The organism is Pseudonocardia sp. 73-21 (assembly GCF_001899645.1).
In the GTDB taxonomy this organism is placed as follows: Bacteria; Actinomycetota; Actinomycetes; order Mycobacteriales; family Pseudonocardiaceae; genus Pseudonocardia.
Map to the genome: position 1 here is coordinate 1 of NZ_MKVV01000061.1, position 57,153 is coordinate 57,153.

Annotated in this window: 55 protein-coding genes and 2 pseudogenes (1 of these 57 only partly in view); 37 read left to right on the forward strand and 20 right to left on the reverse strand. The window is 72.9% G+C overall.

What is annotated here, in order from left to right:
* Positions 1–443: acylphosphatase (locus tag BGP03_RS19805; protein WP_299736997.1), on the reverse strand; the 443-nt coding region annotated here is incomplete at its 3' end.
* Positions 444–648: 205 nt separating this feature from the next.
* On the opposite strand from BGP03_RS19805, the gene BGP03_RS19810 reads away from it, so the two are divergent.
* From BGP03_RS19810 to hypB, 10 genes are all read left to right on the forward strand, one after another.
* Positions 649–1,692, forward strand: coding sequence for a hydrogenase expression protein HypE (locus tag BGP03_RS19810; RefSeq protein ID WP_298797368.1), 1,044 nt, complete (start codon positions 649–651; stop codon positions 1,690–1,692).
* Positions 1,693–1,696: 4 nt separating this feature from the next.
* A complete protein-coding gene (locus BGP03_RS19815; protein ID WP_296373625.1) occupies positions 1,697–3,508 on the forward strand; it encodes a nickel-dependent hydrogenase large subunit in 1,812 nt (603 codons plus the stop codon).
* Positions 3,509–3,574: 66 nt separating this feature from the next.
* Positions 3,575–4,108, forward strand: a complete 534-nt coding sequence (locus BGP03_RS19820) for a NifU family protein (RefSeq protein ID WP_296373627.1) — start codon at positions 3,575–3,577, stop codon at positions 4,106–4,108.
* Positions 4,105–4,710, forward strand: a complete 606-nt coding sequence (locus BGP03_RS19825) for a DUF5947 family protein (protein WP_298797369.1) — start codon at positions 4,105–4,107, stop codon at positions 4,708–4,710. The genes BGP03_RS19820 and BGP03_RS19825 overlap by 4 nt, the downstream gene beginning before the upstream one ends.
* Positions 4,704–5,327 (forward strand): DUF6084 family protein, encoded by a 624-nt coding sequence (locus BGP03_RS19830; RefSeq protein WP_296373632.1) that lies wholly within the window; start codon positions 4,704–4,706, stop codon positions 5,325–5,327. Before BGP03_RS19825 ends, BGP03_RS19830 begins: the two co-directional genes overlap by 7 nt.
* Entirely contained in the window at positions 5,324–6,682 is a 1,359-nt protein-coding gene (locus BGP03_RS19835) for a hypothetical protein (RefSeq protein ID WP_298797370.1), read from the forward strand. The genes BGP03_RS19830 and BGP03_RS19835 overlap by 4 nt, the downstream gene beginning before the upstream one ends.
* Positions 6,679–7,170, forward strand: a complete 492-nt coding sequence (locus tag BGP03_RS19840) for a hydrogenase maturation protease (RefSeq protein ID WP_298797371.1) — start codon at positions 6,679–6,681, stop codon at positions 7,168–7,170. Before BGP03_RS19835 ends, BGP03_RS19840 begins: the two co-directional genes overlap by 4 nt.
* Positions 7,171–7,289: 119 nt before the next feature.
* Entirely contained in the window at positions 7,290–7,526 is a 237-nt protein-coding gene (locus BGP03_RS19845) for a HypC/HybG/HupF family hydrogenase formation chaperone (protein ID WP_298797372.1), read from the forward strand.
* Positions 7,526–7,855: a hydrogenase maturation nickel metallochaperone HypA gene (locus BGP03_RS19850; RefSeq protein WP_296373639.1), complete on the forward strand. Its 330-nt coding sequence runs from the start codon at positions 7,526–7,528 to the stop codon at positions 7,853–7,855. Before BGP03_RS19845 ends, BGP03_RS19850 begins: the two co-directional genes overlap by 1 nt.
* A gap of 1 nt (position 7,856) precedes the next feature.
* Positions 7,857–8,579: a hydrogenase nickel incorporation protein HypB gene (gene hypB / locus BGP03_RS19855; protein WP_296373641.1), complete on the forward strand. Its 723-nt coding sequence runs from the start codon at positions 7,857–7,859 to the stop codon at positions 8,577–8,579.
* Here the strand turns inward: hypB and BGP03_RS19860 are convergent.
* Positions 8,534–8,914, reverse strand: coding sequence for a helix-turn-helix transcriptional regulator (locus BGP03_RS19860; protein WP_296373643.1), 381 nt, complete (start codon positions 8,912–8,914; stop codon positions 8,534–8,536). The two genes, hypB and BGP03_RS19860, sit on opposite strands and share 46 nt — an antisense overlap.
* Positions 8,915–9,037: 123 nt before the next feature.
* Positions 9,038–9,856: an IspD/TarI family cytidylyltransferase gene (locus tag BGP03_RS19865; protein ID WP_298797375.1), complete on the reverse strand. Its 819-nt coding sequence runs from the start codon at positions 9,854–9,856 to the stop codon at positions 9,038–9,040.
* Between the two features lie 123 nt (positions 9,857–9,979).
* On the opposite strand from BGP03_RS19865, the gene BGP03_RS19870 reads away from it, so the two are divergent.
* From BGP03_RS19870 to BGP03_RS19895, 6 genes are all read left to right on the forward strand, one after another.
* Positions 9,980–10,354, forward strand: coding sequence for a hypothetical protein (locus BGP03_RS19870; protein ID WP_298797377.1), 375 nt, complete (start codon positions 9,980–9,982; stop codon positions 10,352–10,354).
* Positions 10,348–10,725 (forward strand): CDGSH iron-sulfur domain-containing protein, encoded by a 378-nt coding sequence (locus BGP03_RS19875; protein WP_298797379.1) that lies wholly within the window; start codon positions 10,348–10,350, stop codon positions 10,723–10,725. The genes BGP03_RS19870 and BGP03_RS19875 overlap by 7 nt, the downstream gene beginning before the upstream one ends.
* Positions 10,726–10,777: 52 nt before the next feature.
* Positions 10,778–11,452, forward strand: coding sequence for a hypothetical protein (locus BGP03_RS19880; RefSeq protein ID WP_296373652.1), 675 nt, complete (start codon positions 10,778–10,780; stop codon positions 11,450–11,452).
* 68 nt (positions 11,453–11,520) lie between these two features.
* Entirely contained in the window at positions 11,521–12,414 is an 894-nt protein-coding gene (locus tag BGP03_RS19885) for an oxidoreductase (protein ID WP_296373654.1), read from the forward strand.
* Between the two features lie 103 nt (positions 12,415–12,517).
* Positions 12,518–14,503, forward strand: coding sequence for an LCP family protein (locus BGP03_RS19890; RefSeq protein ID WP_298797382.1), 1,986 nt, complete (start codon positions 12,518–12,520; stop codon positions 14,501–14,503).
* 19 nt (positions 14,504–14,522) lie between these two features.
* Positions 14,523–15,833, forward strand: coding sequence for an MFS transporter (locus BGP03_RS19895; protein ID WP_296373657.1), 1,311 nt, complete (start codon positions 14,523–14,525; stop codon positions 15,831–15,833).
* 140 nt (positions 15,834–15,973) lie between these two features.
* Here BGP03_RS19895 and BGP03_RS19900 read toward each other — a convergent pair whose 3' ends face one another.
* Together BGP03_RS19900 and BGP03_RS19905 are read right to left on the reverse strand one after the other, a co-directional pair.
* Positions 15,974–16,648 (reverse strand): response regulator, encoded by a 675-nt coding sequence (locus tag BGP03_RS19900; protein WP_296373659.1) that lies wholly within the window; start codon positions 16,646–16,648, stop codon positions 15,974–15,976.
* On the reverse strand, positions 16,645–18,231 hold the full coding sequence (locus tag BGP03_RS19905) for a sensor histidine kinase (RefSeq protein ID WP_298797385.1): 1,587 nt from the start codon (positions 18,229–18,231) through the stop codon (positions 16,645–16,647). Before BGP03_RS19905 ends, BGP03_RS19900 begins: the two co-directional genes overlap by 4 nt.
* Positions 18,232–18,328: 97 nt before the next feature.
* Here BGP03_RS19905 and BGP03_RS19910 point away from each other — a divergent pair, with 97 nt between their 5' ends.
* Positions 18,329–19,678 (forward strand): cation:dicarboxylase symporter family transporter, encoded by a 1,350-nt coding sequence (locus BGP03_RS19910; RefSeq protein WP_298797387.1) that lies wholly within the window; start codon positions 18,329–18,331, stop codon positions 19,676–19,678.
* Positions 19,679–19,682: 4 nt separating this feature from the next.
* Here BGP03_RS19910 and BGP03_RS19915 read toward each other — a convergent pair whose 3' ends face one another.
* A complete protein-coding gene (locus tag BGP03_RS19915; protein ID WP_298797389.1) occupies positions 19,683–20,288 on the reverse strand; it encodes a DUF4383 domain-containing protein in 606 nt (201 codons plus the stop codon).
* 78 nt (positions 20,289–20,366) lie between these two features.
* A complete protein-coding gene (locus BGP03_RS19920; RefSeq protein ID WP_296373667.1) occupies positions 20,367–21,974 on the reverse strand; it encodes a CocE/NonD family hydrolase in 1,608 nt (535 codons plus the stop codon).
* Between the two features lie 130 nt (positions 21,975–22,104).
* On the opposite strand from BGP03_RS19920, the gene mihF reads away from it, so the two are divergent.
* The 3 genes and pseudogenes from mihF to BGP03_RS19935 form a co-directional block, all read left to right on the forward strand.
* Positions 22,105–22,416 carry an integration host factor, actinobacterial type gene (mihF, locus tag BGP03_RS19925; protein ID WP_296373669.1) on the forward strand — a complete coding sequence of 104 codons (312 nt, stop codon included), beginning with the start codon at positions 22,105–22,107 and terminating at the stop codon, positions 22,414–22,416.
* A 62-nt stretch (positions 22,417–22,478) separates the two neighbouring features.
* Positions 22,479–23,315 (forward strand): alpha/beta hydrolase, encoded by an 837-nt coding sequence (locus BGP03_RS19930; protein WP_298797391.1) that lies wholly within the window; start codon positions 22,479–22,481, stop codon positions 23,313–23,315.
* Positions 23,316–23,464: 149 nt separating this feature from the next.
* A pseudogene (locus BGP03_RS19935) lies at positions 23,465–23,853 on the forward strand (tripartite tricarboxylate transporter permease); the annotation flags it as partial.
* Positions 23,854–24,012: 159 nt separating this feature from the next.
* On the opposite strand, the gene BGP03_RS19940 reads toward BGP03_RS19935, so the two are convergent.
* Positions 24,013–24,480 (reverse strand): hypothetical protein, encoded by a 468-nt coding sequence (locus BGP03_RS19940; RefSeq protein WP_296373672.1) that lies wholly within the window; start codon positions 24,478–24,480, stop codon positions 24,013–24,015.
* Positions 24,481–25,029: 549 nt separating this feature from the next.
* Between BGP03_RS19940 and BGP03_RS19945 the strand changes: the two genes are divergently transcribed.
* From BGP03_RS19945 to BGP03_RS19955, 3 genes are read left to right on the forward strand one after another with little or no spacing between them, the layout of a single operon-like run.
* Positions 25,030–25,290: a hypothetical protein gene (locus BGP03_RS19945; RefSeq protein ID WP_298797394.1), complete on the forward strand. Its 261-nt coding sequence runs from the start codon at positions 25,030–25,032 to the stop codon at positions 25,288–25,290.
* Complete coding sequence (locus BGP03_RS19950; RefSeq protein ID WP_296373674.1) at positions 25,287–26,177, forward strand: ParA family protein; 891 nt, start codon at positions 25,287–25,289, stop codon at positions 26,175–26,177. The genes BGP03_RS19945 and BGP03_RS19950 overlap by 4 nt, the downstream gene beginning before the upstream one ends.
* A gap of 44 nt (positions 26,178–26,221) precedes the next feature.
* Entirely contained in the window at positions 26,222–26,632 is a 411-nt protein-coding gene (locus BGP03_RS19955) for a hypothetical protein (RefSeq protein WP_298797396.1), read from the forward strand.
* Positions 26,633–26,714: 82 nt separating this feature from the next.
* On the opposite strand, the gene BGP03_RS19960 is transcribed toward BGP03_RS19955, so the two are convergent.
* The gene (locus tag BGP03_RS19960) at positions 26,715–27,872 is read right to left on the reverse strand and encodes an acyl-CoA dehydrogenase family protein (protein ID WP_298797397.1); all 1,158 of its coding nucleotides are present in this window, start codon (positions 27,870–27,872) and stop codon (positions 26,715–26,717) included.
* 36 nt (positions 27,873–27,908) lie between these two features.
* A complete protein-coding gene (locus tag BGP03_RS19965) occupies positions 27,909–28,724 on the reverse strand; it encodes a DUF1684 domain-containing protein (RefSeq protein WP_298797399.1) in 816 nt (271 codons plus the stop codon).
* A gap of 459 nt (positions 28,725–29,183) precedes the next feature.
* On the opposite strand from BGP03_RS19965, the gene sfnG reads away from it, so the two are divergent.
* The 5 genes from sfnG (at position 29,184) to BGP03_RS19990 (ending at position 36,612) form a co-directional block, all read left to right on the forward strand.
* The gene (gene sfnG / locus BGP03_RS19970; protein ID WP_298797401.1) at positions 29,184–30,320 is read left to right on the forward strand and encodes a dimethylsulfone monooxygenase SfnG; all 1,137 of its coding nucleotides are present in this window, start codon (positions 29,184–29,186) and stop codon (positions 30,318–30,320) included.
* Between the two features lie 334 nt (positions 30,321–30,654).
* Positions 30,655–31,809, forward strand: coding sequence for an acyl-CoA dehydrogenase family protein (locus BGP03_RS19975; RefSeq protein WP_296373845.1), 1,155 nt, complete (start codon positions 30,655–30,657; stop codon positions 31,807–31,809).
* A 411-nt stretch (positions 31,810–32,220) separates the two neighbouring features.
* The gene (locus BGP03_RS19980; RefSeq protein WP_296373682.1) at positions 32,221–33,390 is read left to right on the forward strand and encodes a thiolase family protein; all 1,170 of its coding nucleotides are present in this window, start codon (positions 32,221–32,223) and stop codon (positions 33,388–33,390) included.
* 225 nt (positions 33,391–33,615) lie between these two features.
* A complete protein-coding gene (locus BGP03_RS19985; RefSeq protein WP_296373684.1) occupies positions 33,616–34,860 on the forward strand; it encodes an MFS transporter in 1,245 nt (414 codons plus the stop codon).
* Between the two features lie 3 nt (positions 34,861–34,863).
* A complete protein-coding gene (locus BGP03_RS19990) occupies positions 34,864–36,612 on the forward strand; it encodes a trypsin-like peptidase domain-containing protein (RefSeq protein WP_298797404.1) in 1,749 nt (582 codons plus the stop codon).
* A 66-nt stretch (positions 36,613–36,678) separates the two neighbouring features.
* Here the strand turns inward: BGP03_RS19990 and BGP03_RS19995 are convergent, their stop codons facing one another.
* On the reverse strand, positions 36,679–37,827 hold the full coding sequence (locus BGP03_RS19995; protein ID WP_298797433.1) for a CoA transferase: 1,149 nt from the start codon (positions 37,825–37,827) through the stop codon (positions 36,679–36,681).
* 105 nt (positions 37,828–37,932) lie between these two features.
* Between BGP03_RS19995 and BGP03_RS20000 the strand changes: the two genes are divergently transcribed.
* The 5 genes from BGP03_RS20000 to BGP03_RS20020 all read left to right on the forward strand — a co-directional run bounded on the left by BGP03_RS20000 (position 37,933) and on the right by BGP03_RS20020 (position 44,503).
* Complete coding sequence (locus BGP03_RS20000; protein ID WP_296373688.1) at positions 37,933–38,199, forward strand: hypothetical protein; 267 nt, start codon at positions 37,933–37,935, stop codon at positions 38,197–38,199.
* Positions 38,200–38,260: 61 nt separating this feature from the next.
* Positions 38,261–39,025, forward strand: a complete 765-nt coding sequence (locus tag BGP03_RS20005) for a crotonase/enoyl-CoA hydratase family protein (RefSeq protein WP_296373690.1) — start codon at positions 38,261–38,263, stop codon at positions 39,023–39,025.
* A gap of 35 nt (positions 39,026–39,060) precedes the next feature.
* Positions 39,061–41,184: an acyl-CoA dehydrogenase gene (locus tag BGP03_RS20010; RefSeq protein WP_296373692.1), complete on the forward strand. Its 2,124-nt coding sequence runs from the start codon at positions 39,061–39,063 to the stop codon at positions 41,182–41,184.
* 208 nt (positions 41,185–41,392) lie between these two features.
* Positions 41,393–42,955, forward strand: coding sequence for an APC family permease (locus tag BGP03_RS20015; RefSeq protein ID WP_299737024.1), 1,563 nt, complete (start codon positions 41,393–41,395; stop codon positions 42,953–42,955).
* Between the two features lie 51 nt (positions 42,956–43,006).
* Complete coding sequence (locus BGP03_RS20020) at positions 43,007–44,503, forward strand: long-chain fatty acid--CoA ligase (RefSeq protein WP_298797409.1); 1,497 nt, start codon at positions 43,007–43,009, stop codon at positions 44,501–44,503.
* Between the two features lie 53 nt (positions 44,504–44,556).
* Here the strand turns inward: BGP03_RS20020 and BGP03_RS20025 are convergent, their stop codons facing one another.
* The 4 genes from BGP03_RS20025 to BGP03_RS20040 form a co-directional block, all read right to left on the reverse strand.
* The gene (locus BGP03_RS20025) at positions 44,557–45,246 is read right to left on the reverse strand and encodes an alpha/beta hydrolase (RefSeq protein WP_296373695.1); all 690 of its coding nucleotides are present in this window, start codon (positions 45,244–45,246) and stop codon (positions 44,557–44,559) included.
* A gap of 64 nt (positions 45,247–45,310) precedes the next feature.
* Positions 45,311–45,469, reverse strand: a complete 159-nt coding sequence (locus BGP03_RS20030; protein WP_298797412.1) for a hypothetical protein — start codon at positions 45,467–45,469, stop codon at positions 45,311–45,313.
* 222 nt (positions 45,470–45,691) lie between these two features.
* Positions 45,692–47,005: an ATP-dependent 6-phosphofructokinase gene (locus BGP03_RS20035; RefSeq protein WP_296373851.1), complete on the reverse strand. Its 1,314-nt coding sequence runs from the start codon at positions 47,003–47,005 to the stop codon at positions 45,692–45,694.
* Between the two features lie 179 nt (positions 47,006–47,184).
* Entirely contained in the window at positions 47,185–47,559 is a 375-nt protein-coding gene (locus BGP03_RS20040) for a TIGR03618 family F420-dependent PPOX class oxidoreductase (RefSeq protein ID WP_296373699.1), read from the reverse strand.
* Between the two features lie 70 nt (positions 47,560–47,629).
* Here BGP03_RS20040 and BGP03_RS20045 point away from each other — a divergent pair, with 70 nt between their 5' ends.
* On the forward strand, positions 47,630–49,219 hold the full coding sequence (locus BGP03_RS20045) for an MFS transporter (protein WP_298797414.1): 1,590 nt from the start codon (positions 47,630–47,632) through the stop codon (positions 49,217–49,219).
* On the opposite strand, the pseudogene BGP03_RS20050 reads toward BGP03_RS20045, so the two are convergent.
* Both BGP03_RS20050 and BGP03_RS20055 read right to left on the reverse strand, forming a co-directional pair.
* Positions 49,108–49,482, reverse strand: a pseudogene (locus BGP03_RS20050) (PaaI family thioesterase); the annotation flags it as partial. The gene BGP03_RS20045 and the pseudogene BGP03_RS20050 overlap by 112 nt on opposite strands.
* A 35-nt stretch (positions 49,483–49,517) precedes the next feature.
* Complete coding sequence (locus BGP03_RS20055) at positions 49,518–50,909, reverse strand: DHA2 family efflux MFS transporter permease subunit (protein WP_298797417.1); 1,392 nt, start codon at positions 50,907–50,909, stop codon at positions 49,518–49,520.
* 59 nt (positions 50,910–50,968) lie between these two features.
* Between BGP03_RS20055 and BGP03_RS20060 the strand changes: the two genes are divergently transcribed.
* Both BGP03_RS20060 and BGP03_RS20065 read left to right on the forward strand, forming a co-directional pair.
* Positions 50,969–51,436, forward strand: coding sequence for a helix-turn-helix domain-containing protein (locus tag BGP03_RS20060; RefSeq protein WP_296373706.1), 468 nt, complete (start codon positions 50,969–50,971; stop codon positions 51,434–51,436).
* Between the two features lie 80 nt (positions 51,437–51,516).
* Entirely contained in the window at positions 51,517–51,849 is a 333-nt protein-coding gene (locus tag BGP03_RS20065) for a hypothetical protein (RefSeq protein ID WP_298797420.1), read from the forward strand.
* Here the strand turns inward: BGP03_RS20065 and BGP03_RS20070 are convergent.
* Genes BGP03_RS20070 through BGP03_RS20080 form a run of 3 tightly spaced genes read right to left on the reverse strand, consistent with a single transcriptional unit; the run spans position 51,840 to position 53,219 of the window.
* Entirely contained in the window at positions 51,840–52,205 is a 366-nt protein-coding gene (locus tag BGP03_RS20070) for a VOC family protein (RefSeq protein WP_296373710.1), read from the reverse strand. The two genes, BGP03_RS20065 and BGP03_RS20070, sit on opposite strands and share 10 nt — an antisense overlap.
* Positions 52,205–52,750 carry a carboxymuconolactone decarboxylase family protein gene (locus tag BGP03_RS20075; RefSeq protein ID WP_296373712.1) on the reverse strand — a complete coding sequence of 182 codons (546 nt, stop codon included), beginning with the start codon at positions 52,748–52,750 and terminating at the stop codon, positions 52,205–52,207. Before BGP03_RS20075 ends, BGP03_RS20070 begins: the two co-directional genes overlap by 1 nt.
* Before the next feature lie 10 nt (positions 52,751–52,760).
* Positions 52,761–53,219, reverse strand: a complete 459-nt coding sequence (locus BGP03_RS20080; RefSeq protein ID WP_296373714.1) for a universal stress protein — start codon at positions 53,217–53,219, stop codon at positions 52,761–52,763.
* Positions 53,220–53,347: 128 nt separating this feature from the next.
* On the opposite strand from BGP03_RS20080, the gene BGP03_RS20085 reads away from it, so the two are divergent.
* Positions 53,348–57,153, forward strand: the 5' portion of a protein-coding gene (locus BGP03_RS20085) for a carboxyl transferase domain-containing protein (protein ID WP_296373716.1). 1,804 nt of this gene lie beyond the right edge of the window; 3,806 of the gene's 5,610 nt are visible here — the first part of the coding sequence; its start codon is at positions 53,348–53,350; its stop codon lies off the right edge, out of view.

Consider the following 57,153-nt stretch of genomic DNA (forward strand, 5'->3'; position numbering starts at 1 on the left):
AACGGGTGGCGGAACCGGCGGTCGGCGGGATCGAACAGCTCGCGCACACAGTCGTCGCACACGGCGACGTCGGGGGGAATCGCGGTCGCGGCCCCGTCGGCGGCACGGCTGGGCACGATCGCGAACCCCTCGGCGGCGGCGACCGGTATCTCCTCCCAGCCCACCGACGTGACCTGCGCGAGTGGCGGGGCGTCCGGGGCGAGCCGGCGGGCGAACTCCGCCAACGCCGCGGCCGGGCCCTGCACCTCGACGAAGACGGAGGTCGAGGAGTTGCCGACGAACCCGGACAGCGAGAGCGACGTGGCGAGCCGCCACACGAACGGCCGGAACCCCACCCCCTGCACCACCCCGGTGACGGTGAACCGCCGCCGCCGAACGGCGCTCCCGCCGGACGCGGTGCGACGGGAGCGTCGTTCCTCGGAGAGCGCAGTCACGGCGATCACGGCTCCTCCCGGCCTCGCGCTGGGGAGCAGTAGCCCACTGCTGTGCGTCCGGCGCAACGGATGCAACGAGAGTTGACCTGTCTGGGCTGACGGCGTCGCGCACACAGGGATGCCGGTCCCATAGGTGCACCGGCCACTTACTCCGCCCGGCCGAATGGGTCTAAGAAGTGATCTCCACCACAGTCACGCGGCGAGGGGTCGATCCATGTCCGCACCGGAGGAAGAACCAGTCGTCCACATCCTGTGGATCAACGCGGGTCTGAGTTGCGACGGTGACTCCGTCGCGCTGACCGCGGCCACGCAGCCGAGCATCGAGGAGATCGCCCTCGGGGCGCTGCCGGGGCTGCCGAAAGTGGCCGTGCACTGGCCGCTGATCGACTTCGACAACGGGCCGGTGGGCGGCAACAACGACTTCATCGAGTGGTTCTTCAAGGCCGAACGCGGTGAGCTCGAACCGTTCGTCCTGGTCGTCGAGGGGTCGATCCCGAACGAGAAGATCAAGCCCGAGGGGTACTGGTCGGGCTTCGGCAACAACCCGCAGACCGGCCAGCCGATGACCACGAGCGAGTGGCTGGACCGCCTGGCCCCCAAGGCACTGGCGATCCTCGCGGCCGGCACCTGCGCCACCTACGGCGGCATCCACGCGATGGCCGGCAACCCGACCGGGGCGATGGGGGTGCCGGACTACCTCGGCTGGGACTGGAGGTCCAAGGCCGGGATCCCGATCGTCTGCGTACCGGGCTGTCCGACGCACCCCGACAACCTGTCGGAGACGATCCTCTACCTGCTCTACCAGGCCGCCGGCTCCGCGCCCATGATCCCGCTCGACGACGCGCTGCGCCCCACCTGGCTCTTCGGCCAGACCGTGCACGAGGGATGTGACCGTGGCGGCTACTACGAGCAGGGCCAGTTCGCCACCGAGTACGGGTCCCCGCAGTGCCTCGTCAAGCTCGGCTGCTGGGGCCCGGTCGTCAAGTGCAACGTGCCCAAGCGCGGCTGGATCAACGGCGTCGGCGGCTGCCCGAACGTCGGCGGGATCTGCATCGGGTGCACGATGCCCGGCTTCCCTGACAAGTTCATGCCCTTCATGGACGCGCCGCCCGGGTCGATGGTCTCGGGCGCCACCAGCAAGGCCGTCGGCGGCGTCATCCGGCGCCTGCGCCTGATCACCGAGCGCAAGCTCGACAAGGAACCGGCGTGGCGCCGGAACAGCCGCGAACTGACCACCGGCTACCAGAAGGTCTGGTGAGGACATGACCACGACACAGCCGAAGCTCTCCGACGTGTCCGCGGACAAGTCCGGCCTGACGGAGATGGCCTGGGACCCGATCACCCGCATCGTCGGGAGCCTCGGGATCTACACGAAGATCGATTTCCCACAGAAGAAGGTGGTCGAGTGCCACTCGACCTCGTCGATCTTCCGCGGCTACTCGATCTTCATGAAGGGCAAGGACCCCCGCGACGCGCACTTCATCACCAGCCGCATCTGTGGCATCTGCGGGGACAACCACGCGACGTGCTCGGTCTACAACCAGAACATGGCCTACGGGGTGCGCCCGCCGCACCTCGGCGAGTGGATCATCAACCTCGGCGAGGCCGCGGAGTACATGTTCGACCACAACATCTTCCAGGAGAACCTGGTCGGGGTGGACTACTGCGAGAAGATGATCGCGGAGACCAACCCCGGGGTGCTGGAGCAGGCCAACCGCACGGAGGCCCCGCACGCTGCCGACCACGGTTACAAGACCATCGGCGACATCATGCGGGCGCTCAACCCGTTCAGCGGGGACTTCTACCGCGAGGCGCTGCAGGTCAGCCGCTACACGCGCGAGATGTTCTGCCTGATGGAGGGGCGCCACGTGCACCCGTCCACGCTGTACCCCGGCGGCGTCGGCACGCACGCCACGATCCAGCTGTTCACCGACTACTACACCCGGCTCATGCGCTACGTCGAGTTCATGAAGCGCTGCCTGCCGATGCACGACGACCTCTGGGACTTCATGTACGAGGCGCTGCCCGGCTACGAGGAGGTCGGCCGCCGCCGCGTGCTGCTGGGCTGCTGGGGCGCGTTCAACGACCCGGAGCACTGCGACTTCCAGTACCGGACGATGACCAACTGGGGCCGGAAGATGTTCGTCACCCCGGGTGTCATCGTGGACGGCAGGCTGGTGACCAACGACCTGGTCGAGATCAACCTGGGCATCCGCATCCTGCTGGGCAGCAGCTTCTACCGGGAGTGGAACACCGACCAGGAGGTCTTCGCCACGCACGACCCGCTGGGCAACCCGGTCTCCCGGGACCACCCGTGGAACCAGCACACGATCCCGCAGCCGCAGAAGCGCGACTTCGACGACAAGTACAGCTGGACGATGTCGCCGCGCTGGTTCGACGGCACCGATCACCTCCCTCTCGACACCGGGGGTGGGCCGCTGGCCCGGCTGTGGGCCACGGCGCTGGCCGGCCTGGTCAACTTCGACGAGATCCAGGCCACCGGGCACAGCGTGAAGATCCACCTGCCGCGGACGATCCTGAAGCCCGAGGCGAGCTACGAGTGGCACTGCCCGGTGGACAAGGCGGGCAGGCCGCTGTCCAACGCGATCGAGCGCAACCGCGCACGGACCTACTTCCAGGCCTACGCGGCCGCGTGCGCGCTGCACTTCATCGAGAAGGCGCTCGCCGAGGTCCGCGGCGGCCACACGAAGACGTGGGAGAAGTTCGTCGTCCCGGACGAGTCGATCAGCGTCGGGTTCACCGAGGCCGTGCGCGGCGTGCTGTCCCACCACATGGTGATCCGCGGCGGCAAGATCGCGAACTACCACCCGTACCCGCCGACGCCGTGGAACGGCAGCGTGCGCGACCACTACGGCACGCCGGGCCCCTACGAGGACGCGGTGCAGAACACCCCGATCTTCGAGGAGAGCCGCGGGGACGACTTCAAGGGCATCGACATCATGCGTGCGGTGCGCAGCTTCGACCCCTGCCTGCCGTGCGGGGTGCACATGTACACCGGCTCCGGGAAGCCGCTGCACAAGATGATGTCGCCGGCCATGACCAACACGATCTGACGTGGGACGCACACCGATCGCCGGGCTTCCGCAGGTGCCTGGAGCGGGCCGGGAACGGAGGACGTGATGGCGTCGACGGACCTGGACCCGCAGGGGCTCGCGGAGCGGATCGAGCAGCTGCTCGACGGGATCACCGCCGACGGGGGCCCGGCCCTGGGCCACGCCGCGGAGGAGCTCGTCCGCGTCCTGATGCGGTTCTACGGGGCGGGCCTGGAACAGGTGGTGGCGATCGTCCGCGCCGGGGCCGGCGACACGGTCGTGCACCGGATGGCCGCCGACCCGCTGGTGGCCGGGCTGCTCGCGCTGCACGACCTGCACCCGGTGCCGGTCGGGCAGCGGCTCGGGCACGCGCTGGACGCGGCTCGGCGGAAGCTCGGCCCGCACGGCACCGGGCTCACCCTCGCCGGCATCGACGACGAGGGACAGGTCCACGTCACGGTCGCGGGCGGCGGCTGCGGCATGGACACCGTCAAGGACGTCGTGGCCGCCTCGATCGGCGAGCTGGCGCCGGAGGTCGCAGGGGTCGTCTACGACGCCGCACCGCCGGGCCCCGCGCTGCTGCAGATCGGGGTGCGCCCACCGGAGAGGGTGGGGATGTGACCCTCTCCCCCCTGCGCCGGTTCCTGCTCGACACTTCGGAGCGGGAACCGGCGCAGGAACTCTGCGAACTGTGTGCCACGCCGATCGCCGGGGACCATCCGCACCTCGTCCAGGTCGCGGAGCGCCGGATGCTGTGCGCCTGCGGGCCGTGCGCCTTCCTCTTCGACAACCCGGGCGCCGGCGGCTACCGGCGGGTACCCGACCGGTACCTCACCGATCCCGGCTCCGGGCTCTCCGACGCCCAGTGGGAGGCGCTGCAGATCCCGGTCGGGCTGGCGTTCTTCCTGCACAACTCCGCGCAGGGCACGGTCGTCGCCTGCTACCCGAGCCCCGCCGGCGCCACCGAGAGCGAGCTGGGGCTGGAGTCGTGGACCTCCGGGATCGGGGCGGGCCGCCTCGCCGCGGAGCTCCGGCCGGACGTCGAGGCGCTGCTCGTCCGGCAGGGGCGGGACTGCCTGCTGGTCCCGGTCGACGCCTGCTATCGGCTCGTCGGCCTGGTGCGGACGCACTGGCGCGGTTTCGACGGCGGCGCCGACGCCTGGCGCGAGATCGACCGCTTCTTCGACGCACTGCACGCCGCCGCGCGGGCCCTGCCGTGCTGAGCTTCCGCTGCACCGGCGCCCGGCCCGAGCCCTACGCGGCGGGCCCGTCGCTGCTGCTGGAGCTGCAGATCACCGACGACAGCGGCACCCGGGTGCACTCGGTGGCGCTGCGCACCCAGATCCGGATCGAACCGCGCGGCCGCCCGTACTCCGACGCCGAGCAGGCGAAGCTCGTCGACCTGTTCGGGGAGCCGTCGCGGTGGGGGGCGACGCTCAACCCGTTGCAGCTCGCGACGGTCGGCACCACCGTCACCGGTTTCACGGCCGCGACCACGGTGGAGCTGCCCGTGCCGCTGACCTACGACCTCGACATCGCCGCCACGAAGTACTTCCACGGCCTCGCGGGTGGAGAGGTGCCCCTCCTGCTGCTGTTCTCCGGCACCGTCTACGTGGCCGGGCCGACGGGCGTGCAGCTCGGGCTGCTGTCCTGGAGCGAGGAGGCGAGCTTCCGGCTACCGGTGGCCACGTGGCGCGCGGCGATGGACGAGCACCACCCGGCGTCGGGCTGGATCCGGGTGAGCACGCGCACGCTCGACGCGCTGTCGGCCTACCGGTCCGAGCACGTCATCCCCACCTGGGACGACACGCTGGAGCGGCTCCTGAAGGAGGCGCGGTGACCACCGACGTGCTCGACCAGGTGGCCGCCGTCGCCGACGCCGTGCTGTTCGAGGGCTACCTGCTCTACCCCTACCGCGCGTCGGCCCAGAAGAACCGGCTGCGCTGGCAGTTCGGCGTCCTCACCCCCGACGGCGACGGCACCGAGCCCACCCGCAACCGCACCGAGTGCCTGCTGGAGCCCCGCCCCGGGGCACAGCTGCACATCCGGCTGCGCTGCCTCCAGCTGCAGGCCCGCACGCTGCGGACCGTCGAGGGCGAGGAGGTCCCCGAACTGGTCGTCGACGGCCGCCGCCACCTGGCCTTCGAGGAGGGCTCGGTCCGCCAGGTGGATGCGGTGCTGGCCGTCGACGACCTCCTCACGGGCCACTGCTGCGTGCCGGTCGTCCTCCCGGCGACCACGGAGACCGAGGAGCTGCGCGCCGCGGACGGCACGCCCGCCGGGCTGGTGGTGCGCGGGTGCTGGGCGGTGACGGGGCGGATCGTCGTCTCGCTCACCGACGTCCCGGGGCCCTACCTGGTGCACCGGCTGCGCCTCGACGTCGTCAACGACGGGCGGTGCGCACCCGGGACACCACGCGAGGAGGTGCTGCGCACGTCGCTGATCGCGGCCCACACCCTGATCGCGGCCCGGCCCGGCACGTTCCTCTCGCTCACCGACCCGCCGCAGTGGGCCGCGCCGGCCACCGCGGAGTGCGTCAACGAGCACACGTGGCCGGTGCTCGCCGGCCCCGGCGAGGACCTCGTGCTCTCCTCGCCGATCATCCTGGCCGACCACCCGCAGCTGGCCCCGGAGAGCACGGTCAACCTCTTCGACGGGTTGGAGAACGACGAGATCCTGACCCTGCGCACGATGGTGCTCACCGACGCGGAGAAGGCCGAGGCCCGCGCCACCGACCCGCGGGCCGGGGAGATCATCGACGCCGTCGACGGGCTGCCGCCGGAGATCCTCGAACGGCTGCACGGCGCGATCCGTTCGCTGCGCCCCGCCGGAGCGTCCGGGTCGCCCGCGGACCCGGCCGTCGGCGCCGACAGCCCGGCGGCCGCGCCGCCGGAGCGGGTGCCGTGGTGGGACCCCGGCCGGGACGCCTCGGTCGACCCGGACACCGACACGGTCGCGGTCGGCGGCGTTCCGGTCTCCCGCGGGAGCCACGTGGTGCTGCGACCCGGCCGGGGCGGCGACGCCCAGGACCGCTTCCTCGACGGCATGCGCGCCACCGTGCAGGCCGTGGTGCACGACGTCGACGGGGGTGTGCACGTCGCGGTGTCGGTGGACGGGGACCCGGCCACGGAGCTGCAGCTCGCCCACGGCCGGTTCCGCTACTTCCGGCCCGACGAGCTGCAGGTGGCGCGATGAGGATCCTGGTGGCGGGCGTCGGCAACATCTTCCTGTCCGACGACGGGTTCGGCGTGGCCGTGGTCGACCGGCTCCGTCTCACCGGCGCCGAGGTCGTCGACATCGGGATCCGCGGGATGCACCTGGCCTACCGGCTCCTCGACGGCTACGACGTGCTCGTGCTCGTCGACGCCGTGCGACGCGGGGGCGATCCCGGCACCCTGCACGTCCTCGAACACGACCTCGACGCGCCCGCGGACGACCCGCCGGCGCTGGACGCGCACGGCATGGACCCCGCCTCCGTGCTCACCCTGCTCGACGGGCTGGCCCGCTCGACGGGCGTCGAGCAGCCGGTGGGGCGGGTGCTCGTCGTCGGCTGCGAACCCGCCGTCCTGGACGAGGGCATCGGGCTGAGCCCGCCGGTGGCCGCCGCCGTCGGACCCGCCGTGCGGGCCGTGACCGCACTCGTCGCCGAACTCGAGCTCGTCGAGGAAGGAGCCCGCTCGTGATCCGCAAGCTTCTGGTCCTGCTGGTGCTGGCCCTCGCGGCCACCGCCGCCGTGCTCGCCGTGCGGTCCCGCCACGAGATCGCCCGCTACCGCGCCATGCGGAAGATGTAGGCGGCGGGCATGTGCCTCGGCATCCCGGGCGAGGTGGTCGCGCTGCTGGACGGCGACCTGGCCACCGTCCGCGTCGAGGGTGTGGAGCGCCCGATCAACGTCGGCATGCTCAACGACGGCGAGGCCGTGCCGGGTCGGTGGGTGCTGGTCCACCTGGGCTTCGCGATGTCCGTCGTCGACCGGGACGAGGCCACGGCGTCGCTGGACTTCGTGACGGGCCACGCCGACTGGCACCCGGCGCCGTAGTGCACGAGCTGTCGATCACCCAGAGCGTCGTCGACGCGGTCACCGAGCGGATGTGCGACGCGCGGATCCGGCGGATCCGCCTCGAGGTGGGCCGCTGCTCGGGCCTGGTGCCCGACGCGGTGCGGTTCTGCTTCGAGCTGGTCGCCGCGGGCACGACCTGCGAGGGCGCGGCGCTGGAGATCGACGAGCCGCCGGGCCGGGCCACCTGCCGCGCCTGCGGCGACGGCTTCGACACGGCCGAGGTGCTGCCGCTGTGCGGGTGCGGCAGCGCCGACGTCGCGGTGGAGGGCGGGCGGGAGCTGCGGATCCGAGAGGTGGAGGTGGTCTGAGATGTGCGGTACCTGCGGTTGCGGCCCGGAGGTGACCACGGAGGCGACACGGAGGGTCGCCCTGGAGATCGACCTGCTGGCGAAGAACGACGACCGCGCCGTGGCCAACCGGCGCTGGCTCGCCGACAACGACGTGCTCGCGGTGAACCTGATGAGCTCCCCCGGCTCCGGCAAGACCACGCTGCTGGAGCGCACCATCCGCGACCTCGGCGACCATCTGTCGTGCGCCGTGCTGGAGGGCGACCAGGAGACCCTGCTCGACGCCGAGCGCATCGGGGCCACCGGGGCCCCGGTCGTCCAGATCAACACCGGGGCCGGCTGCCACCTCGACGCGGAGATGGTGGCCGACGGGGTGCGGCGGCTCGCTCCCGAACGAGGCTCGGTGCTGTTCGTGGAGAACGTCGGCAACCTGGTCTGCCCGGCCCTGTTCGACCTCGGCGAGGCCGCCCGCGTCGTGATCATGTCGGTGACCGAGGGAGCCGACAAGCCGCTCAAGTACCCGCACATGTTCCGCACCGCCGACCTGATGCTGGTGAACAAGGTCGACCTGCTGCCCCATGTGGAGTTCGACGTGGCGCACTGCGTCGCCCACGCGCGGCGCGCCCGACCGGACGTCGAGGTGCTCGAGGTCTCCGCCACCCGGGGTGACGGGCTCGGGGCCTGGTACGACTGGTTACGTCACCGCCGGATCACCGGGGCCGGGCGGGGCAGGACCTTCTCGTAGCGGTCGAGGAACAGGTGCAGCACCGCGTGCACGTGTCGCAGGGCCTCGGCCTGCGCGTCCAGGCTGGCCAGCCCGGCGGAGGTCACGTGGTAGGTGCGCCGTGCCGGCCCGACGTCGGAGGTGAGCCACTCCGACCGCACCAGCCCCTGCTTCTCCATGGTCCGCAACGCCCGGTAGACACCGCCGGAGTCGCCGTCGCCGTCGTGCATGGGGCGCAGCCGTGACGCGAGCTCGTAGCCGTGGTCGGCGTGCTCGCCGAGGAGCAGCAGGAGGCACGGTTGCAGGAAGTTGCGCGGTTCGAGCTCGGCCATCTCGGGCCCCCGGGTCGGCGGCATCGGTGGTGCCCCTCCGATGCTGGCACCACGTGACGGATGCCACAAGGTAACGCCGGGCTTCGCGCCACAGTGGACGCAGCCCGGTTCGCCGCGGGCGAGATCGGCATCGTCGGCACGTTCCTCTCAGGTCAGGTGATGACCGGCGCGGGCCAGCACCACCTCCGCCATCAGCAGATCGTGGGCAAAAGTGATCTTGAAGTTGCGCTCGTCCCCGGCGATCCAGCGGATCGGCAGGTCAGGAGCAAAACGTTGCATGCAGGACGCGGTGTCGGTACCCACGAATCCGCAGCGGGCGGCCTCCTCGTAGGCGGCCAGCAGCGGTGCGGCGCGGAAACCCTGTGGCGTCTGGACCGCGACGATCCCCTCCGGTGCCGGACCGTCGAGCGTGGTGCCGTCGGGCGCGGCGGCGGCCAGGTCGTCGCGGGGCAGCCCGGGCACCGCGCCGCCGGACCGCGCCGCCTCCAGCACGCCCGCCGCGAGGGCGCGGCTCATCAGCGGCCGCGCGCCGTCGTGGATGAGCACCGCGTCGACGGCACCGCCCCCGATCCGCGACGCGAGGTGGCGCAGGCCGGCCAGTTCGGACTCCTGCCGCGACGCCCCGCCCGTCACGATCTCGACGCCGTCGTGCTCGACCTCCTGGTCCACGACCCGGTCGACGAGGTCGCGGTCCGCGGCCCGGATCACGAGCACCACCGGCCCGATCTCCCGCATGGCCCCGAAGGTGTTGAGCGACCACGAGATGACCGAGCGGCCGGCGAGCGGCAGGTAGACCTTGTTCAGCTCGCCACCGACACGGGTCCCGCTGCCGCCGGCGAGCACGATGGCCGCCGCTCGTCCGTTGCGCACCTGGCCATTCCACCCGGTGCGTGCCGCGCGCGCCGCCACGGGGTCACCGCGGCGCACGTCACTGCCGGCCGCCGGGTCGTCGCACAGCCGCTGCATGCGGGCGCCATCGCCGCGTCCGGTCGTGGCCGTCGGTGGCGGGTTGGCCGGTCGACCGCCGCGGCCGAGAGGTGCCCGGCGCGGAGGTGGCCCCGACCCCTGAGGAGGTGCGATCGTGGCCACGTGACGCTGGAGCCGGTGCCGGAGCTGTCCGTCCTCGACCTGCCGGCCGGCAGGTCGACCGAGGTCCTGCACGAGCCGGGCGGGCGCGTCGAAGGCACGACCTGTGCCGTGGACCCCGACCCCGACGGGCCGGTGAGCACTTCGCGTCGCCGCGCGGCGGAGCACGGCGCCGACAAGCCGCTCGCGTTCCTCGGACCGGACACCGGGCCGCCCCCGCTCCGACGCGGCACGACCCGTGGCAGCCGGCCCTGCGAACGGCTCGTCGGGATCGTGGGGCCGGCCGGTCGGGTGTGCGGCGAGGCCGCCGGCGACCCGCTGCTGGCCCCGGACGCCGCGCCGGCGCGGGACCGGGTGCGGGAGATGACCCCGTGCTGATCCGCGTCACGCCGGGGGGCCCCTACCTCGTGTCGGGAGGCGTGCCGCTCACCCACGGGTCCGACGTCGTCCCGACCGGCGAGGTCTACACGCTGTGCCGGTGCGGCGGGTCGTCGCGCAAGCCGTTCTGCGACAGCACCCACCGCCGGATCGGGGTCGACGACGACGGCACGGCCGACGGTCCCGGCTGCGACCCGGGCACCGACGCGGGCCCGGGCATCGAGGTGCACGACGCCGGCCCCCTCGCCGTCACCGGCGTGGTCCTGCAGCACGCGGACGGCTCGACCGCGCCGCACGGGCGCTACGCGCTCTGCCGCTGCGGCGCCTCGCGCACGAAGCCGTTCTGCGACGGTGGCCACTGCTCGCCGTGACGTGCGCGGCGCCGGTTCGACGATCACCCGCTCGAGGCGCAGGATGGGAGGCATGACACAGAGGTGGGGTGTGGAGCTCGCGATCGTCGTGCTGTTCGCGGCCGTCCTCGTGTCCACCGTCGTCTTCTTCCGGGCCGGTGAGCCCCGGGTCGGGCCGCGTCCGCGGGTGATGATCACCGGGCTGGTGACGGTGCTCGGCGTGGCCGCGTTCCTGGTCGGGTGGACGGTGTCGGCCCCGCCCGCCGACACGGTGGTGGCCGAGGCCCGGCCGGGCCCACCGCTGCCGACCGTGGTCGTGGTGCCGAGGTCCACGGACGTGCCCACCAGCACCGTCGCCGCTCCGGCCCCGGTCGCCCCGGCGCAGGCGGCGGCCGTCGCGGTCCCGCGGAGGGTGGTCCGCACGACGGCGGTGCGCCCGGCCCCGGTGGTGCGCGCACCAGCCGCCGCCGCACCGGCCGTCCCCCCGGCACCCGTCGTCCCGGCGGCCGTCGTCACCACCCCGGCCGTCCCCGCCCCGACCACCGCCGCGCCCGCCCCGATCGTGGAGGGCACCCCCGCACCGACGAGCGGGCCTGGGCCGACCAGCGACCCGATCCGCACCCGCACGTCGTGGCCCACCCCGACACCGACGGTCACCCCGACACCGAGCGTCACGACCACGCCGGTGGTCACCGGGACGACCAGCGCGAGCGCGACACCGCCGACAAGCACCACCACCTCGGGCTGACCGGACATTCCACGCCCTGACGGTCCGCTGTGCGACGGCCCGTCGACCGATCCGTATCGTGACCATCCATGAGCAGGTGGACCGCTGCGGACATCCCGCGCCAGGACGGACGCACGTTCGTCGTCACGGGCGCGAACAGCGGGCTGGGCCTCGTCACCTGCCGGGAGCTCGCCCGCGCCGGCGCGCACGTCGTGATGGCCTGCCGCGACGTGGCCAAGGGACAGAAGGCCGCCGCGGATCTGACCGGTTCGGTGGAGGTCCGCCCGCTCGACCTCGCCGATCTGGCGTCGGTCCGGGCCTTCGCCGCGGAGCTCGACGGGCCCGTCGACGTCCTGGTCAACAACGCCGGGGTGATGGGGGTGCCGCGCGGCCGCACCGCCGACGGGTTCGAGACGCAGTTCGGCACCAACCACCTGGGCCACTTCGCGCTCACCGGGCTGCTGCTGCCCCGCATCACCGACCGGGTGGTGACGCTGTCCAGCTCGTTGCACCGCCTCGGCCGCATCCACCTCGACGACCTCAACACCGAGCGCCGGCCCTACGAGCGCTGGCTCGCCTACGGCCAGTCCAAACTCGCGAACCTGATGTTCGCCTACGAGCTGCAGCACCGGTTCGTCGCCGCCCGGTCGCTGCTGCGCTCCATGGCCGCCCACCCGGGTTACGCCGCCACCAACCTGCAGTCGCACACCGGCACGTTCCAGGACACGATCCTGGCCGTCGGCAACCGGCTCCTCGCCCAGTCGGCCGACGCCGGCGCGCTCCCCACGCTGTACGCGGCCACCGTCGCCGACCTGCCCGGCGGCACGTTCGTCGGCCCCGACGGCCTCGGCGAGAGCCGCGGCCACCCGCGGCCGGTGGGTTCCACCGGCGCGTCACACGACCCCGCGGTGCAGCGGGCCCTGTGGGCGCGCTCCGAGGAGCTCACGGGCGTGCGCTTCGACCTGGCCGGGACGTCGGCGTGATCGTCACTCCCAGTAGGCTCCCGTCGGTCTCACCGCCGAGTCCTGGATTGCCCTGTTCCCGACCGACGCAGATTCGTGACCGACGCAGGGGAGGTCGACCTCCGTGGACGAGTACGGCGTAGCCGGCCGCCGGCCCGGCGGCCCGCCGCAGCAGCCGTGGCCGCGCCGCGCCGAGCGCGATCCCGGCCCCGCCGTGCCGCGGCGGCCCCGGCGGGCGGAGCCCCGCGCGTGGATCGACGACCCCACCCGTCCGGTGCCGCCGCGCCGGCCGTCGGAGTCGTCCGCGCCGTCCACGCCGTCCACGCCGTCCACGCCGTCCACGCCGTCCGCGCCGCGCGAGCCGCGCCGGGAGCCGCAGCGCCCGGACCCCGCCCGCCGCGGCGCCGAGCCGCGTCGCGCCACCCCTCCCGCAACGGGCCGGGGCCGCACCGACGTGCCCCGCAACCGGCCCCCGCGGGTCGAGCCCCCGACGCGGCCGGTGCCCCGCACACCGGCCCCGGCCGGTGTGGCGGCCGCCACCACCGCCGTACCGATGTCCAAGGCCACCCGGGCCGAGGAACGCCCCACCTCGCCGCCGGTCCCGCGGCGCAGCGTCAACCGCGCCACGCCGCGCGGACGCGCCCGCTCCCCGCGCACGCTCGGCACCGCACTGCTCGCCACCGCCGCGTCCACGATCATCCCGGGATCCGGTCACCTCATGCTGCGCAGGCGGCAGACCGGCGGGCTGATCCTGGCCGTGTTCGTGCTCGCCCTCGCCGCGATCGCGATCTTCGGCCTCACCGCGGGCAAGACCGCGCTGCTCGAGAACGCGCTGTCCACGCGGGTGCTGGTGATCGCGTCGGTCGGGCTGGTCGTGGCCGCACTGGCGTGGATCACCGTCATCGTGCGCACCTACCTGATCGCGCGCCCGCGGGGTCTCGACGTGGGCCGCCAGATCCTCGGCGTCGGCGTCGTCACCGTGCTGTGCCTGGGGATCGCGGCGCCGTTCGGGTTCGCCGCCAACCTCGCCAACTCCCAGCGCAACCTGCTCGACAACCTGTTCACCGGAGGCGGCGGCACGTCCGCGGCCGAGGCCATCGCCAAGCCGCGCCTGAACGTCCTGCTCGTCGGCAGCGACGCGGGACCGGACCGCACCGGCGCCCGCACCGACACGATGATGATGGCCAGCATCGACACGAAGTCCGGTCGGACCACGCTGTTCTCGCTGCCCCGCAACATCGGCTACGCGCAGTTCCCGCCCGGGTCGCCGATGGCCAAGCAGTTCCCCACCGGCTTCCACGACAAGGCCGACCCGCTGTCGGGCAACTACCTGCTCAACGCCGTCTACGCGTGGGGGCTCGACCACCCGACCGAGGCCCCGGACACCCCCACGTCCAACAAGGGCCTCAACCTCCTGCACCAGACCGTCGCCTACATGCTCGGCGTCGACCTCGACTACTACGTCGAGGTCAACATGGCCGGCTTCTCGTCGATCATCGACGCGCTCGGCGGCGTCACCATCGACGTCGGGCCGGTCCCGCTGCCCATCGGCGGCGTGCTGCCCGACGGCCAGCACGTCAAGCCCGACGGCTACGTGCCCGCCGGCGTCCAGCACCTCGACGGCAACCAGGCGCTGTGGTTCGCCCGCTCCCGCCGCGACTCCGACGACTACTCCCGCATGGGCCGCCAGCGCTGCCTGCTGCAGACGATCCTCAAGCAGAAGAGCCCGACCGACGTCCTCACGAACTTCCAGGGCATCGCGGCGGCCACCACCGACAGCGTGGCCACCAACATCCCGCAGGAGGTGCTGCCGCAGCTCGCGAAGCTGGCCGGCGAGCAGTCGGTGGCGCTCGACAGCGTGGCGTTCGACCCGAACCTGCCCGACCCCAACGAGAAGGACGGCAAGTTCAACACCAGCCACGTCGACGTGGACTACATGCGGCAGGTGGTGCAGAACGCCATCACCGCGCCGCCGCCCGCGGCCGCCCCGGTCCCGACGGTCGCACCGACCACCACGCCGAAGGCCACGAAGAGGACCAGCGCGTCGGCGTCGGCGTCGGCGGCCCCGACCAGCGCGGCCCCCGAGTCCCTGGCGGCGAGCTGCGGCTGAAGCCGCTATACATCGTCAGATGCACGACTCCACCGTCACCGCCGACGAGCGGCTCGTCGAAGCCGCAACGCGCAGGGCGAGCCGTCGGCTGCTGCCCCTGCTGATGCTGCTGTACTTCGTCAACTACCTCGACCGCGTCAACATCGGGTTCGCCGGGCCCAACGGCATGAACGCCGAGCTGGGCCTGTCGGCCACCCTGTTCGGCGTCGCCGCCGGGGTGTTCTTCATCGGCTACCTGATCCTGGAGGTGCCCAGCAACCTGCTGCTGCACCGCTTCGGGGCCCGCCGCTGGATCGCGCGCATCCTCGTCACCTGGGGGATCGTCGCGACCGTCATGGCGTTCACCCCGAACGCCGGTGTGCTGATCGCGCTGCGGTTCCTGCTCGGGGTGGCCGAGGCGGGCTTCTTCCCCGGCATCATCCTGTACCTGACGTACTGGTTCCCGGCCGCGCAGCGGGCCCGGGCCACCGCCTGGTTCATGGCCGCGATCCCGATCTCGACGGCGCTGGGCGCGGTCGTCTCCACGGTGGTCATCCAGAACGCCGACGGGCTGTTCGGCCTGAGCGGCTGGCGGGTGATGTTCCTGGTGGAGGGCATCCCGGCGGTCCTGCTGGCCGTCGTGGTCTGGTTCCTCATGACCGACCGGCCCGCCCAGGCGGCCTGGATGCCGACCGACGAACGTGACGCGCTGGAGCGCCGGCTGGCCGCGGAGGCGGCTGAGGCGGCGCAGACCGGGCCGCCGTCGGTGCTCGCGGCACTGCGCAGCCCCCGGGTGCTCGCACTCGCCTGGGTCTACTTCGGCATCGTGTACGGCCTGTACGCGCTGGGCTTCTTCCTGCCGACCATCATCAAAGGCTTCGCGACGCAGTACGGCACCACGTTCACGACGGTGGGGTCCGGCCTGGTCAACGCCGTCCCGTACGTCGTCGGGCTCGTCGTGATGATCCTCTGGACGCGCCGGGCGACGAGCCCGGCCATCCGGGTCGGCGTGCCCGCGCTCGTCGGCGGCCTGGCGATCCCCGTGGCGCTGTACCTGTCCGACCCGTGGCTCGCGATGGTTGCGGTGACGGTGTGCGCCTGCGGCGTGCTCGCCGCCCTGCCCGGCTTCTGGTCGCTGCCGACGGCGTACCTGACGGGCGCGGCGGCCGCTGCCGGGATCGCGCTCGTCAACGCGCTCGGCAACCTCTCCGGCTTCGTCGCGCCCTACGTCACCGGCGCGCTCTCGGACGCCACCGGCAGCAACCGCCTGGGCCTGTGGATCGTCGGGATCTGCATGGTGTCGGCCGCTGCGGTGACGTGGGGGCTGGCGCGGTCGGGCCGCGAGGCATGATCGCGCCCGGCGCCGCCGGCTCGACGTCGCAGCGCGTCGTGCACCTCGCAGCCCGCCGGCGCGCTGCGAGGTGACACCACGTGCTGCGAGGTGGAGAAACAGGCCTCGGACTTGCTCATCGGCCTGGACACGGGTGACACCTACTGGACGCCCTCGGGCCGCCAGCGGTACTCCGTCTGCGGGCGGCCCGTGGTGCCGTAGCGGGCGTGCCGGACGGCGAGACCGGTCCCCACGAGGTACTCGAGGTAGCGCCGCGCCGTCACCCGGGACGCGCCGAGCGCCGTGGCCACCTCCACGGCCGTGCGACCCGCCTCCTGCAGCACGAGCGCGACGGCGTCCAGGGACTCGCGGCTGATGCCCTTCGGCAGCCCACCCGCCGGAGCCGTGCCGCGCAGGGCTCCGAACAGCCCGTCGACGTCGTCCTGGGCCAGCACTGGCGCCGTCGACTCACGGTAGGTCTGGTAGCCCTCCAGCTTGGCGCGCACGGCGCTGAACGTGAACGGCTTCACCAGGTACTGCGTGGCCCCGTAGGCGACGGCAGCGCGCACGACGGCGAGGTCGCGGGCCCGCGTCACCATGATCACGTCGGTGGTGTGGCCGGCCGCGCGCATGCGGCGCAGCACCTCCAGCCCGTTGGTGTCGGGCAGGTGGACGTCCAGCAGCACCAGGTCGACCTCCGACGACGCGAGCAGCCGCAGCGCGTCCGCTCCGGTACCCGCGCAGCCGACCACCTCGAACCCGCGCACCCGCCCCACGTAGGCGACGTGGGCGTCGGCGGCCACCGGGTCGTCCTCGACCACGAGCGTGCGGATCACGCGCGGACCGGGTCCGTCACGTCCACGGGAACGGGCAGCACGACGGTGAACACCGCACCCCGCTCCCCCGCACCGACCTCGACCCGGCCGCCGAGCCGATGGGCCGCCCGGCGGACCAGCGCCAGCCCCAGGCCGCGGCCGGCGTCGTTGTCGGTGGGCTTCGTGCTCCAACCCCGGGTGAACGCCTGGTCGGCGGCCCCCGACGCAAGGCCCGGACCGCTGTCGGAGACCCGCAGCACCAGCTCCCCCGACACCGTGACGGCGTCGAGCCGCACCCACCGAGGCTCCGCGCCGTCGAGCGCGGCGTCGATCGCGTTGTCGAGCAGGTTGCCGACGATCGTGACGAGGTCGCGGGCGTCCGCGACGCCGTCGGGCACCACCGTGCCGTCGTCGAGGTCGAGCTCCACCCCGCGCTCGGCCGCCACCGCCGCCTTCCCGACGACGAGTGCCGCCAGCTCCGGCACGGCGATCGCGGCGAGCACCGCGTCGGTGAGGTGCTGGGCCACCTCCAGCTCGGCGGTGGCGTACTCCAGCGCCTCCTCGGCGCGGCCGAGCTCGATCAGCGAGACGACGGTGTGCAGCTGGTTGGCGGCCTCGTGGGCCTGGGCGTGCAGGGAGTCGGCGAACCCGCGGATGGTCTCCAGCTCGCTGACCAGCGCACGGAGCTCGGTGTGGTCGCGCAGGGTGACGACGGTGCCGAGCCGGCCTGCGGCGCCGGAGTTCACGACGACGATGCGGTCGGCCGTCAGGTGGATCTCGTCGCTGCGTGGTTCGCCGTCGGCCAGCGCGTCCCCGAGCACCGTCGGCAACCCGATCTCGTCGACGCGCGACCCCTGCACGTCACCGGTGAGCGCGAGCAGCCGCCGCGCCTCGTCGTTGACGAGCTGCACGCGGCCCTCGCGGTCGAGCAGCACCAACCCTTCGCGCACGGCGTGCAGCACCGCGTCGTAGTAGGAGTACATCCGCGCCAGCTCGGCCGGGCCGAGATCGTGCGTGGTGCGCCGCACCCAGCGGCTGACCAGCCACGACCCGCCCGCGGCCAGCAGCAGCGCAGCCGCGGCGGCGGCGAGGATCTGCCCGACGAGCGGGGCCAGCTCGCGCGACACCGCGGTGAGGGTGCGCCCCACCGACACCAGCGCCACCACGCGCCCGCCGTCGAACACCGGGACGACGGCGCGCACGGACGGGCCGAGCGTGCCCGGGTAGGTCTCGGTGTAGTCGGTGCGGCCGGCCACGGCGGGGGCGATCGTGCCCTGGAACGTCCGGCCGATCTCGCTGACGGTGGGGTGCGAGTACCGGATGCCGGAGGTGGTCATGACGACGACGAAGTCGGTGGCGGTGTCGGCCCGCACGCGCTCGGCCAGCGGCTGCAGCACGGCGGACGGGTCGGGGTCATCCAGCGCCGCCAGCACCGCGGGATCGACGGCGAGCGTGTGCGCGACGGCCAGCATCTCGGTACCCGTCGCCTCGGTGTTGGACGCGTCGATCCGGAGGTAGGCGGCCACGGCCACCCCGCCCATGACGAGCGCGATCACCACGGCCTGCAGCGCGAACATCTGCCCCGCCAGGCTCCACCTGCGCATCGGTCCACCGCCTCCACGCCTACGAAATGAACGAAAGGGTGATGCCGGGCACATCCTGCCGCACCCTCACGGTAACCATCGGCCCAACGGAGGACCCGTGTCAGCACCCGCAGCATCAGCCACCCCCGCCAAGCGGGACCGCACCCACTTCCTGTACCTCGCCGTGATCGTCGCCGTGCTCCTCGGCGTCGTCGTGGGCCTGCTGTTCAAGGACTTCGCCGTCTCGCTGGAGCCGATCGGCACGGCGTTCATCAACCTGATCAAGATGATGATCTCACCGATCATCTTCTGCACCATCGTCCTGGGCATCGGGGCCATCCGCCAGGCCGCGACGGTCGGCAAGGTCGGCGGGCTGGCGCTGGGCTACTTCCTCGTGATGTCCACGGCGGCGCTGGCCATCGGGCTCGTCGTCGGCAACATCATCCAGCCGGGCACGGGGCTGAACCTCAACGTCAAGCCGTACGTGCCCCCGGCGACGGAGGGCTCCGGCAACTTCCTGCTCGACATCATCCCGACCACGCTGTTCTCCCCGCTGGTGAACAGCAGCGTGCTGTCGACGCTGTTCGTCGCGCTGCTCATCGGGTTCGCCGTGCAGGCGCTCGGCCGCGCGGGCGAGCCGATCCTGAAGGGCATCGGCCACGTGCAGCGCCTCGTGTTCCGCGTCCTGGCGATGATCATGTGGGTGGCGCCGATCGGCGCGTTCGGCGCCATCGCCGCGCTCATCGGCAAGACCGGCTGGGCCGCGATCGGGGCGCTGCTGCAGGTGATGGTCGGCTTCTACGTGACGTGCGCGATCTTCGTGTTCGTCATCCTGGGCCTGCTGCTCAAGACGTTCGCCGGGATCAACATCTTCTCACTGCTGCGCTACCTGGGCCGGGAGTTCCTGCTCATCGTCTCCACCTCGTCGTCGGAGTCGGCGTTGCCGCGGCTGATCGCGAAGATGGAGCACGTCGGGGTCTCCCAGCCGGTCGTCGGCATCACGGTGCCCACGGGCTACTCGTTCAACCTCGACGGCACGGCGATCTACCTGACGATGGCGTCCCTGTTCGTGGCCGACGCCCTGAACAAGCCGCTGGCCCTGGGCGAGCAGATCTCGCTGCTGGTGTTCATGATCATCGCGTCGAAGGGTGCGGCCGGCATCTCCGGGGCCGGGCTGGCGACGCTGTCGGCCGGCCTGTCCTCGCACCGCCCCGACCTGGTCGACGGCGTCGGCATCATCGTCGGCATCGACCGCTTCATGTCCGAGGCCCGCGCCGTCACCAACTTCGCCGGCAACGCGGTGGCCACCGTGATCATCGGCAACTGGGTGGGCGAGTTCGACCGGGCGAAGGCCGACCGCGTCCTGAGCGGTCAGGACCCCTTCGACGAGAAGACGATGCTCGACGACGACCGCGCAGAACCGAAGCCGACCCTGGAGAAGCAGGAACCGGCGGGAGCGCAGGCGTAAGTCGTCAGTTGACGTTCGAGAACGCCGCGCGCCGGGCCTCCGCCGTGCGGAACGCCGACGCCGCCGCCACCCGCCGCGCCTGGTCCACCGTCGCCACGTGCAGCGCCACCGCGCGCTCGGCCGCCGCCATCGCCCGCTCCAGGGCGCCGTCGGTGCGGTGGACGGGGAGCTCCACGCGGGTCCGCTCGCGGGCGTAGGGGCTCGACGCGGGCAGGTCCACGGTGAAGCGGCCGTAGGCACCGACGAACAGCAGCGCCGCCCCCACGAGCAGGCTGAAGACCACGTTCGCCATCCGGAAGGCGAGCATGTTCAGCGACGTGTCCAGCACCAGCGCGTTGACGATCCCGGACGCGAGGAACAGCGTGCCGACCGCGACGGACACGGTCGAGGCCACCTGCCCGCCCCGCACCGCGGCCCCGACGAGCACGACGCCCACGACCAGCGACAGCGTCGAGAGCAGGCCGTTCGTGGACAGGCCCATGACGATCGGGCCGCTGGTCGCGAGGAACCCGGCGCCCAGCGTGAGGCCGGCGAGCCCGAACGCCACGAGGAAGCCGCCGAGGCCAGCAGCCCCGGCCCGGTGGACCGTGTGTACGCGGTTGGTGCTCATGTCGGCGGCCTCTCGCTCGGGTGTCGGGCACCACGGTGCGCCCGGTCGAGCGGGATGGAGCCGTGCGTTCGTGGGCCGTCACCGGCCCGTTCGGGGCGGGTGAGGAGTGTGCAGCTCGAGGCGCCCGCCGTGCACCGTCTGCTCCGCCACCACCATCTCCGTGCCGTGCTCGGGCACCTCCCGGGTGTGCAGGTTGCGGCTCAGGCGCGGGAAGTTCGCGCCCGCCACCTCGACGCGCACGCGGTGCCCGGCCCGGAACGTGTGGGCCGTGTCGTGCAGGGCCACCGTCAGCTCCACGACCTCACCGGGCTCCAGCCAGCCCTCGCGCACGGTGCGCACGCGCAGCGCGCCCTCGCTGATCCCGGCCGCGAACCCGTCCGGCTCGACGTCGACGAGATGGACGCACACGTCGACGTCCGGCGCCGTGCTCTCCAGGTGCACCACCAGCCGGACCGGCCCGGCGACGTGCAGCGGCGCGTCGAGGGGTTCCGACGTCCAGAGCAGCACGTCGTCGCGGGCCTCGACGGCGCGGCGGTCCTGCACGCCGTCGGGGCCCAGCGCCGCGCCGCTGGAGGCGCCGCCGCAGGTGGGGAACGGGTCGGCGGGATCGGAGCGGTAGTGGCCGGCGGCCAGCGGCAGCGTCACGGTCGAGCCGGGCGGCGGCCAGGTGTCCGCGGCCGCCCAGCGGTTCTCCCCGGTCACGTAGTAGGTCACCGGCGGGCCGTCGAGCAGCCGGCGCGTGGCCGGGGTCAGCGTGAGCTCGGTGCGTCCGCGCAGGTGCCGGTCGAACCAGCCCGCGATCACCGGCCCCCAGGTGCCGACGCCGCCGGTGGCGCCCGGATAGGTGCGCGACCCGACGTGGCCGGTGTAGGTGCCGCTGTGCGCCCAGGGCCCGACGACGAGTCTGCGGTCCGGTCCGGCACCGAGCTCCAGCATCGTCGGTGCCATGAAGTCCCGGAACGCGACGACCTGCAGCAGCGGCACGTCGACGAGGTCGGGCCGGTCGCGCAGGGTGGGCGCTCCCTCCGGACCGTCGATCCAGTCGGCCCAGAATGCCGTGTCCATCAGGTCGCGCACCGGCAGTGCCGAGACGGTGGCGTGCGGATCGGCGAACGCGGCCCCGATCCGCCCCAGCCGCGCCGCCTTCTCCTCGGCGGGTGCGTCCAGGCGCCGCACCGCCTCCACGCTCTGCCCGAGGCCGTACAGGGCCAGGAATCCCAGCTCGAAGAGCCCGCCGGGGTGGGTGGTGGCCCGCAGGTCCGTGGCGCCGATCATCGCGACGGCCGCGCGCAGGTGCGGGGGCTGCGCCGCGATCGCCTGGTAGGTGGTCATCGCGTGGTACGACGAGCCGTAGATCCCGACGCGTCCGTCGCACCACGGCTGCGCCGCCGCCCACTCCACGGCGTCGAACCCGTCGGCCTGCTCCTGGTGGAAGAAGGCGAACTCGCCACCGGAGCCGAACCGCCCGCGCACGTCCTGCACGACGACCGCATAGCCCTGGCGCGCAAGGGAAACCGGGTCGGCGACGATCGCGGACACCAACGTCGGGTCGGTGCGGTCGTAGGGCGTGCGGTGCAGCAGCGCCGGGAACGGGCCGCCCCCGGCCGGCCGGTAGACGTCGGCGGCGAGCGACACGCCGTCCCGCGTGGTCATCCGGACGTCGACGTCGATCACCAGACCGCTCACCCGGGCCAGCCTGCCAGACCGCAAACAGGGGGGCGCCCGCGCGTCGCCACGGGACTCTGCCACGCTTGGCGTGAATATGACCTGCGTGAACACCCATTCGGGGTGGACGCACGGAGAGGAGAACGACGACATGGCACTGCCCACGCTCACTCCCGAGCAGCGCGCCGACGCCCTGAAGAAGGCGGCCGCCGCCCGCACCGCCCGCAAGGAGCTGCGCGACAAGATCGCGGCCGGCACGGAGACCATCCCCAACGTGCTCGACCGCGCGAAGACCGACCAGATCGTCGGCAAGACCAAGGTCGCCGACCTGCTCAAGAGCCTGCCCGGCTACGGCCCCGCCAAGGTCACCGCGCTGCTCGAGCAGACCGGCATCGACGTCTCGCGCCGCGCCGCAGGCCTCGGCGACCGCCAGCGCCAGGCGCTGCTCGACGCGCTGAAGTAGATCGCCGTCCCAGGCCCGGCCCCCGTGAACCGGGGCCGGGCGGGTGGGGCACTCTTGCCCCCGTGGAACGGTTCGTCGACGTCGCGCCCGGCGCGCAGCTCTGGGCCGACGACACGGCCGGGCCCGGGGAGCCGCTGCTGCTCGTGGCCGACGCCGGGCAGTCCGGCCTCGTGTGGCCCTACGACCTGCTCGCGCGCCTCGCCGGGCGCCACCGCGTGATCCGCTACGACCACCGCGACACCGGCCGCTCCACCCGCTCGTCCGACGAGCCGGACTACGCGCTGGCCGACCTCGCCTCCGACGCGTTGCTCGCACTCGACGCCCCCCGCGCCCACGTCGTCGGTATGGGCCTGGGCGGGCTGATCACCCAGCTGCTGCTGCTCGACCATCCCGACCGGCTGCTCTCCGCGACGCTGCTCGGCTGCCCCGCGCTGCCGGGCCTCCCGGGTGACCTCCCCGGCCCCGATCCCGCCCTGACGCGGATGCTCGCCGAGATCGACGACCCCCGTGACGCGCGCGCCGAGCTCGCGTGGCGGGTCGCCCACCGCCGGCTGCTGCACGGCACCGCCACCCCGTTCGACGGGCTGTACTTCCGGGCGCTGGAGCAGCGGGTGATCGCCCACTCCGGCACGGACATCCCCTCCGCCGCCCACCTCCGTCTCGACGTGCCGGAACGGGGGCCGGAGCTCGCCGGCGTCACGGTGCCGACGCTGGTGGCCGAGGCCCCGGAAGACCCGCTGTACCCGCCGCCGCACGCCGAGCACCTCGCGGCGGCTCTCGCCGGAGCGCCCGTGGTCACCGTCCCGGGGATGGGGCACGTCCTCGGCCCGGCCGAGGTCGCCCCGGTCGCCGCTGCGATCCTCGACCACACCGCCCGGGCGTGCTCGGCCCGCCGGTAGCACCGCTCCGGCCGTCCGGGGCCGTGACGCAGGCCCACCGTCACGGCCCCGGTGGCGGCGACGTGCTCCAGGTAGCGACGTGCGCTCACGCGTGACAGCTCCGCGCGCAGGGTGAGTGGCACGAGCGCCGAGGCGGTGCTCCAGGGTTCATCGGGTTCCCGTTCGGCGCCATCCCGGCCGGCGGCGCGGAGATCGCCACGTTCCTGTCCTCCGTGCTCGAACGGCGGCTGTCGACGAACAAGACGGGGTTCGGCCCCGGGGCCATCGAGGGACCGGACGGGCCGGAGTCGGCGGCCGGCGCCCGTCGGCGGGCACGCTCACCGCGATGCCGATGCTCGGCCTGCCCGCCACGGCCATCTCGGCGGTGCTGCCCACGGCGTTGCGGCAGTTCGGCGTCCAGCCGGGCCCGCTGCTGTTCCAGCGCGAGTCGGCACCGGTGGGGGCACTCATCGCGAGCCTGTTCGTCGGGCTGGGGCCGTTGCTGCTCGACCTGCCGCTCGCGCCGGGGTGGGCGACGCTGCCGCGCATCCCGCGGCCCCGACCGGTTCGGGATGCCGCTGCTCCCGGTGGCACGATTCGTGGCCCGCCGGAGAATTCCCGAGAAGGTGTCGCAGAAAAGGGCCGTGCCCCGTTCCGGATACTTCCCGGAACGGGGCACGAGCGCGCTCACCGCGAATTTCTCCGCGGATGTGGCGAATTACTTCTGGGTGACCTTGCAGTCGGCACCCGCGAGGGCACCCTGCGCGCCGGCAATCGCACCGACGTTGTCGAGGATGTTGTTGCCGCACGCGTTGATGTTCGCGTTCACGACGTCCTGCGCGTTCACGAGGCCGTTCTGGATCTGCGGGCCCTTGTGGCCGTCACCCTTGTCGGTGATCTTGCAGTCGGCGCCCGCGGCGGCGGTCTGGTTGCTCAGGATGCCGAGGACGTTGCTCAGGACGTTGTTGCCGCAGGCGTTGGCGTTGACGTCGGCCACGTCCTGCAGGTTGACGAGCCCGTTCTGGATCTGCGGGCCACCGGGGCTGCTGTGCCCGCCGTGACCGCCGTGGCCTCCGTGTCCGCCCCAGCCACCGTCGCCGCTGTAGTCCCCGGCGAATGCGAGCGGGCTGATCGCCAGCATGCCCGCGGCAGCAACAGCAATCGTCAGTCCGGCCTTCTTGATCACGACTTTCTCCTCCTACGACTTCGATTCCGGGCAGCAGTGGTGATTCACCGGACACTAGGGGGAGCCAATGTCCGAGCGATCTCTGTAGCCCGATGGGAGCCCCGATCGGGCGTCCCACTGTCGAGTACAACGGGCGGGCAATCGGCATGATCTGCGGCCATGCAGGTGATTACCACCGATCGACGTTGCGTAGTAATCTGCTCCCCGACTGGGCCGTGTAGGTGACACGTTCGGGTCACACCTCGTCGAGCCCACTCCGATGATCACCGTGCGTCGACCGAACCGGGAGATCGGAGGGAATCCCGGCTCGCCCGACCGCACCGCGGCACCCGCAACCGCACCGCATGCCCTGAGCGATCACGACCACGTCCGTGCCGCCACGGACGGGTGCGGGACACGGGGACGTCCCTCCTACTGCCGGCCGGTGCGGCGAGCACCGCGGACGGCCGGCCCCCGGCCGAGCCAGGTCCGGATCACGGGAGCCCGTGTTCCACCGGTGCTGCGGGGCCGGTGAGGCGGCCGCCCGGCCGAGGCGAGAAGGCACCACCCATGTCACGTCCCGGTCCTGTCCTCGGCCTCAGCGACACCGCGTCCGCCGCGGAGATCACCCCCGTCGCCGAGCACCTCGACGCGACCGTCGCCGCGCTCTCGCAGGACATCATCGGCATCGTCCCGACGCTCCTGTCCCGACACCCCGTCCCGACCTCGGGACTCCGCGACCCTTCCCGATCGAGCCCGACCTGCCAGCGGGGTGTGTCCGAGGGTGTGGCATCGTTCGCGCTGCGTGATTGCGGGGAAGGAGAACGGTGAAGGTCGTTTCGATCATCAACCACAAGGGCGGCGTGGGAAAGACCACGCTCACCGCCAACCTCGGCGCCGGGCTCGCCGCTCGGGGCCACAAGGTCCTGCTGCTCGATCTCGACGCGCAGGCCAGTCTGACCGTTTCGTTCTTCACCCAGAACGAGTGGACCGACGGCCTGCTGCCGACGAGGACCATCAAGCACTGGTACGACGGCATCGGCACCGACGACGCCCTCGACAGCCCCGCCCAGCTCGTCGCCTCGCCCCCGCGGGTGCAGGACAAGCTGTCGCGCAGCAAGGGCCACCTCGACATCATCGCGTCGCACCGCGACCTCTCCGACGTCGAGACGCTGCTGGCCGCGCAGCTGATCAACGACCCGGACCGGTTCCCGGACCTGCACGGCCGGCTGCGCACCGCGCTCGCCCACAAGTCGCTGGGCGAGTACGACATCGTGCTGATCGACTGCGCGCCCAACTTCGGCCTGATCGCCAAGAACGCGGTGGCCGCGAGCGACATGCTGCTGATCCCCACGAAGCCGGACTACCTCTCCACCAACGGCATCGACTCCCTGGGGCTGAAGATCCGCTCCTTCACCGAGGAGTTCAACGAGTACGGCGGGACGCACATCCAGCGTCCCCCGGCCGCCGTCGTGTTCACGATGGTGCAGAGCCACGACGGCCAGCCGATCGAGGCCCAGCGCAGCGTGATCAGCCGCATCGAGGCGCGTCAGGTGCCCACGTTCAGCACCACCATCCGCGACAGCAAGGCGGTGTACGGCCCCGCCCCCGAGCACGGCGTGCCCGTCATCCTCGGTGGCACCGGCCGGGCCGCCACCCGGGAGCTGCGCGACCTCGTGTCCGAGCTGACCGACCACCTCGAGACGATCGCGGCCTGATCAGCGGCTCGTCGGCCCGTTCCATCGCCAGGGAGTGCTTTCGCGTGACCGACCACCTCGACGCCGCCCGTGACCACGCCACCGCCGTCCTGGACGCGCTGACGCCCGAGCAGGTCGCCGACCTCGCCTCGGGCCGGGCCCGGCTGGTGTTCCGGCCGGAGCCCGTCGAGCGACGGCGGCGCCCCGCGGCGCCCGAGCCCGCCGCCCGGTCCTCCGACGTGGCCGGCGCCGTGGAGACGATCAACCAGCTGTCCGACCCGGCGGAGGTGGAGGCCTACCTGCGCCGCCATGACGCCGTGTTCACCGTGCCGCTGCTGAAGGCGATCGCCCGGTCCCTGGGCCCGACGGTCCGCACCACGGGCCGCAACAAGACGGAGCTGCGGCGCGACATCGTCGCGGGCACGGCGGGCTACCGCGCCCGCTCCGCGGCGATGTCCGGTGGCGCCTGGTCCTGACTCCGGACGTGAGCGCCGGAGCGAGCCGCTCCAGATAGTGATGTCAGACCCTGTCATCGTAGCGCGGAGCGGCTCGCGGGCGTCAGCCGAAGGCGGGGATGCCGGTGATGGCCCGGCCCATGATCAGGGTGTGGACCTCGTCGGTGCCCTCGTAGGTGCGCACGGCCTCGAGGTTGTTCGCGTGGCGCATCGGGGCGTGGTCCAGCGTGATGCCGTTGCCGCCCATGACCGTCCGGGCCTGGCGGCAGATGTCGATGGCCTCGCGCACGTTGTTCAGCTTGCCGAACGAGATCTGCTCCGGGCTCAGCGTCCCGGCGTCCTTGAGCCGGCCGGTGTGCAGCGCCACGAGCACGCCCTTCTGGATCTCCAGCACCATGTCCACGAGCTTCTGCTGGGTGAGCTGGAAGCCCGCGATCGGCCGGTCGAACTGGCGGCGCTCCTGCGCATAGGCGAGGGCGGCCTCGTAGGAGTCGCGGGCGGCACCCATGGCGCCCCACATGATCCCGTAGCGGGCTTCGTCGAGGCAGGTGAACGGGCCCTTCAGCCCGGCGACCTCGGGCAGCACGGCGTCGGCGGGCACCCGCACCCCGTCGAGCGCGATGTCGCACTGGATCGACGCCCGCATCCCGAGCTTGCCCGTGATCGGGGTGGCGGTGAAGCCGGGCGTGCTGGTGGGGACGAGGAAGCCACGGACCCGGTCCTCCGCCTTCGCCCAGATCACGGCCACGTCGGCGATGGAGGCCAGCCCGATCCAGCGCTTCGCGCCGTCGATCACCCACCCGTCACCGTCACGGACGGCGGTGGTCGTCATACGCGCGGGGTCGCTGCCGGCCCCGGGCTCGGTGAGGCCGAAGCAGCCGACCAGCTCACCCGCGGCCATGCCCGGCAGCCACTGCTGCTTCTGCTCCTCCGAGCCGAAGGCGTGGATCGCCTTCATCGCCAGCGAGCCCTGCACGCTGACGAACGTACGCAGCCCGGAGTCGCCCGCCCCCAGCTCCATCGCGGCGAGCCCGTACTCGACGGCGCTGCGGCCGGCGCACCCGTAGCCGGTCAGGTGCATGCCCAGCAGGCCCAGCGCGCCCAGATCCTTGACGATCTCGCGCGGGAAGTGCGCGGCCCCGTACCACCCGGCGATGTCCGGCCGGATCCGCTCGTCGACGAACGCGCGGACACGATCGCGCACGGCGAGCTCGTCGGCGGACAGGAGGCTGTCGAGGTCCAGGTAGTCGCGCGGATTCACGAGGGCGGGCTACCCGCTTCCGGCGACGGCCAAGCCTCAGTGGTCGGGGCGCAGCGGGCTCTTCTCACCGGCCTCGACCGCCACGTCCAGGGTGTTCCCCTCGGGCGGCAGCGGGCAGGTGGCGTAGTCGGTGAACGCGCACGGCAGGTTCGTCAGCCGGTTGAGGTCCACGATGACGCAGCCGTCGTCCGTGGGGTCCCCGGTGCGCACGGAACGCCCGCCCGGGTAGGTGGAGTGGCCGTTGGTGGCGTCGCGGAAGTGCAGGTTCAGCCCGCCCTGCTTGCCCGGCATCGCGACGAGCGCGCGCTCCTCGCCGTCGAGCTCGAAGCGGACGACGCCGACGGCGGTGAGGTGGTGCTCCAGGCCGTCCACCACGGCGCCCACCGTGATCGGCTGCGGCTCGGGGTAGGGCTGGAAGCGCCCGTCGAGCACCCAGCGCTCGTCCACCGGGAACGTCGGCACGCCCGCGAACGCGGTGCGCGTGACCGCCTCGGGGTCGCGGACGCGCAGCGCGTGGGTGTCGGTGCGGCGCACGACCTCCACGACCTTGTCGCCCACCTCGACGAGCGTGCCGGGCAGCCCGTCGACGGGGTGCAGCGTGACGCTGCCGTCGACGAGCCGGGGCTCGCGGACGGTGCGCACGGACAGGCCGTCCGCGGCGGCGGCGGTGATCACGGCGCCGTCCGGGGTGGCGCTCCACAGGCCCGGCAGGCCCTCGACGGCGGACGGCTCGGGCGTGAGCCACTGCAGGTTCGTCAGGCTCAGCCAGCCGTGCGGGGCCCGCAGCTCGTCCTCACGCGCGGCGTGCCAGGCGGCCCAGGAGGTGTGCAGGTCCGAGATCGTGCTCGTCATGTCTGCTCCAACGTCCGTGAGGGTGGGATTCATGCCGCCCACCGCCGTGCGGCTCCAGGCGTACCGCCGGGCCGATGCTGCCGATCGCGTCCCCCTCACCGGCCTGCAGGCTGTCCGCCCGCACACCCGACTCGGGCACCCGCCCTGGCGCTCCCCCTGGTGCCGCGGCGTCGTCGAGCCAGGGTTCCCCCCGCGCTCCTGATGATCAGTCGAACAACGCTACGTACGGAATGCCGTGCGTTCAACCGTTCGGGGAGAATTGTGTTCCGCGCCGCCCCGGGTTGACAGAACGGTTGACCTTCGCGCATTCTCGATCGCGTGTGCGCACCGGAGTTCAGTTGTCGACGTCATGTCGACCTGCTCCGTGTCTGCTCGGCTGCCTGTCGCTGACCAGCACGTTCTCCTGAGCCCGGCAAATGTCCGCTCATTTCTTCTGACTTTCCCAGGAAAGGCATCACTGTGCCCGAAACCCTTGCCCACGAGCCGCTGAAATTCGCGTACTGGGTGCCCAACGTCAGCGGCGGGCTCGTCACCAGCACCATCGAGCAGCGCACCGACTGGGGCTACGACTACAACAAGGAGCTCGCCCGGACAGCCGAGAACAACGGCTTCGACTACGCCCTGAGCCAGGTCCGCTACATGGCGAGCTACGGCGCCGACCATCAGCACGAGTCCACGAGCTTCTCACTCGCGCTGCTGCTGGCCACCGAGCGGCTCAAGGTCATCGCGGCCGTGCACCCCGGCCTCTGGCAGCCGGCCGTGCTCGCCAAGTGGGTCGCCACCGCCGACCACCTGTCCCAGGGCCGCATCGCCGTCAACGTCGTGAGCGGCTGGCTGAAGGCCGAGTTCGCCGCGCTGGGCGAGCCGTGGCTCGAGCACGACGAGCGCTACCGCCGCAGCGCCGAGTTCATCCAGGTGCTCCGCGAGATCTGGACACCGGAGAACCCCGAGGTCGGCGCGAACTTCAACGGCGACTTCTACCGGATCCACGACTACGATCTGAAGCCCAAGCCCGTCGACGTCCCGGGCCGGGCGCACCCGGAGATCTTCCAGGGCGGCAACTCCAGCGCGGCCCGCGCCAACGGCGGCCGGGTCTCGGACTGGTACTTCTCCAACGGCAAGGACTACGACGGCTTCTCCGAGCAGGTCACCGAGGTGCTCCAGCACGCGAGGGACGCCGGCCGGGCCACCCCGCCGAGGTTCGGCCTCAACGGCTTCATGATCGCCCGCGACACCGAGAAGGAGGCCCGCGAGACCCTGCGCGAGATCATCGCCAAGGCCAACAAGCCGGCCGTCGAGGGCTTCCGCGACGCTGTGCAGCAGGCCGGGGCCTCCACGGGCAACAAGCAGGGCATGTGGGCGGACTCCTCGTTCGAGGACCTCGTCCAGTACAACGACGGCTTCCGCACCCGGCTGATCGGCACGCCGGAGCAGATCGCCGACCGCGCCATCGAGTACAAGCGCCGCGGCGCCGACCTGCTGCTCCTGGGCTACCTGCACTTCCAGGAGGAGGTCGAGCACTTCGGCAAGGCCGTGCTGCCGATCATCCGGGAGAAGGAGGCGGAGCTCTCCGAGCGCGAGCCCGCCCTGGTCTGAGAGCTGCCGCTGGCGCGGCCCGTGCGCGGATAACAGTGTTCCCGCCCTGATATCCGCGCACGACCGTGCGACGAAGGAGCGCAGGTTGTACCCGAAGTCCTTCACGCGGCGACGTCACGTCGACCTCGCACGCGCGGTGACCACCGCCTGTCGGTGACCCGGTCGGTCCCATCCGGGCCCGCACGCCCACGCGTGCGAGGCCCCTGTCGTCCTGCCCGGAACACACCGAGAGGTACCAGACGTGACCACGCTCGAGAACCGCCCCACCGCCGCCCCCGACCGGGCGGCCCACGATTTCTCGGCCCAGCCCACCCCCGACTCCCCCGAGACCTGGCTGGCCCGGGCCCGCGAGGTGCGCGAGATCCTCGCCTCCGACGCCGCCGCCCGCGACAAGGCCGCGGAGACCCCGTTCGCCGAGGTCGCCCTGCTCAAGGACTCCGGCCTCGTCACGCTGCTCGGCCCGACCGCCGAGGGCGGCGCCGGGCAGGAGTGGCCGCTCGCCTACCGGGTGGTCCGCGAGATCGCCGCGGGTGACGGCTCCATCGGCCAGCTGCTCGGCTACCACTACCTGTGGTTCTGGGCCGCCCGGCTCGTCGGCACGAAGGAGCAGATCGCGGCCGTCGAGGCCGACGCGACCCGCAACAGGTGGTTCTTCGGCGGCGCGGTCAACCCGCGCGACGCCGACGTCCAGATCCGCGACGAGGGAGACCACATCGTCTACTCCGGACGCAAGACGTTCTCCACCGGCAGCAAGGTCTCCGACGTGACCGTGCTGGAGGGGGTCCTCACCGGGACCGACACGCACATCTTCGCGATCGTCCCCAGCGACCAGCCGGGCATCACGTTCCACGACGACTGGGACACCATCGGCCAGCGGCTCACCGAGAGCGGCAGCGTCACGATCGCCGATGTGCAGGTGCCGTGGGAGGCGGCGGCGGGCTTCGCCGACAGGACGTTCCAGCCGCGCGTCTACAACACCCTCAACGTGCCCACCATCCAGCTGGTGTTCGTCGGCTTCTACCTGGGCATCGCGCGCGGCGCCCTGGAGACCGCCGCCGAGTACACCCGCACGCAGACCCGCCCGTGGCTGCACGGCGGGCAGGAGCGGGCCGTCGACGAGCCCTACCAGCTCGACCTCTACGGCGACCTCGCGTCCAAGCTGTGGGCCGTCGAGGCACTGGCCGACCAGGTCGCCGCGGAGGGTCTCGCGATCCACCGCGACGCCTGGAACGTGACCGAGCAGCAGCGCGGTGAGCACGAGGTGCGCGTCGCCGCGGTGAAGGCCCGGGCCACCGACGTCTCGCTGGAGATCACCAGCAGCATCTTCGAGGGCCTCGGCGCGCGGGCCACCGCGGCCGCGCTCGGGTTCGACCGCTTCTGGCGCAACGTCCGCACGCACACGCTGCACGACCCGGTGGCCTACAAGCGCCGCGAGGTCGGGGCGTTCCTGCTGCGCGACGAGCTGCCCGAGCCCACCTGGTACTCCTGATCCGACCGACACGAGACCGGCCCCCGTCACGCCGTCCGGCGGGGGCCGTGTCGGTCGGTAGCACCCTGGGCAAGGAGCCGAAGCCCACGAACGCGACGGCCGCGACCAGCGAGATCCACCCCGTGGGCAGGCCCGCACCGAGGCCGTGGCCGCCGCCGACGGGGATCAGGCGCACCACGGCCGCGGCGAAGGTCGGCGCCACGAGCTCGGACCTGTCGCCCAGCTCGGGGACGAACACCACCGCGGTGCTGACGGCGAGCGCCAGGCGGCCGGGCAGCGCCGGGGGCGCCAGTGTGTCGACCGGGACGCCTGCGGGCTACTCCCCTTCGCAGGTGTGACGTTCCCCGAGGGGGTGGCCGTGACCCGCGTCCGGACCTAACGTCGTGGCCACGCTCACACCGAGGAGACCTGATGCCCGAAGCCGTCATCGTCGACGCCGTCCGCACCCCGATCGGCAAGCGGAAGGGGTCGCTGGCCGAGATCCACGCCGCCGACCTGTCGGCCGCCGTGCTGCAGGCGCTCGTGGCCCGCACCGGCATCGATCCCTCGCTCGTCGACGACGTGCTGTGGGGCTGCGTCAACCAGGTCGGTGACCAGGCCGCGCAGATCGGCCGCTACGCCGTGCTGGCCGCGGGCTGGCCCGAGTCGGTGGCCGGCGTGACCATCAACCGCGCCTGCGGCTCGAGCCAGAGCTCGTTCGACTTCGCCGCGGGCATGGTGCTCGGCGGGCAGTACGACCTCGTCGTCGCGGGCGGCGTCGAGACCATGACGCGCGTGCCCCTCGGCGCGGGCCGCGACCTCGGCAGCCCCTACGGCCCACTGGTGCGCGAGCGCTACAAGGCCGACCTGACCAGCGGCGAGTTCCCCGGCGAGAGCTTCAACCAGGGCATCGGCGCCGAGCGCATCGCGAAGCAGTGGGGCTTCTCGCGCCGCGACCTCGACGAGTACTCGGCGCGCTCGCACGAGCGGGCCGCGGCCGCCATCGACCGCGGCGACTTCGACGGGCAGCTCGCGCCCGTACCCGGCGCGCCCGGCTTCACCGCCGACGAGGGCCTGCGCCGCGGTACCACCGCCGACACCCTGGCGAAGCTCAAGCCGTCGTTCACCGAGGACGGCGTGATCCACGCGGGCAACGCCTCCCAGATCTCCGACGGCGCGTCGGCCGTGCTCATCGCCACGCCGGAGCGGGCCGCCGAGCTGGGCCTCACCCCGATCGCGCGCTACCACTCGGGCGCGGTCGCCGGTGACGACCCGCTCAAGATGCTGACCGGCCCCATCCCGGCCACGGCGAAGGTCCTCAAGCGCTCCGGCCTGTCGGTCGACGACATCGGCGCGTTCGAGGTGAACGAGGCGTTCGCCCCGGTCCCGATGGCGTGGAACGCCGAGTTCGGTGCCGACGAGGACCGCCTCAACCCGCTCGGCGGGGCTATCGCGGTCGGCCACCCGCTGGGCGCGTCGGGCACCATCCTCATGACGCGCCTGGTGCACCACATGCGCAACCACGACATCCGCTACGGCCTGCAGACGATGTGCGAGGGCGGCGGCACGGCGAACGCGACGATCATCGAGCTGCTGCGCTGAGAGGTCGTCGCCGCGCCCGTCCCCGATGGCAGCTCACCGGCCAAGGATCACGGCCACCTTCGGGGCCCACTCCGCCTCGGTCACGGCGGCGACCCGCACCGCAGCACCCGCGGCCGTCGCGTCGGCGTCCGGGGCAGTGTGACGCGGTGCCCGGCAACGCGATTCGGATGTGACGCCCGCCGGCCCGCGATGCGGCGGGCCGGGGATGGGCGCACGCTCGCAGGCATGTCCCAGTCCACCGGCCCGGGGCGTGCGCTCGTGCTCACGCTGGCCGTCGTCACGGGCGCGGCGGTCGCCAACATCTACTACGCCCAGCCGCTGCTGGCCGCCATCGCCGGTGACTTCACGACCAGCACGGGCACCGCCGCCCTGCTCGTCACGGCGTCGCAGCTCGGGTACGCGGCGGCGCTGGCCCTGCTGGTGCCGCTCGGCGACCTCCTGGAGCGACGGCGGCTGGTGACGGTGCTGCTCGTCGTCACCGCGATCGGGCTGGTCGCGGCCGCGGTCGCGCCGACGTTCCCCGCGCTCGTGGCCGCGATCTTCGCCGTCGGGGTGAGCTCGGCCGTCGCGCAGATCGTGGTGCCGCTCGCCGCCTCGCTCGCACCCGACGCCACGCGCGGCCGTGTCGTCGGCACCGTGATGAGCGGGCTGCTCATCGGTATCCTCGTCGCCCGCACGGTGGCGGGCGGGCTGGCCGAGCTGGGCGGGTGGCGGCTGGTCTACGGCCTGGCCGCGGCCGTGATGCTGGTGCTCGCCGTGGTGGTGCGGCTGCGGCTGCCCCGGGTCGAGCCGGAGCAGTCGATCTCCTACGGCGCGCTGCTCGGCTCGGTGGTCGCGATCGTGCGGACCGAGGCCGTGCTGCGCCAGCGGATGGTGCTCGGCGCGCTCGGGATGGGCGGGTTCACGATCCTGTGGACGGCCCTGACGTTCCTGCTCTCGGGCCCGGACTACCGCTTCGGGGAGGCCACGATCGGGCTCTTCGGGCTCGCGGGGCTGGCCGGGGCCGCGGCGGCACCCGTCGCCGGTCGGCTCGCCGACCGGGGCCGCGGCGGCCGGACGGTCACCGGCGCGTTCGTGGTGCTGGTGGTCAGCTGGGGGCTGCTGGCCGCCGGCGCGGTGTCGCTGGTGGCGCTCGTGGCCGGGATCGTGCTGCTCGACCTCGCCCAGCAGACCCTGCAGATCAGCCACCAGAGCGCCATCTACGCCCGCTCCCCGGGCGCCCGCAGCCGCGTGACCACGGCCTTCATCGTCTCGGCTTTCCTCGGCGGTGCGGCGGCGTCGGCGGCCACGTCCGCGGTCTACCCGATGGCCGGCTGGTTCGGCGTCTCCGTCCTCGGTGGGGCCGTCGCCGTGGCCGGGCTGCTGTTCTGGCTGGTCAGCGAGTACCGGATGCGGCGAGCTGACGGCAAACCGCGACCCGATTCCCAGGTCCCGCTCAGCAACCTCCCAGACTCCGGGGGCAGGCTCTAGGACATGAGCGACGAGCAGAGGGAGCAGGGCCGGGACGCAGACGCTCCGGCTGACGGCTCCCGCACCGACCAGCACCCCGTTCCGTCCGCGCCCGAGGGCAACCCGGACGCCGCCGCCCCGACGCCGACCCCGGCCGAGGGCACCGCGTCCGGGACGGCGACCTCCCAGACGCCCTCCTCGCAGACCCCGGCGACCCAGACCCCGGCGAGCCCCGTCCCGGCGGGAGCACCGGCCGGGCAGGGTTACGCCGCGCCGGGCCAGGCCTACGGCGCCGGGCACGGCCAGCCCTACGCCGGCCAGCCCTACGGCCAGCAGCCGTACGCGGGCCGGCCCTACGGCGGTCAGCAGCCCGGCCAGGCCCACGGCGACCGTCCCACCAGCTCCTACGCGGCATCGTCCTGGGCCCCTCCGCGCGCGGAGGGCGAGGCCGAGCGCTCCACGACCGACACCTCGCAGTTCCCGAGCGTCGGGGACAAGCCCGGCGAGACGCCCTCCGGCTCGGGGTGGCCCTACGGCCAGCACGCCGCGCAGCAGGGCGGCACCGCCGTCGCGGAGAAGCCCCGCAGGTCCCGCACGATGACCGGCATCGTGGCCGCGGCCCTGATCGCGGGCGTCGTGGGCGGCGGGCTCGGCTTCGGCGGGGCCTACGCCCTCCTCGACCGGGGATCGGGCACCACGCTGACGCAGTCGCCCGCGTCGTCGGCGTCCAACGCCGCCAACATCGTGCCCGGCTCGGTCGCCGCGGCCGCGGCGAAGGCGATGCCCAGCACCGTCGACATCCAGGTCGCGCTGGCCCAGGGCACCGCCGAGGGCAGTGGTGTCATCCTCACCGCCGACGGCGACGTGCTCACCAACAACCACGTCGTCGCGGGCGCCACCGGCGCGATCACCGTGACGCTGGCCGACGGCAGCGAGCACCAGGCCACTGTGCTGGGCACCTCCCCCAGCTACGACCTCGCGGTGATCAAGCTGCAGGGCGTCTCCGGTCTCACGCCGGCCGTGCTGGGCGAGAGCTCCAGCGTGCAGGTCGGGCAGCAGGTGGTGGCGATCGGTTCCCCGCAGGGGCTCACCGGCACGGTCACCACCGGCATCGTCAGCGCGTTCAACCGCACCGTCTCGGTGCAGAGCGAGAACGGCGGCCCCGGCGTCGTCTACAACGGGCTGCAGACCGACGCGCCGATCAACCAGGGCAACTCCGGCGGCCCGCTCGTCAACCTCGACGGCCAGGTCATCGGCATCAACTCCGCGATCGCGACGGGCAGCTCGCAGAGCACGGGCAGCATCGGCCTGGGCTTCGCGATCCCCGTGGACCAGGCCAAGCGGGTGGCCCAGGAGATCATCAAGACCGGCAGCGCCACCAAGCCGGTGCTGGGGGTCACCGGCCGCAGCGGCGGCCAGACCGCCCAGGGCGGCGGCGCCACCATCACCACGGTGCAGCCCGGTTCGCCCGCGGCCGGCGCCGGGCTCGCGGCGGGCGACGTCGTCACGAAGGTGGGCGACGCGAAGGTCGAGAACTTCTCCGACCTGGTCGCCCGCATCGGGTCCTACGCCCCCGGCCAGCAGGTGACGCTCACCGTCACCAGCGGCGGCGCGTCGAAGACCGTGCAGGTCACGCTGGGCAGCCAGACCGACAAGGCGGCCAGCACCGGCACCGGCGGGGAGAACGCCAACCCGTTCGGCGGCGGCAGCGGGAACGGGGGCGGCAGCAACCCGTTCGGCAACCTCAACCCCTTCGGCGGCGGCGGCAACTGACCCGCACATCCTGACACCGGAACCGGCTGGGCGGCCCCTCCTGCGCCCGGCCGGTTCCCTGCGCGCTCAGTCCTCCAGCCATGCCCGGATCTCGTCGCCGTCCGCACCCAGGGCCGGCGGCGGGCGCCGGTAGGACGGCGGCGTGGCGGAGTACGTCACGGGGCTGCGGACGCTCGGCGCGCCACCCGGGCTCACCACCGGTTCCAGGCCGAGCCGGTCGGCCAGCGCGATCCCCTGCTCGACGGTGTTGATCGGCCCGCACGGCACTCCCGCGGCGGTCAGGATGTCGAACCACTCCTGCGCCGAGCGGGTGGCGAGGCGTTCCAGCAGCAGCACGCGCAGCGCGTCGCGGTGGGTGTTGCGCTCCCCCATCGAGCCGAAACGCGGGTCCTCCAGGAGCTCGGGCGCCTCGAGCGCGCCGACGAGCCGCCGCCACTGGTTGTCGTTGGCGGCGATGACGATCAGGTCACCGTCGCCGGTGGGGAGCGGCTCGTAGGGGAACAGGCTGGCGTGCGCGTTGCCCATCCGTCTCGGCACGACGTCGGCGGCGAGGTAGGCCGAGGTGTGGTTGACCAGCCCCGACAGCGCCGCCGAGAGCAGGTTCGTCTCCACCCGCTGGCCCTCCCCGGTGCGTTCGCGGTGGTGCAGGGCGGCGAGGATCGCGATCGCCGCGTGCAGGCCGGTGGTCACGTCGAACAGCGCGACGCCGGCCTTGGTCGGGCCGCCGTCGGGCTCGCCGGTGACGCTCATCAGCCCGGACACGGCCTGGGCCAGCAGGTCGTAGCCGGGCAGCGCGGCGCCGCCGGCCGTCCCGAACCCGCTGATCGAGCAGTAGACGACGCCCGGGTTGGTGGCCGCGACCGAGGCGTGGTCCAGCCCGAACCGGACGAGCCCGCCCGGCTTGAAGTTCTCGATCATGACGTCGGCGCGGGCGGCGAGCCGGTGCGCGACGTCGAGGTCCCCCGGGTCGGCGAGGTCCAGCACGATCGAGCGCTTGTTGCGGTTGATCGACAGGTAGTACGTGGCCGTCCCGTCGTCGGAGACCGGCGGGGTCCAGGTGCGGGTGTCGTCGCCGGTCGGCGGGCCCTCCACCTTGATCACGGTGGCGCCGAGGTCGGCGAGCAGCATGGTGGCGTAGGGGCCGGCGAGGATGCGGGAGAAGTCGGCGACGACCACTCCCGCGAGCGGTCCGGTGGCGGGCGCATCGTCATCGATCACCTGCCGATCAGAACACAGCGGGCCGCCGCCGGGTCCGCAGCACGGTCAGCGTCACCACCGCCGACGCCGCCACGGCCACTGCGCCGATCCCGAACACCAGTGGTGGCCGACGACGAGGGCCGGCTGCGCCGGTGCGCCCGCGGCCAGCAGTGCCACCGTGCGGCCGGCACCGCGGTGCCGAGCGCCCCGCCCACCTGCTGGCTCGTGGTGGCCGGGCCCGAGACCAGCCCGGCGTCGGCCGGCGTCGCCTCCGACACGGTGGTCGTCGTGACCGCGGGCAGCGCGCGCCCGGCCCCGATCCCGAGGACGATCAGCGCGGGCAGGATGTCCACGAAGCAGCCGCCCGTCGGAGTGCGGATGAGCCGGTGATGGCCCGCGACCGGACGCGGATGACAGTCAGGACTGTCTGTTCGGGGTTAGGCTCCGGAGCATGTCCGACGAGGTGCTGACCGAGCGCGACGGCGCGGTCCTGGTGATCACGATGAACCGCCCGCAGGCGCGCAACGCCGTCAACGGCGCGCTCGCCCACGCGGTGGCCGCGGCGCTGGACGAGCTCGACGAGGACCCGACGCTCGCGGTGGGCGTGCTCACCGGGGCCGGCGGCTCGTTCTGCTCCGGGATGGACCTCAAGGCCTTCCTGACCGGCGACATCCCGTCGGTGGAGGGTCGGGGCCTGGCCGGCATCACGCTGACCCCGCCGGCCAAGCCGATGATCGCCGCGGTGGAGGGCTACGCGCTCGCGGGCGGCTGCGAGATCGCCCTGGCCTGCGATCTGATCGTCGCCTCCCGGGAGGCCAAGTTCGGCCTGCCGGAGACCAAGCGCTCGCTGGTGGCCGGCGCCGGCGGGCTGTTCCGGCTGCCCCAGCGCATCCCGCGCGCCATCGCGATGGAGTACGCCCTGACCGGCGACTTCTTCGGCGCCGAGGACGCCCACACCTGGGGCCTGGTCAACCACCTCACCGACCCCGGCGAGGCCCTCGTCGGGGCGCTGGAGCTGGCCCGGAAGATCACCGCGAACGGCCCGCTGGCCATCCGCGCCACGAAGCAGATCGTGGCCGAGGGGGCCGACTGGCCCGCCGACGAGCGTTGGCAGCGCCAGGAAGCGATCATGCGACCCGTCATGACCAGCAAGGACGCCCGCGAGGGTGCCACCGCGTTCGCGGAGAAGCGCGCCCCCGTCTGGACCGGCGAGTAGACCCCCCACCCTTTCTCGAATCCTGGAGACGTCGCATGCCCCTCGCCATCACCGACGACCACAAGTCCCTCGCCGAGGTGGCCCGGTCCTTCCTCACCGGCCAGCGCGTGGCCGCCCGCGGTCTGCTCGACCAGGCCGACGAGCCGCTGCCCGCGTACTGGAAGGAGCTCGCGTCGCTGGGCTGGCTCGGGCTCGCCGTGCCCGAGGAGTTCGGCGGCGAGGGCGCCGGCCTCGGTGAGCTGGCCGTGGTGCTGGAGGAGCTGGGCCGCGTGGTCGCGCCCGGCCCGTTCCTGCCGACGGTGCTGGCCTCGGCGATCCTCGTCGAGGCGGGCAGCGCCGAGCTGAAGGCGTCGCTGCTGCCCGGGCTCGTCGACGGCTCGAAGGTCGGCGCGGTCGGGCTCGCGGCCGTCGAGCAGAACGGGCGGGTCACCGACGAGCTGGTGCTCGGCGGCGGGCTCGCCGACGTCGTGCTGCTGGTCGTGGGCGACGACGTCGTCGTGGTCGACGCGGCCACCACGGAGCGTCAGATCCCGAAGGACGGCCTGGACCCCACGCGACGGTCGGCGAAGGTCAGCGCCGGGCCGGAACTGGGGCGGATCCCGGGCGGCGCCGCCGTCGCGCGCCGGCTCGCCCGGGTGCTGGCCGCGGCGGAGGCCGCCGGCAGCGCCTACGCGTGCCTCGACATGGCCGTCGCCTACGCCAAGGAGCGCTCGCAGTTCGGGCGCACGATCGGCACGTTCCAGGCCGTCAAGCACCACTGCGCCAACCTCCTCGTCGACGCCGAGCTCGCCGTCGCGGCGGCCTGGGACGCCGCCCGCGCCGAGCCCGGCACGCCCGGGGCCGAGCTGGCGGCGGCCATCGCGGCCGTCCGGTCGGTGCCCGCCGCCGTCCGGGCCGCGGAGCTGAACATCCAGCTGCACGGCGGCATCGGCTTCACCTGGGAGCACGACGCCCACCTGTACCTGCGCCGGGCCATCACGCTGGCCGCGTACGTGGCGCGCACGGGCGTCGCCGAGCACGAGGTGGCCACGCTCGTCGGCGGCGGCGTCAAGCGCTCCCCCGACCTCGATCTGCCGCCCGAGGCCGAGGAGTACCGCTCCGCCGTGCGCGCGTTCGTCGCGTCGCTGGAGGGCAAGGACGCCCAGGCCGTCCGTACCGCGATGGCGGAGTCGGGCTACCTCGTGCCCCACTGGCCCGCTCCGTGGGGCCGCGACGCCTCCGCCGCCGAGCAGCTCGTCATCGAGCAGGAGTTCGCGGGCCTCGACGTGCCGTCGCTGGGCATCACGGCCTGGAACATCCAGACGATCGTGCAGCACGGCACCCCCGAGCAGATCGAGCGCTGGACCGGGCCCGCGCTGCGCGGCGAGACCGAGTGGTGCCAGCTGTTCTCCGAGCCCGGCGCCGGCTCCGATGCGGCCGCGATCTCCACGCGCGGCGTCCGGGTCGACGGGGGCTGGCGGGTCACCGGCCAGAAGGTGTGGACCACCCGCGCCCACCTGTCCGACTGGGGTTTCGCCACCGTCCGCACCGACTCGTCGGGGGCGAAGCACGCGGGCATCACGATGATGGCGATCGACCTGAGGACGCCCGGCGTCGACGTCCGGCCGCTGCGTCAGCTCAGCGGCGACTCGATGTTCAACGAGGTCTTCCTCGACGACGTGTTCGTGCCCGACGAGTGCGTGGTGGGCGAGGTCGGCCAGGGCTGGCGGGTCGCGCGGGCCACGCTGGGCAACGAGCGCGTCTCCATCGGCGGCGGCGCCGCGGGCGTCCTGCCGCTGCGCGCCTGGCACCTGCTGCCGTTGGCCGCGGCGTCGCCCGACCCGCAGGCGGCACACCGCGACGTCGGCACCCTGATCGCCGACGAGCTGACCACCCGGCTGCTCCTGCTGCGCCAGGCCGCCCGGGCCGTCGGCGGGACCGAGCCGGGCCCGGAGGGCAACCTCTCGAAGCTGTTCTCCAGCGAGCACGGCCAGCGCGTCGCGGAGCTGGGGGTGAAGCTCGCCGGGGCCGCCGCGGTGATGGGCGGGAACGAGCTGGTCATGCGCACCTATCTCTACGGGCGCAGCATGACCATTGCGGGCGGAACGTCGGAAATCGCCCGCAACCAGGTGGCCGAGCGCCTTCTGGGCCTTCCGCGCGATCCCCTGATCAGCAAATAGGACACGGCGGGAGGAATGTTCCCGCAGGTCACGACCATAAATGTGATCGCAACAATCAGCCACCCTTTCGGCGGACGTTAACGAACTCCTGACGGCGCAACATGTCCGGAACTGGCCCCACCAGCCACATCGGAGGCGCACCGTGACGGACGTTTCAGACAAGTCGGCAGGCACGGGATCAAGCGGATTGAAACGCGACATCGGTTTCATGTCGCTGATGTTCATATCGCTCGGATCCATCATCGGATCGGGCTGGCTGCTCGGTGCCCTCACCGCGGCCCAGGTGGCGGGAGGCGCGTCGGTCCTGTCGTGGATCCTCGCCGGGGTCATCCTCATCCTGCTCGCGCTCGTGCACGCGGAGCTGGGGGCGACCTACCCGCTGGCCGGCGGCACCGCCCGCTGGCCGCGGCTGGCCTTCGGCTCGATCGCCGGGTTCACGGCGGGCTGGGTGGCGTGGCTGCAGGCCGTGACGATCGCGCCGATCGAGGTGGAGGCGGCGCTGTCCTACATGGACCACATCTTCCCCGGCCTGGTCGACACGAACGGGTCGCTCACCAACCTGGGTCTGGTCTACGCCGTCGTCCTCATGCTGGTGTTCACGCTGCTCAACGTGGCGGGCGTCAAGTGGCTGGCGGAGTCGAACAAGATCGCGGTGATCTGGAAGACCGCCGTGCCCGTCCTCACCGTCATCGTGCTGGTGTTCATCTCGTTCCACGGCAGCAACTTCACCGCGGGCGGCAGCTTCGCCCCCTACGGCGCGCACGGCGTCTTCGCGGCGCTCCCACTCGGCGTGGTGTTCGCCCTGCAGGGGTTCGAGCAGGCGGTGCAGATGGCCGGGGAGGCCAAGGAACCGCAGAAGAACATCCCGCGCGCGGTGATCAGCGCGGTGATCGTGGGGACGCTGATCTACCTGGCGCTCGAGGTCGCGTTCATCGGTGCCCTCAACCCGGCCGACATCCTGAACGGCTGGGACAACCCCGTCGGCAAGGGCGACTTCGGCCCCTACGCCACCCTGGCCACGTCGCTCGGCCTCGGCTGGCTCGCCGTGATCCTCTACGTCGACGCGTTCATCTCCCCCGCCGGCACGGGCCTGGTCTACGTCGGCACGTCGGCGCGGCTGTCCTACGCGCTCGGCCACGCCGGCTACGTGCCCAAGGGCATCGCGAAGATCTCCACCCGTGGTGTGCCGTGGACGTCGGTGCTGCTGGCGTTCGTCGTCGGGCTGATCTGCTTCCTGCCGTTCCCGAGCTGGCAGAGCCTCGTCGGGATCGTCACCTCGGCCACGGTGATCATGTACGGGTTCGCGCCCATCACGCTGATCGCCCTGCGCCGCGTCGACCCCGACCGGCCGCGGCCCTACAAGCTGCCCGCCGCCGAGGTGATGGCCCCGCTGGCGTTCGTCTTCGCCAACGAGATCATCTACTGGGCGTCGTGGACGGCCGTGTCGAAGCTGCTGCTCGCGATCCTCGCCGGGTTCGTGATCTTCGGGCTGTCGTACGCGTTCCACAAGCCGCTGGAGCGCCCGCCGTTCGACCTCGCGTCGCTCGGCTGGATGCTGCCGTGGTTCATCGGGCTCGGCGTGATCTCCTACCTGGGCCAGTACGACGGACTGAAGGTCATTCCGGACTGGTGGGACCTGCTCGTCGTCGCGGTGTTCAGCGTGGCGGTGTTCTTCCTGGGCGTGCGCATGGCCCTGCCCACGGCCCGGGTCGCCGCGGCCGCCCGCAGGGAGCAGGAGGAGGCCGACGCCGAGGAGGCCCTGCTGGGGTGATCCGTCTCATCTAGGGTGGCCACCAACCCGAGCTGAGCGATGGAGTCGACGATGACCAATCTTGCGGCCAACCTGGTGGCCACCGCGGCGGAGCACGGCGACCGTCCCGCCGTCCGCCTCGACGACCACGTCCTGACCTACAGCGATCTCCTCGCCGCCGCGGCCGCGGTGGCGGGGACGCTGGTGGAGAAGGGCATCAAGCCGGGTGACCGCGTGGGGCTCGTCCTGCCCAACGTGCCCGCGTACCCGATCCTGTTCTACGGCTCGCTGCTGGCCGGCGCCACCGTCGTCCCGATGAACCCGCTGCTCAAGGCCCGCGAGGTGCAGTACTACCTCAAGGACTCGGGCATGTCGCTGGTGTTCGGCTGGGACGGCGGTGGCGACGCCGTGCCCGAGGGTGCCAAGGCGGAGGGCGTCGAGTCCGTGGTCGTCGGGGCGATGGGGCCCGGCGAGTCGTCCGGCACGCCGGTCACCGAGCCCGTCGAGCGCGACGACTCCGACACGGCGGTGATCCTCTACACCTCCGGCACCACCGGGCAGCCCAAGGGCGCCGAGCTCACCCACCACAACCTGGCGAGCAACGCGGCCGTCACCGTCGAGGCGCTGATCCAGATCACGCCCGAGGACGTGATCATGGGCTGCCTGCCGCTGTTCCACGTGTTCGGCCTGACCTGCGGGCTCAACGCCTCGGTCCGCAACGGCTCCTGCCTCACGCTGATCCCCCGCTTCGACCCCGGCAAGGCGCTGTCGGTGGTGGCGCGCGACAAGGTCACGGTGTTCGAGGGCGTCCCGACGATGTACGCGGGGATGCTGCACCACGCCGACGCCGACGGCGCCGACATGTCCACGCTGCGCACCTGCATCTCCGGTGGCTCCGCGATGCCGGTGGAGATCATGAAGGCGTTCGAGGAGAAGTTCGGCTGTGTGATCCTCGAGGGCTACGGACTCTCGGAGACCTCGCCCGTCGCCTCGTTCAACCAGCCCGGCATGGAGCGCAAGCCCGGCACCATCGGCGTCGAGGTGCCCGGCTGCGAGATGAAGGTCGTCGACGACGACGGCAACGAGGTGGCCAACGGCGAACCCGGCGAGATCGCCATCCGCGGCGAGAACGTCATGAAGGGCTACTGGGGCCGCCCCGAGGCCACGGCCGAGGCCATCCCGGACGGCTGGTTCCGCACCGGTGACGTGGCCACCAAGGACGACGAGGGCTACTACACGATCGTCGACCGCAAGAAGGACCTCATCATCCGCGGCGGCTACAACGTCTACCCGCGCGAGATCGAGGAGGCCCTCTACGAGCACCCGGCCGTAGCGGAGGCCGCGGTGATCGGCATCAAGGACGCGAGCCTCGGCGAGGAGATCGGCGCCGCCGTCGCGTTCAAGGACGGGCAGTCGGCGGAGCCCGAGGAGCTCTCGGCGTTCGTCAAGGAGCGGGTGGCGGCCTACAAGTACCCGCGTCACGTGTGGGTGGTGGACCAGTTGCCCAAGGGCCCGACCGGCAAGATCCTCCGCCGCGAGGTGCAGGCGCCGGAGGGAACCGGCGCCTGACGCCGTCCCGTGCGCGGAAATCAGTGCCAGAGCACCGATTTCCGCGCACGACCTCAGCTCAGCAACATCTGCGCGGTCAGCTCCGGGGCGGTGATCATCGCGTCGTGGCCGGTGGCGAGCTCGCGGCGCTCCCAGCCCTCGCGCGCGACGATCGCCTCGGCCGCGTCCACCGGCGTGTAGACCGGGTCGGTGCAGCGGACGTAGGTCGTCGGCACGCCGTTGCCCAGTGGCGCCCGCAACCCGAACGGCTCGGTGTAGGTGCGCAGCGGGTGCGGGGTGAGGCGGCGCTGCAGCCAGGCCAGGTCGGAGGGGTCGCTCACGCCGAAGTTGGTGGCCGGGGGCGGTGGATAGGTCGGCCCGCCGGCCGCCTGCGCCGTCCGTTCCCGGGCCGCTTCCGGTGGCAGCCCGGCGAACCCCGGCTGCCCCGGGTCGACCAGCACCCCGTCGAGGATCACGAGACGGGCCAGCCGCTCCGGCACGCGGTCGGCCACCCCGAGCGCCACCAGCGCGCCGAAGCTGTGCCCGACCAGCACCACGTCGGTCAGCTCCTCGCACTCCAGCACCGCGACGACGTCCTGCACGACCGTGGCCGGGCCGACGTCGGCGGTGAGCAGGTGGGCGCGCTCGCCGAAGCCCGTGAGCGTCGGGGTGAAGACGTCGTGGCCGGCGGCGCGCAGCAGCGGGGCCACGCGCGACCAGCACCAGCCGCCGTGGCAGGCCCCGTGGACGAGGACGAAGGTCATCGCAGGACCGTACTGTCCCGGGCCATGGGTTGGTTGCTCCTCGCCGGCGCGATCGGCGCCGAGATCACGGGGACGCTCGCTGGCCGCGGAGTTCCGGTGGAGGCCGGCCGCGGTCGTGACCGTCGGCTACCTCGAGCGCGGCGACGGCGAGCACCACGAGGATGCGGCCCGCCGGGATCAGCCGCCCGACCACCACCAGCTGCGAGCCGCGCGCGGCCGTCACGGGGGCCCCGGCCCGATCTTCCCAGTCCCCCTGCCCCACCCCGCGAGTCGGCGGTTCCACGTGCGCGAGTCGGCGGTGTGGTGCGACCCGGGACCGGAATCCCGACGCACCCACAACCCGACTCGGACGCACGCAGAGCCCGACTCGCGCACGCAGGGACGCCGACTCGCGCGCACGGAGAGCCCGACTCGCGGACACGGAGACCCCGACTCGCGAGAGGGGTCAGCCGAAGCGGACCGGCTGCTGTGTGGACTCCAGCACCGCCATCCACAGGTCGCCGTGCGGGTCGACCTGGTTGCGCCGGCTCACCGCCACCCCCATCGGGATGTGGACGAAACGGCGCCGCCAGCGGCCCACCACCATCTCCGTGCGCCCGGACATCGCCGCGTGCACGGCCGCCTGCGACAACCGCACGCAGTACACCGAGTCGTACGGGTTCGCCGGCACGCTGCGGATGGCGTAGCTGGGGTCGATGTAGCGGATCGACGTCTCGACGCCGGCGTCGGAGAAGTGGTCGCCGATGCGGCGGCGCAGGTACGGGCCGATGTCCTGGAGCTTGGCGTTGCCGGAGGCGTCGCGGGCGCCATGATCGTCAACTGTGTGGCCGAGCAGGTCCTGCCCCGCCCCCTCCGCCACGACGACGACGGCGTGCCCGCGGTCCTCGACGCGGCGCCGCAGGTGGGCCAACAACCCCTGCTCGCCGTCGAGGCCGAAGGGGACCTCGGGGATGAGCACCACGTCGGCGCCCGAGCGCGCGAGCGCGGCGTAGCAGGCGATGAAACCGGAGTGCCGGCCCATGAGCTTGACCAGCCCGATCCCGTTCGCGGTGGACTGCGCCTCGACCTGCGCCGCGCGGATCGCGTCGCTCGCGATGCTGAACGCGGTCTGGAAGCCGAAGCTCTGGTCGATGTAGGGGATGTCGTTGTCGATGGTCTTCGGGATGCCGACGACCGAGATCATCAGCCCCCGCTCGGCGACGGTGGCCGCGATCTTCATGGCGCCGCGCATCGAGCCGTCACCTCCGATCACGAACAGCACGTTGATGTGCAGCTGCTCCAGGCAGTCGACGATCACGTCGGGGTCCTGCGGGCCGCGCGAGGTACCGAGCACCGTGCCGCCGTCGGTGGCGATGTCGCGGACCGCCTCGGGCGTGAGCTCGACGACGTCGTGGCCGTAGTCGGCCACGAAGCCCTGGTAGCCGTTGCGGATGCCGACCACCCGGCGCACGCGGTAGTGGTAGGTCAGCGTGCGCACCAGCCCGGCGATCACGTCGTTGAGGCCGGGACACAGCCCGCCGCAGGTGACGATGGCCGCGCGGGTCTTGGACGGGTCGAAGAAGATCTTGCGACGGGGCCCGCAGGGCTCGAAGCCGGGCAGGTCGGCGAGCTGCACGCCGCGTGAGCTCATCCCCGCGACGGTGTCGTCGAGCAGCACGCGGTCGTGCTCGTCGACGTAGTGCTCGGTGGTGCGCCGCGCGTCGAGGAGCGGGGCCATCGGTGACGTGATCCGCGACGGGCCGAGGGTGGGGATCGTCAGGTCGGGCGTGTCCTGGACGCGGGGCAGCGCGACGACGTTGTCGTCGTGGGCGTGCTCGTCCCCGAACGCGGTGGTCACAGCGGCGCTCCTGCAGCGGTTCAGGCCGGCGGGCCGCGCCGCGACGGTGGGGACCGCGGCCCTCTTGACCGTTTCAGTGTCCCCGATCGCCCTCCGTCGGGCTAGAGGGACCCCAGAACGCGCGCGACGGAGATCTCGATCACCACCCGCTCGGGGTTCACGCGGGGCTGCCGGTACCGCTCGGCGTAGCGGCGGACGGCCTCGGCCACCGCGTCGGGGTCCTTGTTCACGACCGCCGGGCCCTCCAGCGTGGACCAGCGCCGACCGTCCACCTGGGACACGACGGCGAGACCCCCGCGCTCGGCGTTGAGCGCCTTCTGCGTGCCACCAGTGCAGATGACGCGGGCCAGCGCGGCCTCCACGTCGAGCGTGACGCCGACGGGCACGACGTGCGGCGTGCCGTCACGGCGCAGGGTGACCAGCGTGCACAGGTGCCGCTCGGTCCAGAACAGCCGGAACTCCGGCGACGCATCCACCTGATCAACCTACCCGCGGACGACCCGGACGAACTTGCCATTGATAACGAATCCGTGGTCACCTGATCGGGTGGCCACCCCCGCATCCCGTCCTGCGCTCGTCGTCGCCGTGCTCGCCACGTGCGGGCTCGTCGTCTCCCTGATGCAGACGCTGGTGGTGCCGTTGCTCCCGCAGTTCCCCCGGCTGCTCGACGCGTCGCCGGCCACGGTGGCCTGGCTCGTCACCGCCACGCTCGTGGCCGGCGCGGTGTGCGCGCCCGTGCTGGGCCGACTCGGGGACATGTTCGGCAAGCGCCGGATGCTGCTCGTCGCCATCGGGCTGGTGACGGTGGGCTCGGCGCTCGGAGCCGCCGCCCCCGACATCGGCACGCTGATCGTGGCCCGGGCGCTGCAGGGCGCGTCGCTCGGCGTGGTGCCGCTGGGGATCAGCATCATGCGCGACCTGCTCCCGCCGGGCCGGGTGGGCAGCGGCATCGCCCTGATGAGCACGTCGCTGGGCATCGGCGGCGCGGTCGGGCTGCCGATCACCGGGCTGGTGGCGCAGCACGCGAGCTGGCGGTGGCTGTTCGTCGGGGCCACGGTGCTGGGCGCGTTGCTGTTCACGCTGGTGGCGCGGGTCGTGAGCGAGTCGCCGGAGCGCTCCGGCGGGCATTTCGACCTACCGGGCGCGTTCGGGCTGGCCGTCGCGCTGGTGGCGCTGCTGCTGGCGATCTCGAAGGGCGGCGAGTGGGGCTGGGGCGGCCCGCGGGTGCTCGGCCTGCTCGCGTTCTCGGCGGTCGCGTTCATGCTGTGGGGCCGCCTGGAGCTGCGGGCCCGCAGCCCGCTCGTCGACCTGCGCGTCACGGCCCGCCCCGCCGTGCTGTGGACGAATGTGGCGTCGATCCTCATCGGCTTCGGCATGTTCGCCGGGTTCCTCGTGACCACCCAGATCCTGCAGGCCCCGGTCGCGGCCGGCTACGGCTTCGGGCTCTCGCTCGTCGCCGCCGGCCTGGTGCTGCTGCCCAACGGCGGGGCGATGGCGGTGTTCTCACCGCTGTCGGCGCGGCTGTCGGCGCGCTTCAGCGCCCGCACCACGCTCGTGGTCGGCGCGACCGTGCTCGCCCTCGGCAACGTCGGACTGGCCCTCCTGCCGCCGTCGATCCCGCTGGTGATGGTGGCGTCCGGCGTCACGGCGGTCGGGGCGGCACTGGCCTACTCGGCGCTGCCGCTGCTGATCATGGCGGCGGTGCCGCCGACCGAGACGGCCGCGGCCAACAGCCTCAACACGCTGATGCGGATGCTGGGCACGTCGAGCTGCAGCGCGGTGGCGGCGGCCGTGGCCACCGGCCTGACCACGGTGGTGGCCGGCCAGACCCTCCCCGCCGCGGCCGCCTACACGACGGTTTTCCTGGCGGCGGCGGGCGCGTCGCTGGTGGCGGCGGTGATCGCGGTGCTGACGCCCCGCTGCGCGGCCCCGACGGCCCCGGCCCCCGGGCGTCAGCGGATGATCAGGCAGCTGCTCGTCGCGTGGGCGCAGAGGCGCCCGGTACCGTCCCAGAGCCTCGCCTCCGCCAGCGCCGTTCTTCCCCCGAGGTGCACCACCAGCCCCTCGCAGCGCACCTCGCCCGACTCCGCGCTGAGGGCACGCAGGAACTTCACGGACAGGTCGAGGCTCGTGTAGCGGACGCCCGCGGGCAGGGCCGAGTGCACGGCGCAGCCCGTGGCGGAGTCGAGCAGGGTGGCGAAGACGCCGCCGTGCACGGAGCCGATCGGGTTGAAGTGGAACTCGGCGGGCTCCATCCCGAACACCACCCGCCCCTCCTCCACCTCGTGCACGGTGAACCCGAGCGTGGTGGCGATCGGCGGCGCCGGGATCTCCCCGTTCATGACGCGCTTCCAGAACGTCAGCCCGTCGGTCCCCGCGGCGGCTCCCGCCGTCAGCATGGGGTCCTGCCAGGTGTGGGTGCGCTCGCGGACGGTCAACGGATCTCCTCCAGAGGTGCGGGGACGGGGGCGGGCCGGGCCCGGACGGCACCGATGACGAGCCCGCACACGGCCGTGGCGAGCGCGGTGCCGACCATGGCGAACCAGGCGGTCCGGAACGCGCCGGGCCCGCCCGCGTCGAGGCCGGAGAGCAGGACGGCGATGCCGAACACCGCCCCGATCTGACGGGCACAGGTGCCGACGGCGCTGCCGGTGGCGAACCGGGCGGGTGGCAGCTGCGCGACGGCGGCGGTGCCCAGCCCGGAGAACACGAGCCCCACCCCCGTGCCGGTGAGCAGCGTCGCGGGCAGGAACGCTGTCAGGTAGGCGGGGTCGGGGCCGATGCGCGTGGCGAACAGCAGGCAGCCGAGGGCGAACACCAGCGCACCCGGGACGATCGACGCTCGGGCGCCGAACCGGTCCGACAGGCGGCCGCCGACCGTCGAGAACACCGCGGCCATCAGCGGGCCGGGCGTCACCGCGAGGCCGGCGAGCAGCACGTCGTAGTGCCAGGAGCGGGTCAGGAACAGGATGTTCGACAACAGCAGCGCGTAGAAGCCCGCGGAGAACACGAGGTAGCCGACCACCGAGCCGGTGAACGCGCGCAGCCGGAACAGCGCGGGCTCAACGAGGGGGTTGACCACCCGCGCGCTGCGCACCCCGAACGCGACGAGCAGCGCGGCTCCGGCCAGCAGCGGCAGGAGCGTACCGGGCCCGGTCCAGGTGTCCTCCCCGTTGACGATGCCGAGCGACAGCAGCGCCACGCCGGCCCCGAGCAGGCCGACGCTGAGCAGGTCGGGCAGCGACGAGCGCTCGTCGCGGGTCTCGGTGAGCAGCCGGACGCCCGCCACGAGCGTCACGACCACCACCGGGATGTTCACGAGGAACACCGCCCGCCAGCCGAACGCGTCGACGAGCACGCCGCCCAGGGCGGGCCCGGTGGCCGCCGCGACGCCGCCCATCGCCCCCCACGTGCCGACGGCGACGCCGCGCCGCTCGGGCGGGAACACCGGCAGCAGCAGCGCCAGCGACGACGGCGCGAGCAGCGCGGCGGCCACGGCCTGCAGCACCCGGGCGGCCACGAGCCAGCCCGCGGCGGGGGCGACCGCGCAGGCCAGGGATGCGACGCCGAACAGGCCCAGCGCCGCGAGGAACACGCGGCGGCGGCCCAGCAGGTCCGCGAGCCGTCCCGCCGGGATGAGCAGCGCCGCGAACACCACGTTGTAGGCGGTGAACACCCACGACAGCCCGGCCAGCGACGCCGTGGGGAACGACGTCGTGATGGCCGGGAACGCGATGTTGACGATCGTGACGTCGAGGAACGCCAGGAAGGCCGCGAGCGACGACACCGCGAGCACGAGCCCGGGCCGAACCTGCTGAGTTCTCATAAGAAACGCAGCGTAGAGCGTCTGGGTTTCAGAATGCAACCCAGTGCTACCCTGGTCCCATGGACTGGAAGGAGCTCGACAGCACCCGCTGCTCCGTGGCTCGCACGGCGACGGTCGTCGGCGACAGCTGGACGGTGCTGGTCCTGCGCGATCTCTTCAACGGCATCCACCGCTTCGACGAGCTGGCCACCCACCTCGGCGTGGCCCGCAACGTGCTCACGCGGCGGCTCACCAGCCTCATCGACGAGGGCATCGTCGACCGGGTGCCCTACCAGGAGCCCGGCCGTCGCGAACGGCACGAGTACCGGCTCACCCGCGCCGGCCGCGAGCTGCGCCCGGTGATCGTCGCGATGCTGGAGTGGGGCGACGCCCACCGCGCCGGGCCCGACGGCCCGCCGATGCGCGTCGAGCACCGGGAGTGCGGCACGCCCGTGCACGTGGAGCTGCGCTGCGCCGAGGGCCACCTGATCGAGGACACCACCCGGCTGCGGTCCGTGCCCGGACCCGGGGCGCGCCGCGCGGGCTGACCAGGTCGGATCGCCCGACGGGGTACTTTCTGCGACAGAACGGCTACCCAGCGGGACTGTTTCCTCAGTACTCTCGCGCGATGCTGGTCTGGATGACGTTGGTGGCCGGGTTCGCCGTGATCGCGGCCGGCATCGTGGTGGTCCTCAAGGTGGACCGCCGCTGGCGCGGAGCCCACCTGCAGTGCTGCCGCTGCCTCGAGGTGTGGTTCGGCCGGGAGAAGATGTGCTTCCGGTGCGGCGCCCGCGGCCAGTCCTACGACTGGCGGGCCCGCAAGTACGCGGGGTTCCCCACCCACGACTGGCAGGGCTACCTCGACACCGGACCCATCCCGGTCATCACGGCCCCGGTGCTGGGCACCGCCGTGCCGCAGCAGCGCGCGGAGTCACCACGGGCCACGGTCGATCAGCGCTGATCCCGCCGGATCGGGTGGTCCTCAGGGATCTGCACCAGCACGATCGGGGTGCCGTCGGGATCGGCCACCCACATCTCGTGCAGCCCCCACGGCTCACGGCGCGGCTCGCGGACGACGTGCCCGGCGAGCTCCCGGTGGGCGGCGTCGAGGTCGCGGACCTGCAACCACAGCCGGATCTTGTCGTCGGCACGCGCCCCCGCGGCGCCCGAGAGCTCCAGGAACCCGCCGCCCAGGAAGAACACCGTGCCACCGGGGAACTCGCGGGCGATCGCGAGGCCGAGCACGTCGCGGTAGAACGCCAGGCTGGCGTCCATGTCGACGGGCCGCAGCAGCACCCGGCCGGCGAGGATCTCCACTAGGAGGTCGTTGCCTTCAGCGAGCCGAGCGGGGTGGGCGGGTCGGAGTCGATCCGCAGCGCGGTCATGATCCGGGCCAGGCCCAGGTAGTGGCCCGCGGTGAGCGCCACCTCCACCACCCGCCGGTTGTCCAGCTCCGCGGCCAGGGCGGCGTAGCGGTCGTCGGGGACCTCGCCGTCGCGCACCATGTCGGCCACGAACGCGAGCACCGCCCGCTGGACCGGGGTGAACGACGCGTGCTCGACGTCGCCGGCGTCCAGCGCGGCGATCTGCTCGTCGGTGGCACCGCAGGCCAGCGCGATGGGCACGTGCTGCTCCCACTCGTAGCGGGCCGCCAGCCGTCCGACCTGCAGGATCGTCAGCTCGCGCAGCAGTGGGTCCAGCGCGAGGTCGCTCAGCACCGCCCCACCGAAGCGCAGCCACGGGACGAACGCCGACTCGGCCTGGGCCAGCAGCCCGAAGACGTGCAGCGGCGGCAGGTTGCGCAACGCCTTCGCGGTGGCGGGCGGGGCGTTCTCGGGATCGACGTACGGGACACGGGCCATGGGAGCGACCCTAGGACGCGGGGACCACGACGACCGGGCACGGGGCGTGCTCGATGCAGGCCCGCGCCACCGACCCGATCCGCAGCATCTCGCTGATGCCGCCGTGGCCACTGCGCCCCACCACCAGCATCGACGCGCCCGCGGCCGCCTCGACCAGCGCCTCGGCCGGGCGCCCCTCGGCCCGCACGGCACGCACCGTGGCCTTGACGGCGGGCTCGGCCCCGAGCTCCGAGGCCACGAGATCGGCGGTGTCGTCGTGCGCGCCCCGCTCCACGACGTCCGCCGCCGGGAGCTCGGGCAGGAAGCCGTAGTTGCTGGGCACCGCGGTCCAGTCGTGCAGCGCGGGCGGGTAGCGGAACGCCCGGACCACGTCGAGCTCCGCTCCGAGACCCGCCGCCGCGGTCGCCGCCCACCGCAGCGCCGCCCTGGAGGTGTCCGACCCGTCGATACCGACCACGATGCGTTCCACGCGATCATCTTCCGCCGGATGCGACCGGGCATCATGTCGGGGTCCCCCGCACGCAGGTTGTGCGAAGGCGGTCCGGTCGAGTTGGGTGGGCCTGTGCCGGATGATCCCGGCGGGTCGAGCAACGGAGGGTGCACATCGTGTCGGAGCAGCTGTTCAGCAGGGTCGCCATCGTCAACCGGGGCGAGCCGGCCATGCGGCTGATCCACGCGGTGCGGGAGTGGAACGCCGAAGGACTGCGTCCGCTGCGCACCATCGCGATCCACACCGCCGTCGACCGGCACGCGATGTACGTCCGCGAGGCCGACGAGGCGGTGCTCATCGGCTCCGACGATCCCGACTACATGGGCCCGAGCCCCTACCTCGACTATGCCGAGCTGGAGCGGGCGCTGAAGGTCGCGCGCGCCGACGCCGTGTGGCCGGGCTGGGGCTTCGTCTCGGAGAAGGCCGACTTCGCGCGCCTGTGCCGTGACCTCGACATCGTGTTCGTGGGGCCGTCGCCCGAGGTGATGGAGCGGCTCGGCGACAAGATCGCGGCCAAGGAGCTGGCCGAGGAGGTCGGCGTGCCGCTCGCCGCCTGGAGCCACGGCGCCGTCCCGGACCTCGCCGCGGCCCGCGAGCACGCGGAGCGCATCGGCTACCCGCTGATGGTCAAGGCCACCGCCGGTGGCGGCGGGCGCGGCATCCGGCGCGTCGACCGCGCCGAGCAGCTCGACGAGGCCTTCGAGCGCGCCGGGTCCGAGGCCGCCAAGACCGCAGGCGACGCCACGGTGTTCCTGGAGCGCGCGATCTCCGGCGGCCGCCACGTCGAGGTACAGGTGGTGGCCGACGCCACCGGCGACGTGTGGACGCTCGGCATCCGCGACTGCTCGGTGCAGCGGCGCAACCAGAAGGTCCTGGAGGAGTCGGCGTCCACGGCGCTCGACGCCGAGCAGGAGCAGCTGCTGCGCACCTCCGCCGCGGCGCTCGCGAAGGCCGCCGGCTACGTCAACGCGGGCACCGTCGAGTTCCTCTACGAGCCCAAGGAGCGCCTGCTGACGTTCCTCGAGGTCAACACGCGCCTGCAGGTGGAGCACCCCGTCACCGAGGCCACCACGGGCGTCGACATCGTCAAGCTGCAGCTGCACGTGGCCGGCGGCGGCCGGCTGGCCGACAGCGGGTGGGCCGGGACCGACGGCGGAGCGCCGCCCGCGCGCGGGCACGCGATCGAGGCCCGGCTCACGGCCGAGGACCCCGAGCAGGGCTTCGCGCCCGCCCCGGGCCGCATCGAGCACCTCGCACTGCCCAGCGGCCCCGGCGTCCGCGTCGACACCGGGGTGGCCGCGGGCGACACGATCCCGCCCCAGTTCGACTCGATGATCGCGAAGGTCATCGCGTGGGGCCGCGACCGCAACGAGGCCCGCGCGCGCCTGTCCCGTGCACTGAAGCAGACCGCCGCGGTGATCGACGGCGGCACCACCAACAAGGCGTTCCTCCTCGACCTGCTCGACCGCCCCGAGGTGCGCTCCGGCGACACCGACACCACCTGGCTCGACACGATGATGGCCGACGGCTACACGCCGCCTCGGCGCCTCGACGTCGCGCTGCTGGCCACGGCCGTCGAGGCCCAGGACGCGCACGTCGCCCGGCAGCGGGAGCGGCTGTTCGCCTCCGCCGAGCGCGGCCGGCCCGAGGTCGGGCACGAGACGTGGCACCAGGTCGACGTGCGCGCGGCGGGCGAGTCCTACCGGCTGCGCGTGGCCCAGTCGCGCACCGGGCGCTACCACGTCTCGCTCGACGGCCACGACATCGACGTCGACGCCGAACGCACCGGCCGGTTCGAGCGCAAGCTCACCGTCGGGGGACACACGTTCCACGTGCTGTCGGTGCCGCAGGGCTCCGACTACCTCGTCGAGGTCGACGGCGCGGTGCACCGCATCTCCGGTGGCGAGGCCGGGCTGGTCCGCGCGCCCGCGCCCGCGATGGTGGTGGCCGTCCCCGTCTCCCCCGGTGACGAGGTGCAGGCCGGCGACGTCGTCGCGATCGTCGAGAGCATGAAGCTGGAGACGGCGCTGCGCGCGCCCGTCGCCGGCCGGGTGGCCGAGGTGCTCGTCGACACGAACACCCAGGTGGAGGGCGGCACCAAGATCATCCGCCTGGAGCCCGACGCCGACGCGGGGCCCGCCTCCAGCGGCGACCGGGCGGATCTCTCCGCGCTCGCCACGCCCGCCGTCGCGGGGTCGGACGCGGGCGCCGTGGCCGCCGACGCGCTGACCTCGCTGCGTTTCCTGGTGCTCGGCTACGACATCGACGAGCGCGACGCCCGCCCGCTCCTGGCCGCCCTGACCGCGGCCCGCGACGAGCTCAAGCCCGACGACGCGAGCGTGCTGCACGGCGAGATGGCCACGTTCCGGATCTTCGCCGACCTGTGCGCGCTGTCGCGCAACCGCCGCGGCCCGGAGGACGAGTCGCAGCAGATCGACCCGGCGGGCGAGGAGGCCCGCAACCCGCAGGAGTACCTCCACGCCTACCTGCGCTCCCGCGACGCCGACGTCGAGGGGCTGCCCGAGTCGTTCCGGGAGAAGCTGCGCCGCGCGCTCGCGCACTACGGCGTCGCCGACCTGGAGCCCTCCGACGAGCTGCACAGCGCGCTCTACCGGATGTTCCTGGCGCACCGCCGCGCGTCCGCGCACGTGCCGGTGCTGCTGGACCTGCTGCAGTGGCGGCTGCGCCACCCCGACTCGCTGCCGGAGAACGCGCGCGAGGAGTACCAGCGCGTCCTGGACCAGCTCGTCACGGCCACCCAGCTGCGCCATCCGGTCGTCGGCGGGCTGGCCCGGCGCGTGCGCTACACCTGCTTCGACGCACCCCTGCTCGACGCCGAGCGCGCCGCGGGCCAGGCCGAGGTCCGGGCCGAGCTGGACCGGCTCTCCGACGAGCCCACCGAGCGGGCCCGCCAGATCGACCGGATCGTCTCGGCCGCGGAGCCGATCCTCGGCGTGTTCGGCGAGGACCACCAGGCCGCGATGCTGGAGGTCATGACGCGGCGGTACTACCGGGTGCGTCCGCTGGCCGACGTCACACTGCAGGACCGGGGCGGCCGCCCCCTGCTCACCGCCCTCTACGACCACGACGGGCACCAGCACGTCGTGCTGGCCACCACCGTCCACACAGCACCCGACGCCCCCGCGGGCGGCGACCCGATGGCCGTCCAGGGCGACCTGCGCCGATTGATCACCCAGCTCCCCGAGGGAGCGACGGCGCTGCTGGACCTCTACGTGATCGCGGGCGAGGCGCCCGACGCCGACCCCGAGCGCTCCGCCGAGAAGATCCGCGCGCTGCTCGGGCGGCTGCCCGACCGGCTCGCGCGCGTCGCGGTCGCGGTGCGGCGCCCGGCCGGAGACGAGCGCTCGGCGTGGTTCACCTTCCGGGCCGGCCCTGATCGGAAGCCGGTGGAGGACCGGACGCTGCGTGGCCTGCACCCGATGGTCGCCGAGCGGCTGGGGCTGTGGCGGCTGTCGGGCTTCGAGCTCACCCGCCTGCCCTCCCCCATCGACGTCCACCTGTTCCGCGCGGTGGGCAAGGAGTCGGCCGACGACAAGCGGCTCATCGTGCTCTCCGACGTCCGCGACCTGACGATCCTGCGCGACGACAGCGCCGATGCGGGCTCCTCGCCCGGTGGCCGCATCCGCGCGCTGCCGCAGCTGGAGCACGTGCTCGACTCCTGCCTCGACGCCCTGCGCTCGGCCCGTGCGGCCACCCCCGCCGACTCCCGGCTCGACTGGAACCGCGTGCTGCTCTACGTCTGGCCCGTCGTCGACGTGGCGTTCGAGGAGCTGGACTCGGTCGTGCGCGTGCTGGCGCCGCGGTCCGAAGCGCTGGGCCTGGAGCAGGTGATCGTGCAGTTCCGGCACGCCACCGATCCGGCCGCCGAACCGCAGGAGTACATGCTGCGGAT

Bases quoted from the DNA above. Each gene is read 5' to 3' on its own strand.
- BGP03_RS20060 (WP_296373706.1), top strand. From the start codon at position 50,969: ATGGACTGGAAGGAGCTCGACAGCACCCGCTGCTCCGTGGCTCGCACG.
- BGP03_RS20005 (WP_296373690.1), top strand. From the start codon at position 38,261: ATGTCCGACGAGGTGCTGACCGAGCGCGACGGCGCGGTCCTGGTGATC.
- BGP03_RS19980 (WP_296373682.1), top strand. From the start codon at position 32,221: ATGCCCGAAGCCGTCATCGTCGACGCCGTCCGCACCCCGATCGGCAAG.
- BGP03_RS19815 (WP_296373625.1), top strand. From the start codon at position 1,697: ATGACCACGACACAGCCGAAGCTCTCCGACGTGTCCGCGGACAAGTCC.
- BGP03_RS19845 (WP_298797372.1), top strand. From the start codon at position 7,290: ATGTGCCTCGGCATCCCGGGCGAGGTGGTCGCGCTGCTGGACGGCGAC.
- BGP03_RS19820 (WP_296373627.1), top strand. From the start codon at position 3,575: ATGGCGTCGACGGACCTGGACCCGCAGGGGCTCGCGGAGCGGATCGAG.
- BGP03_RS20065 (WP_298797420.1), top strand. From the start codon at position 51,517: ATGCTGGTCTGGATGACGTTGGTGGCCGGGTTCGCCGTGATCGCGGCC.
- BGP03_RS19905 (WP_298797385.1), bottom strand. From the start codon at position 18,231: ATGCGCAGGTGGAGCCTGGCGGGGCAGATGTTCGCGCTGCAGGCCGTG.
- BGP03_RS19865 (WP_298797375.1), bottom strand. From the start codon at position 9,856: ATGCAGCGGCTGTGCGACGACCCGGCGGCCGGCAGTGACGTGCGCCGC.
- BGP03_RS19880 (WP_296373652.1), top strand. From the start codon at position 10,778: ATGACACAGAGGTGGGGTGTGGAGCTCGCGATCGTCGTGCTGTTCGCG.
- BGP03_RS19985 (WP_296373684.1), top strand. From the start codon at position 33,616: ATGTCCCAGTCCACCGGCCCGGGGCGTGCGCTCGTGCTCACGCTGGCC.
- hypB (WP_296373641.1), top strand. From the start codon at position 7,857: ATGTGCGGTACCTGCGGTTGCGGCCCGGAGGTGACCACGGAGGCGACA.
- BGP03_RS20015 (WP_299737024.1), top strand. From the start codon at position 41,393: ATGTCGCTGATGTTCATATCGCTCGGATCCATCATCGGATCGGGCTGG.
- BGP03_RS19810 (WP_298797368.1), top strand. From the start codon at position 649: ATGTCCGCACCGGAGGAAGAACCAGTCGTCCACATCCTGTGGATCAAC.
- BGP03_RS19860 (WP_296373643.1), bottom strand. From the start codon at position 8,914: ATGCCGCCGACCCGGGGGCCCGAGATGGCCGAGCTCGAACCGCGCAAC.
- BGP03_RS19915 (WP_298797389.1), bottom strand. From the start codon at position 20,288: ATGAGCACCAACCGCGTACACACGGTCCACCGGGCCGGGGCTGCTGGC.
- BGP03_RS20075 (WP_296373712.1), bottom strand. From the start codon at position 52,750: ATGGCCCGTGTCCCGTACGTCGATCCCGAGAACGCCCCGCCCGCCACC.
- BGP03_RS19990 (WP_298797404.1), top strand. From the start codon at position 34,864: ATGAGCGACGAGCAGAGGGAGCAGGGCCGGGACGCAGACGCTCCGGCT.
- BGP03_RS20020 (WP_298797409.1), top strand. From the start codon at position 43,007: ATGACCAATCTTGCGGCCAACCTGGTGGCCACCGCGGCGGAGCACGGC.
- mihF (WP_296373669.1), top strand. From the start codon at position 22,105: ATGGCACTGCCCACGCTCACTCCCGAGCAGCGCGCCGACGCCCTGAAG.
- BGP03_RS19895 (WP_296373657.1), top strand. From the start codon at position 14,523: ATGCACGACTCCACCGTCACCGCCGACGAGCGGCTCGTCGAAGCCGCA.
- BGP03_RS19885 (WP_296373654.1), top strand. From the start codon at position 11,521: ATGAGCAGGTGGACCGCTGCGGACATCCCGCGCCAGGACGGACGCACG.
- BGP03_RS19840 (WP_298797371.1), top strand. From the start codon at position 6,679: ATGAGGATCCTGGTGGCGGGCGTCGGCAACATCTTCCTGTCCGACGAC.
- BGP03_RS20010 (WP_296373692.1), top strand. From the start codon at position 39,061: ATGCCCCTCGCCATCACCGACGACCACAAGTCCCTCGCCGAGGTGGCC.
- BGP03_RS19945 (WP_298797394.1), top strand. From the start codon at position 25,030: ATGTCACGTCCCGGTCCTGTCCTCGGCCTCAGCGACACCGCGTCCGCC.
- BGP03_RS20025 (WP_296373695.1), bottom strand. From the start codon at position 45,246: ATGACCTTCGTCCTCGTCCACGGGGCCTGCCACGGCGGCTGGTGCTGG.
- BGP03_RS20055 (WP_298797417.1), bottom strand. From the start codon at position 50,909: ATGAGAACTCAGCAGGTTCGGCCCGGGCTCGTGCTCGCGGTGTCGTCG.
- BGP03_RS19965 (WP_298797399.1), bottom strand. From the start codon at position 28,724: ATGACGAGCACGATCTCGGACCTGCACACCTCCTGGGCCGCCTGGCAC.